Source organism: Helicobacter monodelphidis, assembly GCF_003288845.1.
GTDB lineage: Bacteria > Campylobacterota > Campylobacteria > Campylobacterales > Helicobacteraceae > NHYN01.
This window is the reverse complement of the sequence record NZ_NHYN01000006.1, coordinates 1-57671: the sequence shown is the minus strand read 5'-3', so window position 1 is coordinate 57671 and position 57671 is coordinate 1. Positions and strand designations below refer to the sequence as shown.

General features: G+C 36.3%; 56 protein-coding genes and 1 pseudogene (1 of these 57 running past the window's edge). 44 read left to right on the top strand and 13 right to left on the bottom strand.

Features of this window, described 5'->3' with window-relative positions; all coding sequences use genetic code 11:
* The 21 genes from flgK to CCZ01_RS04215 all read left to right on the top strand — a co-directional run.
* Window positions 1-306 carry the final stretch of a flagellar hook-associated protein FlgK gene (gene flgK / locus CCZ01_RS04310; protein WP_112052002.1) on the top strand. Its footprint begins 1518 nt before the window's first position, so the window shows 306 of its 1824 coding nt (coding positions 1519-1824); its start codon lies off the left edge, out of view; the stop codon is at window positions 304-306.
* Window positions 307-465: 159 nt separating this feature from the next.
* On the top strand, window positions 466-633 hold the full coding sequence (locus CCZ01_RS10350; protein ID WP_181566311.1) for a hypothetical protein: 168 nt from the start codon (window positions 466-468) through the stop codon (window positions 631-633).
* Complete coding sequence (locus tag CCZ01_RS04305; protein WP_181566310.1) at window positions 630-1802, top strand: Opr family porin; 1173 nt, start codon at window positions 630-632, stop codon at window positions 1800-1802. Before CCZ01_RS10350 ends, CCZ01_RS04305 begins: the two co-directional genes overlap by 4 nt.
* 77 nt (window positions 1803-1879) lie before the next feature.
* Entirely contained in the window at window positions 1880-2197 is a 318-nt protein-coding gene (locus CCZ01_RS04300; RefSeq protein ID WP_112052000.1) for an HMA2 domain-containing protein, read from the top strand.
* Between the two features lie 15 nt (window positions 2198-2212).
* Window positions 2213-2830, top strand: a complete 618-nt coding sequence (locus CCZ01_RS04295; protein ID WP_112051999.1) for a hypothetical protein — start codon at window positions 2213-2215, stop codon at window positions 2828-2830.
* 3 nt (window positions 2831-2833) lie between these two features.
* Entirely contained in the window at window positions 2834-3121 is a 288-nt protein-coding gene (locus CCZ01_RS04290) for a hypothetical protein (RefSeq protein WP_112051998.1), read from the top strand.
* Entirely contained in the window at window positions 3115-3465 is a 351-nt protein-coding gene (locus tag CCZ01_RS04285) for a hypothetical protein (protein WP_112051997.1), read from the top strand. The genes CCZ01_RS04290 and CCZ01_RS04285 overlap by 7 nt, the downstream gene beginning before the upstream one ends.
* A 12-nt stretch (window positions 3466-3477) precedes the next feature.
* Window positions 3478-3888, top strand: a complete 411-nt coding sequence (locus tag CCZ01_RS10345) for a YtxH domain-containing protein (RefSeq protein ID WP_181566309.1) — start codon at window positions 3478-3480, stop codon at window positions 3886-3888.
* The gene (locus tag CCZ01_RS04275) at window positions 3889-6018 is read left to right on the top strand and encodes a heavy metal translocating P-type ATPase (protein ID WP_258436644.1); all 2130 of its coding nucleotides are present in this window, start codon (window positions 3889-3891) and stop codon (window positions 6016-6018) included.
* A gap of 106 nt (window positions 6019-6124) precedes the next feature.
* A complete protein-coding gene (locus tag CCZ01_RS04270; RefSeq protein WP_181566308.1) occupies window positions 6125-6370 on the top strand; it encodes a hypothetical protein in 246 nt (81 codons plus the stop codon).
* A 2-nt stretch (window positions 6371-6372) separates the two neighbouring features.
* On the top strand, window positions 6373-6840 hold the full coding sequence (bcp, locus tag CCZ01_RS04265) for a thioredoxin-dependent thiol peroxidase (protein WP_112051996.1): 468 nt from the start codon (window positions 6373-6375) through the stop codon (window positions 6838-6840).
* Window positions 6841-7120: 280 nt separating this feature from the next.
* Complete coding sequence (locus CCZ01_RS04260; RefSeq protein ID WP_112051995.1) at window positions 7121-7879, top strand: hypothetical protein; 759 nt, start codon at window positions 7121-7123, stop codon at window positions 7877-7879.
* Between the two features lie 51 nt (window positions 7880-7930).
* Window positions 7931-8503, top strand: a complete 573-nt coding sequence (locus CCZ01_RS04255) for a response regulator (protein ID WP_181566307.1) — start codon at window positions 7931-7933, stop codon at window positions 8501-8503.
* Window positions 8504-8515: 12 nt separating this feature from the next.
* Entirely contained in the window at window positions 8516-8845 is a 330-nt protein-coding gene (locus CCZ01_RS04250) for a hypothetical protein (RefSeq protein WP_112051993.1), read from the top strand.
* 1142 nt (window positions 8846-9987) lie between these two features.
* Entirely contained in the window at window positions 9988-10962 is a 975-nt protein-coding gene (locus CCZ01_RS04245) for a chemotaxis protein (protein WP_112051992.1), read from the top strand.
* Window positions 10963-10966: 4 nt separating this feature from the next.
* A complete protein-coding gene (gene lpxC, locus CCZ01_RS04240) occupies window positions 10967-11875 on the top strand; it encodes a UDP-3-O-acyl-N-acetylglucosamine deacetylase (RefSeq protein WP_112052022.1) in 909 nt (302 codons plus the stop codon).
* A 1-nt stretch (window position 11876) separates the two neighbouring features.
* Window positions 11877-13316: a replicative DNA helicase gene (locus CCZ01_RS04235; RefSeq protein WP_112051991.1), complete on the top strand. Its 1440-nt coding sequence runs from the start codon at window positions 11877-11879 to the stop codon at window positions 13314-13316.
* Window positions 13313-14656, top strand: coding sequence for a ComEC/Rec2 family competence protein (locus CCZ01_RS04230; RefSeq protein WP_146745216.1), 1344 nt, complete (start codon window positions 13313-13315; stop codon window positions 14654-14656). The genes CCZ01_RS04235 and CCZ01_RS04230 overlap by 4 nt, the downstream gene beginning before the upstream one ends.
* Before the next feature lie 75 nt (window positions 14657-14731).
* The gene (gene mqnP, locus CCZ01_RS04225) at window positions 14732-15634 is read left to right on the top strand and encodes a menaquinone biosynthesis prenyltransferase MqnP (RefSeq protein WP_112051989.1); all 903 of its coding nucleotides are present in this window, start codon (window positions 14732-14734) and stop codon (window positions 15632-15634) included.
* The gene (locus CCZ01_RS04220) at window positions 15631-16173 is read left to right on the top strand and encodes a hypothetical protein (RefSeq protein ID WP_112051988.1); all 543 of its coding nucleotides are present in this window, start codon (window positions 15631-15633) and stop codon (window positions 16171-16173) included. The genes mqnP and CCZ01_RS04220 overlap by 4 nt, the downstream gene beginning before the upstream one ends.
* Window positions 16174-16183: 10 nt before the next feature.
* On the top strand, window positions 16184-16699 hold the full coding sequence (locus CCZ01_RS04215) for a type II secretion system GspH family protein (protein WP_112051987.1): 516 nt from the start codon (window positions 16184-16186) through the stop codon (window positions 16697-16699).
* A 12-nt stretch (window positions 16700-16711) separates the two neighbouring features.
* Here CCZ01_RS04215 and gap read toward each other — a convergent pair whose 3' ends face one another.
* The 4 genes from gap to CCZ01_RS04195 all read right to left on the bottom strand — a co-directional run bounded on the left by gap (window position 16712) and on the right by CCZ01_RS04195 (window position 22244).
* Window positions 16712-17701, bottom strand: a complete 990-nt coding sequence (gene gap, locus CCZ01_RS04210) for a type I glyceraldehyde-3-phosphate dehydrogenase (RefSeq protein WP_112051986.1) — start codon at window positions 17699-17701, stop codon at window positions 16712-16714.
* A 65-nt stretch (window positions 17702-17766) separates the two neighbouring features.
* The gene (locus CCZ01_RS04205) at window positions 17767-18375 is read right to left on the bottom strand and encodes a methyltransferase family protein (protein WP_112051985.1); all 609 of its coding nucleotides are present in this window, start codon (window positions 18373-18375) and stop codon (window positions 17767-17769) included.
* An 8-nt stretch (window positions 18376-18383) separates the two neighbouring features.
* Window positions 18384-20447: a motility associated factor glycosyltransferase family protein gene (locus CCZ01_RS04200; RefSeq protein ID WP_258436633.1), complete on the bottom strand. Its 2064-nt coding sequence runs from the start codon at window positions 20445-20447 to the stop codon at window positions 18384-18386.
* A gap of 207 nt (window positions 20448-20654) precedes the next feature.
* On the bottom strand, window positions 20655-22244 hold the full coding sequence (locus CCZ01_RS04195; protein WP_112051984.1) for a flagellin B: 1590 nt from the start codon (window positions 22242-22244) through the stop codon (window positions 20655-20657).
* Window positions 22245-22453: 209 nt separating this feature from the next.
* Here CCZ01_RS04195 and rfaD point away from each other — a divergent pair, with 209 nt between their 5' ends.
* The 8 genes and pseudogenes from rfaD to CCZ01_RS04155 all read left to right on the top strand — a co-directional run bounded on the left by rfaD (window position 22454) and on the right by CCZ01_RS04155 (window position 34412).
* Window positions 22454-23449, top strand: coding sequence for an ADP-glyceromanno-heptose 6-epimerase (gene rfaD, locus CCZ01_RS04190; protein ID WP_112051983.1), 996 nt, complete (start codon window positions 22454-22456; stop codon window positions 23447-23449).
* Window positions 23449-24909 (top strand): D-glycero-beta-D-manno-heptose-7-phosphate kinase, encoded by a 1461-nt coding sequence (gene rfaE1, locus CCZ01_RS04185; protein ID WP_258436630.1) that lies wholly within the window; start codon window positions 23449-23451, stop codon window positions 24907-24909. The genes rfaD and rfaE1 overlap by 1 nt, the downstream gene beginning before the upstream one ends.
* Before the next feature lie 22 nt (window positions 24910-24931).
* On the top strand, window positions 24932-25891 hold the full coding sequence (locus CCZ01_RS04180; protein WP_112051982.1) for a phospholipase A: 960 nt from the start codon (window positions 24932-24934) through the stop codon (window positions 25889-25891).
* Window positions 25892-25953: 62 nt separating this feature from the next.
* Window positions 25954-27639 carry an acetolactate synthase large subunit gene (locus CCZ01_RS04175; RefSeq protein ID WP_112051981.1) on the top strand — a complete coding sequence of 562 codons (1686 nt, stop codon included), beginning with the start codon at window positions 25954-25956 and terminating at the stop codon, window positions 27637-27639.
* 2 nt (window positions 27640-27641) lie between these two features.
* Entirely contained in the window at window positions 27642-28112 is a 471-nt protein-coding gene (gene ilvN, locus CCZ01_RS04170) for an acetolactate synthase small subunit (RefSeq protein ID WP_112051980.1), read from the top strand.
* Between the two features lie 15 nt (window positions 28113-28127).
* A complete protein-coding gene (gene lpxD, locus CCZ01_RS04165) occupies window positions 28128-29090 on the top strand; it encodes a UDP-3-O-(3-hydroxymyristoyl)glucosamine N-acyltransferase (protein ID WP_112051979.1) in 963 nt (320 codons plus the stop codon).
* Window positions 29091-31519: 2429 nt separating this feature from the next.
* Window positions 31520-33124, top strand: a pseudogene (locus CCZ01_RS11005) (DNA translocase FtsK); the annotation flags it as partial.
* Between the two features lie 28 nt (window positions 33125-33152).
* Window positions 33153-34412 (top strand): MFS transporter, encoded by a 1260-nt coding sequence (locus CCZ01_RS04155; protein ID WP_112051978.1) that lies wholly within the window; start codon window positions 33153-33155, stop codon window positions 34410-34412.
* 265 nt (window positions 34413-34677) lie between these two features.
* Here CCZ01_RS04155 and CCZ01_RS04150 read toward each other — a convergent pair whose 3' ends face one another.
* Genes CCZ01_RS04150 through thrB form a run of 5 tightly spaced genes read right to left on the bottom strand, consistent with a single transcriptional unit; the run spans window position 34678 to window position 39305 of the window.
* The gene (locus CCZ01_RS04150) at window positions 34678-35118 is read right to left on the bottom strand and encodes a ribosome maturation factor RimP (protein WP_112051977.1); all 441 of its coding nucleotides are present in this window, start codon (window positions 35116-35118) and stop codon (window positions 34678-34680) included.
* Window positions 35115-35480, bottom strand: a complete 366-nt coding sequence (gene rbfA, locus CCZ01_RS04145) for a 30S ribosome-binding factor RbfA (RefSeq protein ID WP_112051976.1) — start codon at window positions 35478-35480, stop codon at window positions 35115-35117. Before rbfA ends, CCZ01_RS04150 begins: the two co-directional genes overlap by 4 nt.
* Window positions 35477-38161 (bottom strand): translation initiation factor IF-2, encoded by a 2685-nt coding sequence (gene infB / locus CCZ01_RS04140; protein WP_112051975.1) that lies wholly within the window; start codon window positions 38159-38161, stop codon window positions 35477-35479. Before infB ends, rbfA begins: the two co-directional genes overlap by 4 nt.
* Window positions 38143-38397, bottom strand: a complete 255-nt coding sequence (locus CCZ01_RS04135) for a YlxR family protein (protein ID WP_112051974.1) — start codon at window positions 38395-38397, stop codon at window positions 38143-38145. Before CCZ01_RS04135 ends, infB begins: the two co-directional genes overlap by 19 nt.
* A 23-nt stretch (window positions 38398-38420) precedes the next feature.
* Window positions 38421-39305 carry a homoserine kinase gene (gene thrB / locus CCZ01_RS04130; RefSeq protein WP_112051973.1) on the bottom strand — a complete coding sequence of 295 codons (885 nt, stop codon included), beginning with the start codon at window positions 39303-39305 and terminating at the stop codon, window positions 38421-38423.
* A gap of 61 nt (window positions 39306-39366) precedes the next feature.
* On the opposite strand from thrB, the gene CCZ01_RS04125 reads away from it, so the two are divergent.
* From CCZ01_RS04125 to CCZ01_RS04085, 9 genes are all read left to right on the top strand, one after another.
* Window positions 39367-40056, top strand: a complete 690-nt coding sequence (locus CCZ01_RS04125) for a 5-formyltetrahydrofolate cyclo-ligase (RefSeq protein WP_112051972.1) — start codon at window positions 39367-39369, stop codon at window positions 40054-40056.
* Window positions 39965-41539: a ribonuclease Y gene (rny, locus tag CCZ01_RS04120; RefSeq protein ID WP_112051971.1), complete on the top strand. Its 1575-nt coding sequence runs from the start codon at window positions 39965-39967 to the stop codon at window positions 41537-41539. Before CCZ01_RS04125 ends, rny begins: the two co-directional genes overlap by 92 nt.
* Before the next feature lie 132 nt (window positions 41540-41671).
* Window positions 41672-42625 carry a hypothetical protein gene (locus CCZ01_RS04115; RefSeq protein WP_112051970.1) on the top strand — a complete coding sequence of 318 codons (954 nt, stop codon included), beginning with the start codon at window positions 41672-41674 and terminating at the stop codon, window positions 42623-42625.
* Between the two features lie 69 nt (window positions 42626-42694).
* On the top strand, window positions 42695-43216 hold the full coding sequence (locus tag CCZ01_RS04110) for a hypothetical protein (protein ID WP_112051969.1): 522 nt from the start codon (window positions 42695-42697) through the stop codon (window positions 43214-43216).
* Window positions 43217-43269: 53 nt separating this feature from the next.
* The gene (locus tag CCZ01_RS04105) at window positions 43270-44268 is read left to right on the top strand and encodes a hypothetical protein (RefSeq protein WP_112051968.1); all 999 of its coding nucleotides are present in this window, start codon (window positions 43270-43272) and stop codon (window positions 44266-44268) included.
* Window positions 44269-44519: 251 nt separating this feature from the next.
* On the top strand, window positions 44520-45059 hold the full coding sequence (locus CCZ01_RS04100) for a TIR domain-containing protein (RefSeq protein ID WP_181566305.1): 540 nt from the start codon (window positions 44520-44522) through the stop codon (window positions 45057-45059).
* A gap of 8 nt (window positions 45060-45067) precedes the next feature.
* The gene (gene recO, locus CCZ01_RS04095) at window positions 45068-45697 is read left to right on the top strand and encodes a recombination protein RecO (RefSeq protein ID WP_112051966.1); all 630 of its coding nucleotides are present in this window, start codon (window positions 45068-45070) and stop codon (window positions 45695-45697) included.
* A gap of 62 nt (window positions 45698-45759) precedes the next feature.
* Window positions 45760-46833 carry a microcin C ABC transporter permease YejB gene (gene yejB, locus CCZ01_RS04090; protein WP_112051965.1) on the top strand — a complete coding sequence of 358 codons (1074 nt, stop codon included), beginning with the start codon at window positions 45760-45762 and terminating at the stop codon, window positions 46831-46833.
* Window positions 46830-47843, top strand: coding sequence for an ABC transporter permease (locus CCZ01_RS04085; protein ID WP_112051964.1), 1014 nt, complete (start codon window positions 46830-46832; stop codon window positions 47841-47843). Before yejB ends, CCZ01_RS04085 begins: the two co-directional genes overlap by 4 nt.
* Here the strand turns inward: CCZ01_RS04085 and CCZ01_RS04080 are convergent, their stop codons facing one another.
* The 3 genes from CCZ01_RS04080 to mraY all read right to left on the bottom strand — a co-directional run bounded on the left by CCZ01_RS04080 (window position 47844) and on the right by mraY (window position 50787).
* Window positions 47844-48407, bottom strand: coding sequence for a class I SAM-dependent methyltransferase (locus CCZ01_RS04080; protein WP_112051963.1), 564 nt, complete (start codon window positions 48405-48407; stop codon window positions 47844-47846). It abuts the gene before it with no gap.
* A gap of 97 nt (window positions 48408-48504) precedes the next feature.
* The gene (gene murD / locus CCZ01_RS04075) at window positions 48505-49719 is read right to left on the bottom strand and encodes a UDP-N-acetylmuramoyl-L-alanine--D-glutamate ligase (protein WP_112051962.1); all 1215 of its coding nucleotides are present in this window, start codon (window positions 49717-49719) and stop codon (window positions 48505-48507) included.
* A gap of 9 nt (window positions 49720-49728) precedes the next feature.
* Window positions 49729-50787, bottom strand: coding sequence for a phospho-N-acetylmuramoyl-pentapeptide-transferase (gene mraY / locus CCZ01_RS04070; RefSeq protein ID WP_112051961.1), 1059 nt, complete (start codon window positions 50785-50787; stop codon window positions 49729-49731).
* An 84-nt stretch (window positions 50788-50871) separates the two neighbouring features.
* Here mraY and gpmI point away from each other — a divergent pair, with 84 nt between their 5' ends.
* From gpmI to waaA, 6 genes are all read left to right on the top strand, one after another.
* Window positions 50872-52356, top strand: coding sequence for a 2,3-bisphosphoglycerate-independent phosphoglycerate mutase (gene gpmI / locus CCZ01_RS04065; RefSeq protein ID WP_112051960.1), 1485 nt, complete (start codon window positions 50872-50874; stop codon window positions 52354-52356).
* Between the two features lie 13 nt (window positions 52357-52369).
* Entirely contained in the window at window positions 52370-52771 is a 402-nt protein-coding gene (locus tag CCZ01_RS04060; protein ID WP_112051959.1) for a pyridoxamine 5'-phosphate oxidase family protein, read from the top strand.
* 114 nt (window positions 52772-52885) lie between these two features.
* Window positions 52886-53767: a glycine--tRNA ligase subunit alpha gene (gene glyQ, locus CCZ01_RS04055; RefSeq protein ID WP_112051958.1), complete on the top strand. Its 882-nt coding sequence runs from the start codon at window positions 52886-52888 to the stop codon at window positions 53765-53767.
* Window positions 53751-54482, top strand: coding sequence for a Nif3-like dinuclear metal center hexameric protein (locus tag CCZ01_RS04050; RefSeq protein ID WP_112051957.1), 732 nt, complete (start codon window positions 53751-53753; stop codon window positions 54480-54482). Before glyQ ends, CCZ01_RS04050 begins: the two co-directional genes overlap by 17 nt.
* Window positions 54483-54490: 8 nt before the next feature.
* Entirely contained in the window at window positions 54491-55300 is an 810-nt protein-coding gene (locus tag CCZ01_RS04045; protein ID WP_112051956.1) for a zinc ribbon domain-containing protein, read from the top strand.
* A gap of 8 nt (window positions 55301-55308) precedes the next feature.
* Window positions 55309-56526 (top strand): lipid IV(A) 3-deoxy-D-manno-octulosonic acid transferase, encoded by a 1218-nt coding sequence (waaA, locus tag CCZ01_RS04040; RefSeq protein ID WP_112051955.1) that lies wholly within the window; start codon window positions 55309-55311, stop codon window positions 56524-56526.
* Window positions 56527-56605: 79 nt separating this feature from the next.
* Here waaA and CCZ01_RS10340 read toward each other — a convergent pair.
* Window positions 56606-57671 (bottom strand): Cj0814 family flagellar-dependent secreted protein (locus CCZ01_RS10340; RefSeq protein ID WP_112051954.1); only part of this gene is annotated, 1066 nt, incomplete at its 5' end.

The window sequence follows — 57671 nt, the reverse complement described above, 5'->3', positions numbered from 1 at the left end:
CAATTGCAGTATGATGCAATAATCTTCCGGGAAAAAGATGGTTCTGATGGAAGTTTCAAAATCGCAGAATACTTTAAGAATCTTGCGACAAGAGTAGGAAGCGATGCATCTGATGCAAAGGTAAATAATGAGGCAAAACTTGCAGTGCTAACATCTGTAAAAAAAGAGTATTCAGCAATTTCAGAGGTAAGTCTTGATGAGGAATTGACAAACTTGATTCGTTTTCAGTCAGGCTATACGGCAAATGCAAAAGTTGTGAGTACTGTTGATGAGATTATCAATACGCTTTTAGGTATTAAACAATAGTAAACATTCTTGAAGCAGTGTATTGCTTCAAGATTCTTCTTGCCTTCTTCACTTTCCTTCCAAATCAATTTTTAAAGAGTTTTAATAACACCCCGTGCTTTAAAGGGCTTCTTAAGATTTAATTGTTATAATGAATATTATTTACAAAAAGGAGTTTTTTTGCCAGTAGAGGAAATATTAGTTTTTGGTGTTGCTGCTATATTTATTGCTGCTGTATTTTTTAGACAATACAAAAACAAACAATGTGGTGGTTGTGGAAGTGGAAGTGGAAGCAAAAAATGTTGCGACATGGATTGTCGTTGTGCGTCCAAAAAGGAGAAAGAGTGAATAAGAAAATTTTATGGATGGCTTTATGTTTAAGTAGTAGTTGTGTGATGGCTGATTTCACGCAGGAATTGGAAGATTCTTTGAAAAAAGGTAGTGCATCTGGACATTTGGGAATTTATGGACAATTAAAAAATTTTAAAGAAACCCAAACTTTTAATACCTTAAATGAAATGGGTAAAGGTAGTGCTTATCTTTCTCCATCGGCTTCGATTGTTTATGAAAGTTCACCTTTGCATTTTGTGTCATTGGGTGCTGGCGTATGGAGTAATATTGATATTTATGAGAAAAATAAGGGTGATTATGATGGGGCATTTGGAAATGCAGAAGGCATTTTAGCCAATAATTCAACGGCTCATCAACTTTTTGTGAAAGCGGAACACCCTGGTTATGGTTTTGTAAAGGTGGGGCGACAAGACGTTAACTTAGAGTGGCTTACAGATTACATTCAGGGTGCAGTGATAAATTTAACACCCATGGATGGTTTATCTATCACTGCTGGTTGGGCTGGCAAGCATGCGGTGGTCGATTTTGATGAAGTTTCTGTACAATTTACTGATACGAATGCTAGTGATGGTGTTTATGTTGCAGATATCCAATATAAAGTGGGATTTTTAACATTGAATCCCTATTATTATTTTGCAAATCATCTTGTTCAAATTCCAGGTGCGAAAGTTGGTTTAGAAATTGGTAATGAGGCATTTGCTTCCCATACGCTTGCACATTACGCTTTGAGTAATGTGGATACATTAATGGGTGAAGATGGATCTTATCTGAATGTTGAGGAAACAATTACTCTTCCGTCAATAGGCTTTCATATTGGTGCTGGATATGCACAGGTAGATAAGAAAGGTTCGGGTTTGATTGAGACTTTTGGAGATCAAAGCCGTTTAGAAGAAGGTAATCATTACTTTGACCCAAATGCAAAAACAATTTATGGTTTTATAGGATACTCCTTAAATGCGTTGGAGCTCTCTGCTCTATATGCCCAAACAAAGTATGATGTTTTATCAACACAAACAATCACGCAAACCGAGAATGAAATTAATGCAGGGATTGGATATGAATTTTTTAAAGGCTTGAGTGGGAATTTATTGTATGCACACATTAAGAATGATATTAAAGCAGAAAGCTACGATGTATTCAAGGCAAAAATAGCCTATGAGTTTTAGAGGTTCTTATTTTATGATATAATGTTGCGGGGATATTGTTGTATGAGGTGAATTTCTTTTTTTGAAAGGTTTGATGAATGGATATTGATAAGGAGTTGCTTGAAAAAGTTGCGGATTATTTTACAATTGTTCACCATACACCCGGACGTATCCGATTGAGGGCTAGTGCGGCACTTAAGGCAGAGTTTGGGGGAGGTGCTGGAAATGTGGAGACAATCCTTGAAGCAATAAAAAATATCCCCATCATCAAGAATATTAAGTTAAATCTGTTGATTGGTTCAGTTGTTGTTGAGTATGATGCAAAGCAGTTTAACCCCTCGTTATGGGAGAGTTGGTTGCGTAAGGAACATTTAGACGAAGTTATGAGTCTATTTAGTGGGGCTATAGAAAAATAGAAATAAGGAAAAAATATGCAAAATAATCTCATGAGTCTTTTGGATTTTGAATATCAAAAGTTGGGGTTTTATCAGCAGTTGGCAAACATTTTTGGGGTAGATTCTTGTTTTGGGCAATTATCTCAAGCGACTACTCTTCAGGTGAATGCGGCATTGTTTTTGATTCAGAATCAGGGGTTAAGTTACAACTATCGCCCATTAAATCAGGATTCAATCTCCTCTCAGTTGATTGAGAATTTAGAAAAAGCATTTATATTTGAAAGCAATACGATTCAGTTATGCAATCAATGGTTAAGTAGCGAACAGGATGCAAATGTGCGCGATTTTATTTTTCGTATTCAAGCACTGGCGTATAATAGTCATATCCCATTAATACGGAAAAATATGGTAAATGTTTATCAACAAAATTCATCAATACAGCAGGAATCTCAGGTTCTTGGTGAGGTCGAAAAGGCACAGATTCTTTTTTCGCAGACAAATGAAATGATTGAAGAATTGAGGGCTGGAACATTAACGCAAGAAAAATTGGGGGGATTTTTGAGTAATCTGAATTATTCTTTGATTGGTGGTGTGATTTTAGGTGGAATTTCTGCTATGATTCTAAATGAAATTCTTAACAAAAATAAGGAGTAAAATATGCCAGTACCGTTTATTTTAGGTTTAGTGATTGGTGGGGGTGCAGTTCTCGCATACAATAAGAGAAAAGAAATTGTTTCTTTATTCAAAGAGGGTGATTCAGAGTGTCGAGCAAAAGATATTTTTAATAAAAGTAAAAATGTTGTTTTGGATGTGAAGGATACGATTTTAGCAACATCAAAGGTGATCAAAGAGAAGAAAAATGAATTAAGCGAAAAACGCAATGAGGCGGAGATGAAGATGCGGACTCAACAAGAAAGTCAATCAGAAGGGGAGAAAGTATGTTAATCAATACGGGGCAGAAACGTTCTGTTGTAGGGCATGCAGTCAGTGGAGGATTAATTTCCTTTATGGTTTCAGGGGCATTAAATTATTCTAAGCTAAGAAGTGGTGAAATCACGCAACAAGAGGCTTTAAGACAGGTTGCAAAAAACACATTACAAGGGGCAGCGGTTACTGCTGCTGCGATTGCAGCGACAAATGTTATAGGAGACAACCAATCTTCGCCTATCAAGAATTCTTTGGAAGCCTTTGGATTTATTGTGGCAGGTGGGCTTGCTGCTTATGGTTTAAACCAATTTCTGGATTCAGAACAAAACACTTTGTTGCTTGAATCTAAAGAAGAAGAATAGTGGGGGATAAAGATGAATACAGAACAAATACAAAGCACACAAAACGTTCAACAAGATAACCAGCAATATTCAAATATAAATCAAGGGGATTATTTGGCATTTTTGAATGCAACTACCCCTCATATCAATAATCCTTACATTCAAACCACAAATACGCAGCAAATCAATGTAGCTCAAGAGACCAATGCACAAAATACAGATTCTTCTTTTATTGGGCAGTTTTTTGCTTCTAGTTCAACACAAAAAGATATGTTAAAAGGTGTATTGATTGGTGCAGTAGCGACCTTTATTTTAACCAATGAAGATGCACAAAAAACAATCTTTAAGTTTTCAGCAAAACTTTCATCTATTTTTGAAATGGGTGTGGAGGAAATGAAAGAACGTTATGAAGATGCGAAAGCAGAAATTAATCAAGGTGTGTAAATGACGACATGTATGCTTGCTCTAAAAGTTTTACATCATACAAATCATCGCACTCGTTTTGGTTATAGATGTGAACAGGGTTGTAGGGTTAGCCCTATTCCTTTGCGTATAGCCATTGAAGAAATTGAAGGTGTGGAGAGTGTACGTGTGAATGACATTCTTAATAATGTGATTGTTGTTCATCGTTGTGAGGTTTCTTTTTTGGAGCAACGCATTTATGAAATTTTAAAAACTTTATTAACAAAATCAAGTTATACTGCTTCTCAAGACAGCTATATTGCCTTAAGAGACGAAATTCCTAACTCTTCTGAAGTGGTGAGGGCTGCAACTTCGCTTGTCATAGAACCTCTAATTAAAACTGAAATGATTAATCTTGTTTTTGCTTCAATTGCCTCTTTACCAATTCTGAAAAGTGGAGTTAGAGAGCTTTTGACAGAAGGCATTACCTCGCGCGTTTTGGAAGCTATGGCAATTGCAATTTCACTCTATCGCCAGGATTTTAGGACGGCAAATTCTGCAAACTTTATGCTCTCATTAGGGGAATATATTGAAGAAATGACAATGTATAAGAGTGATGATTTAATCAAAGAATTAAGTAAGCCTCAAGTTCAAGAAGCGTGGATAGAAAAATTGATTGAAGGAAAAAAGGAGCGAATCCTAGTTTCCGCTAATCAACTTAATATTGGCGATATCGTTGTCATTGGTGCAGGTAATACGATTTGTGTTGATGGGCATATTGTTGCAGGTGAAGGATTGGTGAATCAAATTTCGATGACAGGTGAGGCGACACCTATTCGTAAAGTGCGAGGAGATCGTGTTTTATCTGGAACAATTATTGAAGAGGGTGAAATTAAGGTTTGGGCAGAGAGTGTGGGTGATGGAACTGCAACAGCTAGAATTAAGAATTATATTCAAGAAACATTAGTGCAAAAATCATCTATCCAGCTGAGTGCCTCGAAAATGGCTGATGGTTTGGTTCCAGTTACGCTCGGCTTAGCTATTTTATCTTATTTTTATAGTCAAGATTTGACACGAGCTGCTTCTGTGTTGCAGGCAGATTATTCTTGTGCGCTTAAGCTTGCCACGCCTGTTGCATTCAAGGCAGCGATTGGAAGTGCGGGTAAAAGTGGTATCATTATTAAAGGTGCAAAAAGTTTAGAATCTTTGTATGAAAGTGAAGTATTTGTCTTTGATAAAACAGGGACACTAACAAAAGGGGAGCTTGAAGTTATTGAGGTGCATTCTTTTTCGGATAGATGGAATACTGAAGATATTTTGAATCTTTCTGCAAGCATTGAGGAGCATTATTTTCACCCCGTTGCTGAAGCTGTTGTTAGAGCGGCAAAGCAAAAGGATTTTGTGCATATCCATCATGATGAGGTTACTTTCATTGTTGCACATGGTGTGAAAAGTGAGATTGATGGAAAAAGTGTTGTGATTGGTTCGCAACACTTTTTAGAAGACGATGAAAAAATTGATTTCAAGCATCAATATGGACGCATTCAAGAATTGAAGGCGAGTGGCCATACGCCTCTGTTTATCGGTTACGATGGGCAACTTGTTGGTATGATTATGTTAAAGGATACAATTAGAGAAAATGCAAAAGGTGTTTTGTCGCAATTACGACAAAATGGCGTTAAAGAGATTGTAATGCTCACAGGGGATATGCAGGATAAGGCGGATGAGGTTGCAAGGGAATTGGGCATTGATCGCTTTTTTGCAGAATTATTGCCAACGCAAAAAGCAGATATTTTGGAGCTAATTATGGCAGAGGGAAAGAAAGTTGCCTTTGTCGGTGATGGCATCAATGATGCTCCAGCATTGATTAAGGCAGATAGCGGAATTGGAATGCATAAAGGTGCGGATATTGCAAAAGCAAGTGCAGATATCGTATTGTTGCGTGATGATATTCAATCTGTAGCTGATGCAAAAGCTTATGCAAATGCGTGTTTAAATAAGGTGAATGTCGGATTTAAAGCGACTGTAGGCATTAATAGCGTCATTTTGGGCTTGGCTACTCTAGGAAAGCTTTCGCCTATCCAAACTGCATTCTTGCATAATGGGACAACTATTGTTCTTTTGCTAAATGCTTTAAGAGGGATTAAATTATCAAAAAAAAGGAGTGTTTAATGCCAATTATTTTACCTTTAACAGCAGTTTTATCCGCTGTCCTTGCTTATAAAACTTGTACAAAATCTTATCAAAATATAAAAAAAAGAAAAAGGAAATCTTGAATATGAGTCAGAAGGAACATTTATTATTAAAACGAGAAACAGCAAAAGTAGGTATGAGTGTTTCTTTAGTACTCACTGTAGGGAGTGCATTTTTCCTAAAGACGCGTGCCGGTAAACAGATTCATCTTGGTGCAGGTTTGGCGTTGGCTGGGTTCTCATTATGGCATCACTTGCTTTATGATAAAAATGATGCACAATTGCAGAAAACAAAGGTACAGGATCAGCAAGATACAACTTTAAAGGAATAGTGATGGATTTAAAAATTGGAGATTCAGCACCCCTGTTTTGTTTGCAAAACCAAGACGGGATTGAGATTTGTTTGCGTGATTTAAAAGGTGGATTTGTTGTGTTATATTTTTATCCTAAGGATTCGACACCTGGTTGCACAACAGAAGCGTGTGAGTTTACAGCAAACCGTCATGAGTTTTTAACGCAGAATGCACAAATTTTTGGCGTTAGTCCGGATTCTTTGACATCTCACCAAAAATTTATTCAAAAGCAAAATCTTTCTATCACGCTTTTAAGTGACCCAACTCATCAATGCTTAGAATCTTATGGTGCTTGGGGTGAAAAAAAGATGTACGGAAAGGTTTATATGGGTGTTATTAGAAGCACATTTATTATCAATCCGGAAGGAAAAATAGTTGCAATTTGGAGGAATGTGAAAGTAAAAGGGCATGTGGAAGCTGTTTTAAAAGAGTTGCAAAAGTTGGGTTGAGTTTGCGATAAATTAGAATTTTTGTGGTGTGTATGGCTTGAATGATTGTTGTAAGGGTAACCCGGTGTGCTGAGAATGTGATTATAGTGAATGATGAAGTAAATCTGTATAGTCACACATTCAAAATCATAAATTCTAATTGTGCTTAGAATTGCAAGGTGAATTTGTTTGTAAGTGGTTATCGCTAATAAGCTTGGTATAGTAATTGCTTTAGTGTATTTAGAATTATGGAATGCAAGGGAGTGATTCATAAAATCCCTTAACAGTCAAGGAGATAGAAATGGATTTGAAGCGATTTTTGCTAAAAGTAGGTATATTTTTAGCGTTTTTTGCTATGCTTTACGCTAAACAACCTCCGGCTTTTCAGAATCGCTGCGTTGACCGGATTAAGGATTTATCAAAGCAACAAATGAATGTTTTAATTAAGGCTTATCAATATGGAGAACCTTACGGGCTTGGTTTAACACTTGCAGCAATTGCATGGAAAGAATCTTGTGCGGGAGAGTATCGTATGAATTTTCAAGATCCGAGTGCAGGGATTTTTCACGCCCATATTCCTACAGTGATGAAACGTTATCCACAATTAAAAAATAACGGTTTTACACAAAATATGGTTGGGGAATTATTGGTTAGAGATGATGCTTTTGCTGCTAAGGAGGCAATTAATCATCTCTTGTATTGGAAGGGTGTACATAAGAATCACTGGGAAAGCATAATTAAGTCTTATAATAAGGGCTTTAGTTGGCAAAAGGATTCAGAGAAAAATCGTTTAGCAAAGAATTATCTTGCTGATGTGAAGAATCGTTATGAGCAATTGCAAACTTATCTTCCACAATTGGTGAAGGTGTCTAAAATTACCCCCCTGCAACTTCCTTTATATGACCAAAAGCAAGAGCAAGCCTTAAAGAATGATAAAGGGAGTTCTATACGTTCTTTTCATGATGGGTTTTTAGAGGTGGCAGTTCAAGAAAGATATAATGCAGTGTACCTCTCATCAGATAAGGAGGCAAAAAAAATCGTTCTTCTCCCCGATTATTAAGCAAAATCCGATACAATATTAGATGATAAATCAGGTTGGAGGAGTTTATTTTTGGCAGATATTAGAGTCCTAATCGCTGATCAGAGTCCTATTACGCGTAAGATTATCCGTTCCTCTCTACGCAAGTTAAAAGTGAGTATTATTCAGGAATGTGTGGGTGGGGAGCAGGTGTTGGAATTTTTTGACCAAGATATGGGTTTTAATATGTTGTTTTTAGATGCACAGTTATCTGACATTGATGCACAAGTTATACTTGCAAAGTTGCATGAGAGAGATTTAATAGAGCATATTACTATTTTTTTGATTTCTAGTCAGCTGAATCCAAATGATTATCGCACATTTGAGGCGTTGGGTGTCAAGCATTTTTTAACGCGTCCTTTTAATGCGACTAAATTTGATAGAGAAATAGCTCCGATTGTGAGGACAATGCTTAACCCAGATGAAAATCAGAGTATTTTTTGTCAAGAATATCGTTCAGAAATTTTGGAGTTGCTTGAATCTGGAACACTGAAGTTTTGTGTTGATGAAAGTAAGAATTTGATTGTGGCTGAAGGGGAGAAAAATATTCTTTGTATTCAGCTGAATGCTTTTTTGCAAATAGCAAAATTAGCAAGAAAAATATAAAAGGAAGGTTGTATGCAAAAGGAAATTCAGAAAATTGTTCAGATTGAGGAAAGCCGTAAAGAAATTACAGAAGAATTGGTGAGAGAATATCAAGCATTACTTGATTTGTTGTTAAATGAACGCTCTCAACCTTTAAGCGTCCAGGAAGCGGAGGTATTAATGAAAATTTTTCCAAAAGAAGCTAACCAAGAATTAGGTTATTCTTTAATGCAGGCAATAGAAGCGGTGGAGTGTAGTCGTGCACAATTTAATGATTTAATCGCAAGTTGCCCTTCTCAGGAATGGCGTGAGAAAATGTTAGATCAACTTTCTAAAAGTAAATTTAAGGCTGATGATAAATAGGTATCATATAGAGTCTATATTTATTTTAATTTGATAGAGTTCTCTTTTGAGAGATTTAACCTTTTAAATAATCTTTGTCATCGTTTGTTGTCGCTACGTTACTTCTAGAGGTATGGGTAAAGCACCCTAAGGGGGGGATAGCTATAAAAAAATAATATGGTGTCCTGTGCGAGTACTGTGTCTAAAATTTGGATTTTTTGGATGCGAAATAGAGATTTTACTCAAGAAGTAACGCTTAGATGCCTATCCCTCTTATTTATGTGTTGAGAAACAAGACTTACAAAATTGATTAAGTACCATTGATGAAATTGTAAGAGGTAATTTTCTCTTAAAAAGTCCCTATAAAATGATATATATAATCACAAATTTGTAAGGGAGATTCTAGGATTGGGTGTTTTTATATTAAAACAATTTACGCTAAATATGATATGAATACTAACAAAATGAACCTGTATTTAAAACAAAAAGACCAATTTTTTTAAAATGAATTCCATTTGAATCTAAACAAATAAGATTATTAATATTCTAACAAGTGCTTTTTAGCAAATATTAATATTCTTGCTAAAAATTTCATTTGGTGAATGAAAATATCATTGCCTTGATAGGTTTTTTCTCGCTTTAAACTTGATTTGATACAAAAACTTAAGCAATTATCTCTTTAATGTCTTGTTTTATGGGTTGGAAAACCCTATTGTATAGAGATAATTTTGCGTACTACTTATTAATCTTGTTGTTTTGAATTTTGTCTGGAAATACCCGCATAAAAGCGTGATTTTCAGATTATTTTGTGTATTTGGCAAGATTTAAATTTTTTTCTTATCCAAATTTTTCTATTTTCATATCGGTTGTATGGTGTTAGGTGTATGCAATAGTTACAATTTTTGCATAGGCATCAGTTTTAATTTTAGTGGTTTGTTTGAGTCAGATTAAGGAAAAATATTTCTTCAGCTTGTTTAAAAGTATGCCATTCTAATTCTCTTGTTTTCGAGTTTGAATTTTGTTTGTAACGAAATTATGGCAGATATTTTACTTGTATATTGTAGTTTTTGTTGTCAGAATCGTTTAAAAAGCATTTTTTAAGTTTTATTATACGGCGAAATTGTTATAATTGTCTCTAAAGTAATATAAAAAGGCTAGACAATATGGCAAATCTATCCAATGTAGATCAAATCACCAATCTTCATAGAAATAATGAATTGCAATTACTTTGCTTTCGTTTAGAGAAGGGTAAGGACCTCTATGGAGTGAATGTATTTAAAATTAAAGAAGTTGTAAAATATCGGGGTAGCTTAACTGTTGTAACGCATGATGGAACTTCATTAGTGGAGGGATTGATTACGATGAGGGAGCTAACGATTCCCCTGATTGATTTACGGAAGTGGTTTTACTATGACCCTCAATTTAAGGCACGCGATTTGAGGCAATATGCAATAAAGCGCGAGAAGGGTGAAGAAGATATTGTTATGATTTGTGAGTTCTCGCGTTGGACTGTAGGGGTTAGAATCTATGAGGCAGATAGAATTTTAAATAAAAAATGGACAGAGATTGAGCAAAATGTTGGTTTTGGTGCGACAGGGCAGAACAGTAAACTAGTGAGTCGTACCCGTTATTTTGATGGATCTTTAGTGCAAATTGTGGATATTGAAAAAATGCTCGTGGATGTTTTCCCATGGATTGAAACAGAAAAAGAAGAGGAGATGAAGAGGCTACAAAGATTCCATAGCGATAAAGATATTCTTATTGCTGATGACTCACCCAGTGTTTTGAAAACAATGAGGAATATTCTTTCTAAAGCGGGGTTGCATTATCGCGATTTCCCAAATGGACAAAAATTGCTTAATTATATTTTTAATGCGAATACAAATATTGACCGCATTGGTATGGTGATTACGGACCTTGAAATGCCAGAAGCAAGCGGGTTTGAAGTGATTAAGCAACTAAAGAATGATCCGTCAACTTCACATATTCCTATTGTAGTGAACTCATCAATGAGCGGAAGTAGCAATGAAGAACTTGCACGTTCCTTGAACGCTGATGACTTTATTAGTAAGTCTCAACCTATGCAGGTTGAGGAATGTATACGTCGGTTTTTAGTGCCTAAAGAACAAAGAGGGTAGAGTGATGAAACAAAAAACGATTCAAAAAAATGTTGATCTTGTCGGTATTGGTTTGCATAAAGGTGTCCCTGTGCGTTTGAAGCTCGAACCAGCACCAGAAAATAGCGGGCTTGTTTTTACGCGTTCTGATTTGGGAGTGAGCTTTAAGCTTACTCCAGAATGTGTGATAGATACAACAATGGCAACTGTTGTTGGTAAGGATAATGCCCGTATTTCGACAATTGAACATTTTTTATCTGCTGTTTATGCTTACGGGATTGACAATTTACATATTTCTGTAGATAATGAAGAAATGCCTATTATGGACGGCAGTAGTATTAGTTTTTGTATGTTGCTTGATGAAGCAGGGATAGTCCCTCAAAATGAACCTAAAAAAGTTATGAAGATTAAGGAAACAATTGAAGTAAAAGAAGGTGATAAGTTTGTGCGTATTACCCCTAGCGACAAAAGCCTATTTGATTTTGAGATTGATTTTAAGCACCCAGCAATTGCAAAGCAGGCTTATCAATTTTATTTCTCAACAACAGCATATAAAGAAGAAATTGCAAAAGCAAGAACTTTTGGATTTTTGCATGAGGTGCAGTATTTGCGTTCAAAGGGCTTGGCACTGGGGGGTTCTTTGGCAAATGCGATTGTCCTTGATGAAACAAAGATATTGAATCCAGAGGGTTTGCGCTACAAAGAAGAATTTGTAAGGCATAAGATTCTTGATGCGATTGGTGATATGGCATTGTTGGGCGTGCCACTTTTTGGTAGCTATGTTTCTTATGCGGGTAGCCACAAGCTAAACCATCTTTTGACAAAACAAATTTTGGGCAATCCTAATGCTTATGAGATAGTTACACTTAATGAAGAAGATACACAATCTTTAGCGATTGAAAAAATCTTTGCTTTAGATTCTTGTAAGGATTGATTTGGATTCTTATACTATTGAGCTAGAGAGGGCAATTATCAGCACAATTTTATTTGATCCCTCCTTACTTGAAGAAATATCTTCCCAACTTAGAAAGGAAGATTTTCTCCACCCTGCCCACCAGAATATTTTTTCAGTTCTTATCGAACTTGACAAACAGAACTTACCTCTTGACGAAGAATTTATTTTACAAAAATCTTCCCAAAAACGTCCTATTGACCGTGAAGATATTTTGGATATTAAGGGGACAAATCCTGTCGCACAAAAAGAAAATTATATTCAAGAAATTAAGAATCGTTCTGTTAAAAGGCAACTTCAAAAACTTTCTGTGAGAATCAAGGAAGAATCTCAAAAAGAAGGTAAATCAGCCGAAGATATTTTGGATAATATTGAGCAAGAAATTTATAAAATTGCACAGAATTCACAAGGTAGTGATTTTAGAAGTGCCGAAGAAATTGTTGTTGGCACGCTTGAGTGGATTCAAAAAATGAAGGAACGCGGTAATAGTCTTATTGTGGGCTTAGATACCGGATTTGTTGACCTTAATCGTATAACAACGGGGTTTGGTGTAGGTGATTTGGTTGTGATTGCTGCACGTCCTGGTATGGGAAAAACGGCTTTTGTTTTAAATATTGCCCAAAAAGTTTTGGATGGGAATGGGGGCGTAGCAATGTTTTCTTTAGAGATGCCTGCAGAACAATTAATGTTGCGTATGTTTTCAGCAAAAACCTCTATTCCTTTGCAGAATTTAAGGACGGGGAATTTAAATGATGAAGAATTGTCTTCATTGACTGATGCGGCTGATGGGATGAGTCGTAAATTTCTGTTTGTTGATGATGGTGGTATGCTATCTATTTCGGCCTTGCGTGCGAAATTAAGGAAGTTAAAAAGTCAACATCCACAAATCAGATTAGCCATCATTGATTATTTACAATTAATGATTGGTACACCAAATAGTGGACAACGATATTTGGAGATTAGCGAAATTACAAGAGGGTTAAAGATGCTTGCTCGAGAGCTGGAGATGCCTATTATCGCCCTTTCCCAATTAAATCGTAGTCTAGAGTCGCGTGATGATAAACGTCCTATGCTTTCTGATTTGAGAGAGTCGGGTTCTATTGAACAAGATGCAGATTTGATTTTGTTTATTTATCGCCATGATGTTTATTTGGAAAAAGAACAAAAAAAGCAGGCAAAACAAGCAAAGAAAGATGGAAACAAAGAATTTGTTCCAACTTATGTGCCAAAAAGTGAGGAAGAGGCTGAAATCATTATTGGAAAGCAAAGAAATGGACCAATAGGTACAATAAAATTAACTTTTCATAAAGCTTGTACGCGTTTTGTTGATCAAAATCGTGAATTTGGTGTGAGTATCCAAGAGCAAAAACCGACAAAAATGGGTATGTCAATGAATGTTGAAGTACCAAATATGCACTTGTGAAGCAACCGTTCTTAAAGTATGTTCTTTCTGTTTTTCGTGGGGAATTATGGAGAGTAAACTCCTCCCATCTAACGCCTCCATTACTATCAAACTTTAAGGAATGGGTTGTTTTTTTAGTTGTAGTTGGTGTGATTGCAATGGTTTCTTTAGGTTTAGAATACCGTGCATTTCTTTCATTTAAAACAAGCGGTTTCAAGGAGGGATTCTCTGTAATCGAAGCCTCCGTTTTAAACCAGTACACGAAGGTAGGCAAGAATGGAGAATATTCCGTCTTACGGTTACAAAATAAGCATATTTCCTTTTATACAACAACAAAAGAAGATATTAAGAATCTTATGCATAGACGCGTACGCGTTGTTCTTGTAACAAAGAATCTGACATTTTTGCAGTATTTGCAAGGTTTTTACGCATTCAGTGTTGATATTGCGGTTTTACCTCAAGAGTATCATTTTAAACAACAGATTCGAGAGAGTATCACGAAACAACATACTTCAGAAATTGCAGCAAATGTCTACCATACGCTTTTTCTAGCTGATTCTTTGAATTATCAAATGCGTTCTTTAGCGAATGCTCTAGGAATTGCCCATCTTTTCGCGATTAGTGGTTACCATTACGGTGTTTTGAGTTTTTTTATTTTATTATTATCTTATCCAACTTATCGTTATTTTCATCATCACTATTTTCCTTATCGGAATGCATTGATGGATTTGTTGTCTATCCCTGTTATTTTTGGATTCTTATATTTATTGTTATTGGGATTTACACCCTCATTTTTGCGTGCATTTTGTATGGCACTTTGTTCTTATCTACTATTTATTGGCGGTGTTCGTGTGGTTTCGTTGCATTCATTTTTTGCTTTAGGATTGTTGATGATTGCTTTATTCCCCAGCCTTCTTTTTTCAATCGGTTTTATTTTATCTATGCTTGGAGTTTTTTATATCTTGCTTTTTATTCAGTATATTCCAACTATTTCAATTTGGAATATTATATTATTTAATCTTGGTATTTTCTTATTTATGCTTATTCCTGTTCATTTTATTTTTACACCATTTACACCGCTTGCATTACTCTCCATTCCGCTTACTTTGGCATTTAACTTTTTTTATCCATTTGTTTTGATTGCTCATTTGATAGGAATAGGAGATGTTGCAGATTCTTTGATTCTTTGGGCTTCTGCTTTAGAGATTCCTGTTATTGCAGTTAAAACAACAAAGGTTATTTTGGGAATATGGATTTTTCTTTGTTTTGCTGCAATTCCCTTTAGAAGGTTATTTTATGCTCTAAATCTATATTGTTTAGCGTTTTTTTCTTATAATTTATCGCTTTTTTTGTTGCAATGAGATAAAATAAGGGTTGTTTTTGTCTTTTGATAGTCAGAGAGCAAAGAAATGAATATGAAATGAGGGAGCAAAAGAGTGGTAGAGAGTCGTAATCAAGGAGTTTTTGACACCTTTAAAAAGACACTCAAAGACTTTAATGAGCTTGTTGCTTTTGAGCATACAATTTTTTCATTACCTTTTATTATTATTGCAATGATTACTGCCTCTTATAGTGTAGAAGAGGGTATGCAGTGGTTTGGTTGGCGTCTATTTATTCTCGGAATTCTAGCGGCAATGAGTGCTAGAAATTTTGCGATGGCGTTTAATCGCTATTGTGATCGTGATATTGATATTAAAAACCCTAGAACAAAGAATCGTCCGAGTGTTGATGGACGTGTTAATTCTTTTAAGATTTTAGTATTTATTTGCCTGAATGCACTTGCTTTTATTGGGATTGCTTATTGTATTAATTTTTTGGCTTTTATTCTTTCTTTTCCGATTTTAGGTATTCTTGCACTTTACTCTTATATGAAGAGATTTTCGTCTTTAGCTCATCTTGTACTCGGGCTTTCTTTGGGGTTAGCACCCATTGCTGGAGTTGTTGCCATCGATGAGGCGATTCCTTATTGGGCAATTTTTTTATCATTAGGGGTGATTTTTTGGGTAGCAGGATTTGATATTTTATATTCTTTACAAGATGTGGAATTTGATAAAAAAGAGAATTTGCATTCCATTCCCACAAAGTTTGGGGTCAAGGGTGCAATAAACATTTCGCGCTTTTTTCATGTTTGTACTATCATTTTTTGGAGTATATTTTTGTACTCCTCTCCACTCGGGGGCATTGCGTATTTAGCTGTTGTTTTAAGTGCGGCGATGTTGGCTTATGAGCATATTTTAGTGGCAAGGGATTTTTGTCATATTCCTAAAGCTTTTTTTGTCGTGAATGGCTATTTGGGTATAGCTTTTTTAGTGATTTTAATTATGGATGTAATGCTATGAGTCAGCAGAATCAATCTTGGGGGAGAACCGTTCCTGTTCCTTTAACATTAGAATTTTCGAAAATGGGCAATACTAAAGAGGAGTTATTTCCTTATGAAAAAGAGTATTCCTCACTCTCTAATATGGACACTGACCCGCTGGGACAGTATATGAAAATAGCGAAATCAAGGGGTGAAACAAAAGAGAGCGATGAGTTAACGCTTAAACTTTTGGTTGCTTTACACTATAAAATCGATGAATTGAAACGAATTATGACAAACGAGACAAGGGAGTATCTTGAGTTGCAATGTAAGGAGAATGTGCAAGCATTGGGGCATGGTGTTGTGATTATGCCAAAGGTATTGTTTGAAGTGGGGGCAATTTACTACGCAAGGATTGACCTTCCTGTTTTTCCGCAAAGGATTGTTCCCCTTTTTTTAGAAGCCGTAACGAGGGAAGTGGCAAAGGTAAAAAAAATGCATGAGCGAGATGAGCGGGATTGGGATGGTTATATCACCTCCAGAGAACGTGCTATAATTCGTGAATTAAAAGGTAATTAAGGATGGAAAAATGTTAGAGAATTTGGTTTGGATTGCTATCATTGGAATTGTTTGTGCCCTTTTTTGTATTTTGGTTTATATTTACATTAAAGATTTAGAAACAATGAAGCTTCTTAAACAGCAAGAAAAGATTATTGACGAATTGTTACGTCAGATTCATAAAGTTGATAAAAAGCAAAAAGAAGATAAGCAAGATAATGATTATTCCATTGCTTTCAACACGCTTTCACGTAATTTAAAAGAAGAATTACAAGACTCTGTAAGTAAAATCTCATCTCAAATTTATGCTGAAGTAGAGATGTTGAAAGAAGAATTCCAAGAATACAAAGAGCAACTTGATGATCGATTGGGGAATTTGGAGGAAAAAATCAAAGAAGTGAGCTATTTTCCAACAAGTGCGAATGGTGTTGATGGAGAGAAAATTATCAGTATGTTTAAAGATGGCTGGAGTGTAGATTCTATAGCTAAGGAATTGCGTGTCAGTAAGGGCGAAGTGGAATTCACTTTAAAATTAGCTAATATCTAGCCCAAAAAGGGCTTAATGGCTAATCCATCTTGACATCTCTAACAAACGATTAGAATATCCCCATTCATTATCATACCACGCCATTATTTTTAGCATATTATCTGCAATGACAAATGTTAAGTCTTTTGCGATAATACAACTATGTGGGTTGTTGTAAAAATCACTTGAAACACCATAATGAGAGTCTATACTTAATATACCTTTTAGTCGTGTCAATGACGCTTCCTCTAGCATAGTATTAATGTCATCAGCATTCACCTTAGAATGTAATCTAACATTTAAATCAAGCATAGAAACATTAGGCACGGGTACGCGCACAGAATGTCCGTGCAATTTTCCTTTAAGATTGGGTAAAACAACACATAGTGCTTTCGCTGCTCCTGTTGTTGTTGGAATAATATTGATGGCCGCAGCTCTTGATCGTCTAAAATCTGTATGATGTGTGTGGTCTAAAATTTTTTGGTCGTTTGTATAAGAATGAATTGTAGTGATTGTCCCACAATTAATTTCATATGCTTCATCAAGTAGCATGGCTATAGGTGCTAAGCAGTTTGTTGTGCAACTTGCGTTGGATATAATGGATTCTCCTTGATAGAGATGGTGATTAACACCTAAAACAAAAGTCGGAGTGTTATCGGTCGCTGGTGCAGAAATAATAACTTTCTTAACACCCTTTTTAAGGTGTGATTGAAGGATATCGCTGTGCAAGAACAATCCACTTGATTCAATCAAAACATCAACTTCACCAAAGTCAATTTCTTGCGGATTCTTTTTTTGTGTGTAAATAATTGGATTATCTTGTATGAAAAGTTGATTATTTTTAACTTGGACTTTGAGATTTCTTTGATGAACGGAATCGTGGCTTAATGCATAAGCAAGCATTTCTATAGGCATAATATCGTTAATGCCTACAAGTTGTAAATCTGTAGATTGATGGACTAAAGATACCAACGCCCGTCCAATGCGTCCGCATCCATTGATAGCAATTTTTAGAGTTGCCACATTTCCTCCTTTGGATAAAATGATTTAGAATGGTATGCTAAGAGTGCTTAAAAAGCTATCAGCCTTTAAAAACCATATGCAAAATGGGGTAGGATATCAAAATAATGCAAAGACTCAATTCCTAGCAAAATTAATGTGAGTAAAACCCAATTTAGTGAACGTAGCATCTCTTTATGTAAGAATGCAGGGCGAATTTGAATATAATCAGGTGTGTGGAACGCACACCATCGCGGAAAGAATCTTGGCACTTTTTTGATGTATTCTTCGTAAGGTTCTCCAAATTTATGCCTTAGAAATTCTTCTTCTGAAGTAATTGTCGCACGATAGACTAAAAGGTAAATCACTGCCCCCACTACCAAAAAAATAACTTGAGCTTTTATGGCTAGAAGTCCGCAAAACCCGACAAAGGAAAAGTAATATAAAGGATTACGAGTAATACTATAAGGACCATAATCAATAAAGCTTTTACCATCACTCCCCTCATTTTTCATACCGCCAATAAAAATTGTTGAGTATACACGTCCCAAAACACCTAGAATGATGAGTATGATTCCTGTTGCACGAATTACCAATGCTACTGTATCACTATGGGCTGTGTAGCTAACGAGCGTCCATATAAATAAGATAGCACCTACGGCATAGGTGTAGGGAAATCTTTTAAAAGGTTTTTCCATTCTTGTCCTCAAATTTTTAGAATACCATTGTGAATCTCTGGATTTGTAGTGGTGGTTTCTTGTTTAGGTGCTTTTGTCTCCACAGTGGTTTGGATTTGATTATATTTTGGGTCAATCTTCATCCAAGAGCTTGCCGCATTCTTGATAACTTCAAGAGTGGTATCAATTCCACCAGCAAGACTAAAAAACCAATAACGATGTGCATAAATCCAATCAATTTGCCTTACCTTCAAATCCATATCTGTGTGGGCTAAACGCGTAGAAATCTTTGCTAGCTCCATCTCTTGATGGATAATGTAGCTTTGCACGATATTGTCAAAAATACGCATTTTGCTATCATTAATAAACCCATCTTTTGCTTTGTTGATTTTTTCAACGAGTCGGTCAAGCTTTTTGAAGTTAATTTTATCTAATTGTTGGGTTTTGTTTAACCTTTCTAATTCTTCAGTTGTTGCACAAATTTCTAAGAAGATTTTTTCAAGCTTTGCTTTTTGTTTGTAGCCACTTGAGAGAATGGAGTCAATTCTTTTTTGTGCTTTATTCATATTTTTCTTGATTTGTGCTGTGGAGAGTCGACTAACGTTGATTGGTTCTTTGGTGTGGCTTCTATCCACGCTTGCAGCGACTTCCTTAAAGCTAAATTCTTCAGCACCATGAATCCTCACTCCCCCTTCAGTTGCGTTAATTACGCGAATATGGCCTGGAGTTTTTGCAATCTCAAGTTCAAGGTATTTTAAGAATAAACGCCATACATAAGTACTTTGCACCTTTCCATTACCGCCATAAGCATCAAGCATAATCATATCTTTGTTTGTTGCCATTGTATCGGTTGTAATCTCTCTTTCTCCATAAACCGCTCCTTTAGAATGGCTTGTGCCATCTTTTCCATAAGCAAGGTCTTGCCCAATAAAAACGATATTATCGAATTGTGCATGTCGGATAACTTCATAAGCCATATTTGCAGCACTCATACCAACACCAACATAGCCATACTCTATTAAGTTAAAATAGAATGTGTAAGGAAATGGACGCATGGGTAAGATTTTTGTCCCCTTATTGATGGCATTCAAGGTATCTTTGTGTGCAATGGAGGTAATGAGAAAGGTAACGCCATCTTGTGCTTTTTTTGGTGTGTCTGTATAGAACTTTGCACTCTCCTTAACTCTTTCTAATGTTAAAACAACATCAGGTTTAATTCCTGCTTTTGTGAGAATGGGGAAGGAGGCGTCAATACAAAAAATAGTTACAAAAGGAGCAATGTCTTTTAGAATGGGGAGTTGCTTGTGTAGGCTTGGACCTGTGGAAACAATAATTGCTGTTGCTGAAGTTTTTGCTTTTTGAACAAAATTCCTATAAGTTGGACTCTCAATCATTGTTTTCATATTTAATAATTGATGTTGCAATCCCACAACAGAGTCATTTGCGTCATTCCCCATTGAAATAACAATACTTTCAATCACTTCTACAAAAATGCGATTTAAGGTTATAATTTCTTCTATGTAGCGATTATAATAGTTGTTAAAAATGCGTAATTCATACAGACGAGAATAAAGGGTTGATGTCGTATGTCCAAAAATATATTCCGCAGTGATTTTATCGATATTTTTAAAGAGATGAAATTCAATGCGACGATTGAGAATTTCTTGGCTAAAATCAATCAAATGAAGAACATTATAAAGGATTTCAGGTTCTGGTTCTATCACAACAAGATGTTTAAGTTGTTCATTGCTATTAAGCAATAAACGATATAAGACGCCATTGCCCACACCAAAGAAATATAAATGGGGGTAAAGCTGAAGAGATGTTAATTCTTGCACTTTTTTGAGCGTTTCTTGCGAGGGTTTTCCCGAAAACATCGGCTGAAAGTCTTGCTTGTTGATAAAGTTGATATTGACTGGGTCTGAATCAATATAAGTTTCAAATTTTTCATTTGCCTTAACTCCTCGCAATTCAATGGCTGTGAGTAAATCAATAGCTTCTAACGCTTTTATATTTTTTGCAAAAATTTCTGAATGTGAATCCACATTCTGTGTGTTTTGTTGTGTATTGTCCTGTTGGTTTGTTGTTGCCACTCTGAATCCTTTAGTTTGAAATGATTTTGCTATTATACTCTATTAAAGAATAAGGAGAAATAAACTGCTCCTACAAGCCAAAGATTTTTGATAACCTTGCTATGAGAATGAATCATTGCGAATAAAACTCAATCATCATTCTTTTCTTTCTTAGAGCATGAGCTTAAAAAACTCCTCCTCCAAAAGGAGGGAAAGAGGGAAGATTATTTATTGGAGTAATTTTAAAACATTTTGTTGCACTTGATTTGCTTGTGCTAAAGCAAAACTTCCTGATTGTGCAAGAATGTTGTGTTTTGTGAATGTGCTTGATTCTTCTGCAAAGTCTGCATCCCTAATATTTGATTCAGCTGCTTTTACATTCACTTGAGTGATTGTAATGTTGTTGATTGTTGCAACAAGTTGTTGTTGAACAGAACCCAAATCCGCACGAATCATATCAAGATGTAAAGTTGCTGATTCAGCCATATCCATTACAGCCATTGCACCTTGAAGGCTTGTTACTCCAGCACCAAGCCCTAGAAAGTTTGTAGACGCAACAGCGATATTCCCATTTGCACCAATAGCTGATGCAAGGTTTGCGTCCATATTATCGCGCACTTGTCTTAGATTCACAGTTTGTTGTGCGATACCTTGAGCAGAGTGCATTCCTATAAGAGAAAATCCAGTACCACTTAAACGAATATCTCTTGAGCCATGTCTTGTGAGTGTTAGACGACCTACGATTGTGTGAGAACCGCCAGTGATACCCGCAAAGTTTCCGCCTCCGAACATGTCCCATGCACCCTGTGCAGCTTGTCCGTTTGGTGGAGGTGTTCCTGCACCACAAACGCTACCGACATTCACAGCAATTGCTCGTCCATCTGTGCTTGTGAGTGTTAAACGTCCATTGACATCAATGCTTGCCTCAACACCTGTTTGCTCTTTTACATCATTAATTGCCTTAATTAAACGTCCATCTCTATCTGCTTGTTGAACATCAATCACATCACCAATTGTAACGCCATTAATCACCAAGCCACGAATTGTTCCAGACATTAATTCGTTACTTCCGCGTCCTTCAACATTATAGCTTGCTCTAAAGCCAAGTTGGTTAGAATTTTTGTTAATCACTTCAGCTAACGCCCCAAGCCCCGTTCCTGCTGAAGTAGAGATGCGGACAGATTCTAAATCTACATTATTGATGCCATCAACTTGTAATGCACGTAATTTAATGACTTGAAGGTTATTAAGTCCTGTTGAAGCAAGCATTCCTTCAGCTGTCATTGAGCTTGTTTCAAAACGAACATGTCCAATCTTGCTTGTGTTTGTTGGTCCAATTGATGCTCTTACGGTTGTGTTAGAATATGCACCAATCTGGAATTCTTTATTTGTAAACGCACCTGAAAGCATTTCTTGCCCGTTGTAGCTTGTTGTGTTTGCAATGTTGTCTAATTCTTCCAAGAGTCTTAAAATATCGCTTTGGAGTGCTTTTCTTGTTTTTGAAGTCTGCCCATCTTGTGCAGCCTGAACAGCCTTAGCCTTTACGCTATCGAGAATCTTGATTTGTTCATCCATTGCTTTATCCGCAATTTGAATCATACCCACTGCGTCATTGGCATTTCTTGTTGCTTGAACCAATGAAGAAGCTTGGGAACGTAAGGAGTCGGCAATTGCCATACCTGAAGCATCATCTGCTGCTTTGTTAATACGATACCCCGAACTTAGTCTTTCAAGAGCAGTGTCCAAGTATCGACCATTCTGTAGTCCTACGGCATGCCCATTGAGGGAAGCCACATTAGTGTTGATTACAAAACCCATTTTGCATCCTTTGCTGAAAATTTTTGGTATTTGGAGGAATTAAAGCAATAAGCGTTCCAAAAAAGATACTTTTTTGAACAAGTTTGAATTTTTTTGTAAAATTATTCATCGTTGTTTAGTGGCTAAAAATCGGTTTTTGTTCTGAATAATGCGAGTTTTAAAGGATTGATGAGGTATGATTTTTTATCTCAAATGATTAGGAGGGGAGAATGAAGTATATTGATGGCACATTGAGCGGAAAAACGATTGTGGTGAGTGGTGGTGCTGGTTTTATTGGTAGCAATATTGCCAAACATCTTGCTTATCACCATCAAGCACGTGTGATTGTATTTGATAAGTTTCGCAATCAGCCATTAGAAGAATATTCTGCTTCACTGGGGCATTTTAAGAATCTGATTGGTTTTAATGGTGAAGTGATTGTGGGTGACATTACGAACTCTAATGATTTGGCACTTTTAGAGCCATACCCAATTGATTATATTTTTCATGAAGCAGCTATTTCAGATACGACTATGCTTGATGAAGAGCTTGTTATGCGGACAAATTGTAATGCCTTTTTAGAAATTTTGAAACTTGCTCAAAGGAAGAATGCAAGGGTTATTTATGCGTCTTCAGCCGGTGTATATGGGAATTCTCCAGCACCTAATGTTGTAGGTGAGGGCGAAATACCCGAAAACATCTATGGATTTTCTAAATTAAATATGGATAAGTTGGCTATGCATTTTGCAGAGGAGAATCCAAAAATGACAATTATAGGATTGCGATACTTCAATGTTTATGGAGCAGGTGAATTTTATAAAGGAAAAACTGCTTCTATGGTGTTGCAATTAGGACTTCAAGCTTTAGAACATAAAAAAGTAAGACTTTTTACAGATGGCAATCAGTTGCGTGATTTTGTTTATATTGAAGATGTGATTCAAGCAAATATGAAAGCACTTGAGGCAAAAAGAAGTGGTGTTTATAATGTTGGCTTTGGTAAAGCAAGAAGCTACAATGAGATTGTCCATCTTTTAAAAGAATATTTAGGAATCCACTGTAAGATAAAATATATTGATAACCCCTATAGTTTCTTTCAGAATCATACCTGTGCGGATATTGATAGTACAATGCTTGATTTGGGTTATAAACCTAGATTCTCACTCGAAGCTGGCATTAAGGCTTATAGCCGTGAAATTAAACATATCTTTAAAAAAGAGGTTCATTAGTGCTTCAGCAAATTTTGGGATTAAATCCTACACAACCGCTAATTAAGCCCTATTTTCTAGTGATTGGTGATTTAATGATAGATCATTATATATGGGGGAATTGTGAACGTATCTCTCCAGAAGCACCTGTGGCGGTTATTGAAGTGAAGAAGGAAAATCATATTTTGGGTGGTGCTTGTAATGTTGTGCATAATCTTTTATCACTTGGTGCAGAGGTGTTAGCTTGTGGTGTGATTGGGCAGGATGAAAAGGGTGAGGAGCTATTACAACGATTTAGAGAGCTGAATCTTTCGCAAGAGGGTGTAATTGTGCAAAAAGGGCGTCCTACAACGCAAAAAAGCCGTATTATTGCCTCAAATCAACAGGTGGCACGTGTGGATTGGGAGCAAAAAAGTGATATTTCGCGTGAATGCGAGGAGGCGATTCTCCGTGCGGTGCGTAAGCATATTACGCAAGCTCATGGTGTGATTATTTCAGATTATGGCAAGGGGGTTTTGACACATCGCCTAAGCCAAGCGATTATTACAGAAGCAAACAAACACCATAAAATTATCCTTGTTGACCCTAAAGGGCGAGACTATACGAAGTATCGCTATGCAACCCTACTTACACCTAATAAAAAAGAAGCATTTGAGGCAACAGGGATTGAGATTGTTGATGATTCTAGTTTGTACGCGGCGTTAAGAATGTTGAAGGAGAGTTGTGAGTTAGAATATTCACTTATCACTTTAAGTGAAGAAGGGATTGCAGTTTTACAACAAGATAAAATGTGCCAAATTCCAACGGTGGCAAAGGAAGTTTTTGATGTTACAGGGGCTGGAGATACAGTGATTTCTGCTTTAAGTTTTGCTTTAAGTTTAGGAGCAAAACTAGAATCAGCGTGTGCATTTGCTAATGCTGCTGCAGCTGTTGTTGTGTCCAAAATTGGAAGTGCAACTGCTTCTTTAGAAGAAATTATGGCACATTTTAAAGTGGGTTCTAAAGTGGGAAATTCACCTTTAAATAAGATTGTTACTCTTGAAAAATTACCTATACTTTTGCAGGAATTGCGACTTGAGGGCAAAAGGATTGTTTGGAGTAATGGTTGTTTTGATATTTTACATTATGGGCATGTGCGATATTTGCAGGAAGCAAAGAATTTTGGCGATGTTTTGATTCTTGGTGTAAACAATGATGAATCTGTGCGTGCGTTAAAGGGGGATTCTCGTCCGATTAATTCATTACAAGATAGGTTGGGTGTTTTATGTGCGTTAGAATGTGTAGATTATGTGATTGCCTTTGGTGAAATGACTCCACTTTCTTTGATTGAGATTGTGCGTCCAGATACGCTTGTAAAAGGCGGAGATTATTTTGGTAAAGAAGTTGTGGGTAGTCAATATGCGTCAAAAGTGAAACTTGTTGAATTTTTAGAAGGGTATAGTAGTAGCTCCGTTATTCAAAAAATAAAAAATTCGTGTTAACTGGTTCAATAGGGGAAAAGCTATGCGTTTGATTCTTGTTGTCTTATGCTTTATGTTTTTGATTCCTCTTAACGCCAGTCGCTTTAGAGGTGAAGTGCCACAAAAATATGCTTATGAAAACTTGCAAGAGGCTTTACTTTCTGAAAAGAATCTTATTCAGCGCGACCGCTCTCGTTTTAAAGGCGATTATATTTTGATGAGCGAGTATGGTGTGAGTAAGAATTTTCTAACAGATATTTTAGGTATCACCCCTTATCGTAGTAATTATGTTCTTCCTGCAAACTATGCTTTGAATCATCGACAAAGGCAGAATCGCACGGAGGCAAAATTCCAACTTAGCTTTAAAGCCCCCTTAGTTCGGCAAATAGCAGGACAACCCTTACTTATCAATAATAAGCCTATTACGCTTTATCTAACCTATACGCAACGATCATTTTGGCAAATTTACGATCAAGAGGGTTCGCGCCCTTTTCGCGAGAGCAATTATCAACCAGAAGTGCTTTTTCTTTATGATATTGATTTTAATCTTGCAAACTTTGGCTATCTTGAAAGTTTGGGAATTTCTTATATGCATGAAAGCAATGGGGGAGGTTTGGAAAATTCCCGTAGTTGGGATAGAATTGTGGGTAGTTTAGTGTATAGTTATGAAACTTTTAGGTTAGAAACACGATTTTGGTGGAGGATTAGGGAGCGAAGTAAACAATATCCGCTTGATGTGCATGGTGATGATAATCCAGATATTTTACAATATACTGGAAATGCGGAAGCTTACCTTTCTTATCAGTTTAATCGACATCTTTTTAGTGTGCATTTTGGGGGAAGTATGAAGCATAAACGTGGATTTGGAAGTTTTGATTATGCATTTTTGTTAGGAAATAGTGTCTATCTGTTAGTGCAATATTATTCAGGATATAAAGAAAGTTTGATTGATTATAATCGTAGTGTAGAGAGACTAGGGATTGGGCTTAAGTTATCAAGGTAAATTTGTAAGCAAAAAATTGCTACAATAAACCTCCAATCTTTAAACATTTAAAGGAGAGAACAATGAGGATGAACGGATCAGAGATGGTCATACAAGCCCTCAAAAATGAAGGAGTGAAAGTCGTCTTTGGTTATCCGGGCGGTGCGGTAATGAATGTTTATGATGAAATTTACAAACAATGTGATTTTGAACATATTTTAATGCGACACGAGCAAGCCGCCATTCACGCCGCTGATGGATATGCAAGAGCGAGTGGGGAAGTGGGCGTTGCTGTCATTACTTCAGGGCCTGGAATCACTAATGCTATTACAGGCATTGCGACGGCTTATATGGATTCTGTTCCGTTGGTGATTTTAAGTGGGCAAGTTCCAACAAGCCTTATTGGAACAGATGCATTCCAAGAAATTGATGCAGTTGGCATCACACGCCCTTGCACAAAGCATAATTATCTTGTAAAAAATATACAAGATTTACCGCGTGTCCTGAAAGAAGCGTTTTATATTGCAAGGAGTGGGCGACAAGGACCAGTGCACATTGATATTCCTAAAGATGTGAGTGCGATGGTAGGTGAATTTAACTATCCAGAAGAGTTGAATTTGCAAACCTATAAGCCAACAAAAAAGGGGAATATGAGGCAAATTAAAAAAGCAGCAGCAGCTTTTCTAAACGCAAAAAAACCTCTACTGTATATTGGTGGTGGAGTGGTGAGTGCCTCTGCAAGTGATCTTGTGAATTTGATGATGCATAAAATGCAGATTCCAGCCGTTGAAACCTTAATGGCAAGGGGCGTAGTCAAGAGCGATAATCCCTTGCTTTTAGGAATGGTAGGTATGCATGGGAGTTATGTGTCCAATATTGCGATGAGTGAAACGGATTTGCTGATTGCTGTAGGTGCTAGATTTGATGACCGCGTTACAGGAAAACTCAGTGAATTTGCACGTTATGCCGAAATTATTCATATTGATATTGACCCAAGCAGTATTAGCAAAATTGTTGAGGTGCAATACCCCATTGTAGGTGATGTCAAGGAAGTATTGCATGAACTAAACGGGTTGCTTGATGAAAACTTGAAGAATCAATGGCAGGAATGGCGTGAACAACTCAAACGTTATGATTGTTTGCATCCTTTGCGTTTTAAAGATTCTAGCTCTCCTTTAAAGCCTCAATGGGTGATTCAGCGCATAGGAGAGATTGTGGGAGAGGAAGCAATTATTTCAACTGATGTTGGGCAACACCAAATGTGGGCAGCACAATTTTATCCTTTTAGTTTTGCAAGGCAGTTTATTACAAGTGGTGGTTTGGGGACGATGGGTTTTGGTTTTCCTGCTGCTATGGGTGTTAAACGAGCAAGAGCAGACAAAATTTCTGTGAATATTAGTGGTGATGGTTCAATTTTAATGAATATTCAAGAATTGATGACGGCGGTTGAAAAAAACATTCCTGTTATTAATGTAGTTTTAAATAATAATTATCTTGGTATGGTGAGGCAGTGGCAGACTTTTTTTTACGAGGAGCGGTATTCTCATACAGACTTAAGTGCACAGCCTGATTTTGTTAAGCTAGCTGAATCATTTGGTGGTATTGGCTTTAGGGTAGAAAGTAAGGAAGAATTTGATAATGCTTTTAAGGAAGCGGTGCGACAAAATAAAGTCGCTTTAATTGAGGTTGTGATTGATAGGCTTGAGAATGTTTTACCGATGGTTCCAGCGGGTTCTGCACTTTCTCATATGATGTTATACAAGGAATAAAAATGCAACAAAGACAAGTAATTTCTATTACAGCGATTAATGAAAGTAGCGTTTTATCGCGTATATCAGGGTTGTTTGCAGGACGAGGATATAATATTGAATCTCTAAGTGTTGCACCCATTCCAGAGAGTGATCTTTCTCATATTACTCTTGCAACAAGCGGAGATTCTAAGGTTTTGGAACAAATTATCAAGCAATTACACAAGCTTATCCCCGTCTTAACTGTTACGCAGCATTCTGTGATGGTGGAGAAAGAAATGGCATTAATTAAGTTTTCGGCTGATACTCCCTTAGCTGAAATTGAAGCATTAGCACGTTCTTTTGGGGGAGAAATTGCCGCAGGGGATTCCAAGCAAGTTATTTTAGTGGCAACAAGATCACCAGCAAGAATCAATGATTTAATTGATTTGGCAAAACGATTTAAACCTAAAGAAATTGTCCGAAGTGGCGTTGTAGCAATGGAAAGAAATTAATTATAAGGAATTGATATGACTTTAAAAGAAATTACCGATTATTTGCATTTACCAAGCGTGAATGTGGAGGCAGAGATTACGGGACTTGCATCACTCAAAGATGCTAAGAATGGAGACATTAGTTTTATTAATCATTCAAAATATTTTCCATTACTTGCACAAAGTCAAGCAACAGCAGTTTTGATTTTTGAAAAAGATTTGAAGCAATTTAAAAATATCTCAAAGGCTATCCCGCTTGTGTGTGATGATCCTTACCTTGCTATTGCTTATCTTACTAAGTTGTTCACAAAACCTCCATTTGGTGCATGTAAAGAACCGCCAATAATTGATACAACTGCTGTGATTCAGCCTAATGTAACTATTGGAAATGGGACAAAAATTGGTAAAAATACGATTCTTATGAGTGGAGTAGCGATTGGCGAGGGAGTGAGTATTGGCGATGATTGTTTAATTTATCCAAATGTTGTAATTTACCGCGATAGTGTGATTGGACACCGCGTATCTATTCATGCAAATTCTGTGATTGGTAGCGATGGATTTGGTTATGCACATACAGCAGCAGGGGAACATGTGAAGATTTATCATAGTGGTATAGCCATTTTAGAAGATGATGTTGAGGTAGGTGCAAACACAGCTGTTGATCGTGCAGTTTTTGGAGAAACGCGCATTAAGAGAGGGACAAAAATTGATAATCTTGTTCAAGTTGGACATAATTGTGTAATTGGAGAACATTCCTTACTTGCAGGACAAGCTGGGCTTGCAGGTTCTACAACGACAGGTCGGAATGTAGTAATGGGTGGACAAAGTGGGGCAGCTGGGCATTTGCACATCGGCGATTTTACGACATTGACTGTTCGTTCCACCGCTTCAAAAAGTTTAGCACCTAAAAAAATCTATTCAGGATTTCCCTCTTATGAACATAGAGAGTGGCTGAAGATTCAAGCTAATTTGAAAAAACTTGCATCAGCAAAACGTTAAGGAGGGGTTGCATTAAAAAGGAACAATTCGCCTATCTTTTTTATGCGATTTTAGGCATTAATTTTGTATGGATTTTATTAGGTGCATTTGGAGTGTATGCAGATGCTTGGACGCATAACAATATTTATTATTTAGGTGCATCTGCATTATTTTATAGCCCATTTTTAGCGTATTTGGGTTATCGACTCTTTAAGATCCAGTCTTTTGCACGTTATCATTTTGAAGCGATTTTGGCTTTACTTATTGCTGGAGTGATGCTTTTATTGATTCAGGCAACTTTATTTTCTGGGCAGTGGCGTGGTGTGATTGGTGTGGCTATGATTGAGATTTTATCTTTATATATTGCTCCACCCTTGATTGTAAGCTGTGCATTAGCTTTATTTTTTGGAAGTATTGTTGTGCTAATGAATCAGACACCACAAACTTTTTTAAATGATATACGAGAGGATATGCGAAATATATTCTCTCAATTAATGACACAAATTAAAGGGATAAAAAATATGAAAATGAAAGATTTTTTGCCTCAATTTCATAAGAGAAAAGAAAAAACTATTCAAAAAGTTGAGATTATAAATGAGCAAGAAGCCATAGAAATTCAGGTTGAAGTAGAAGAGCAAAAGCGTCTACCTTCTATCAAGGAAATGCTTGAGGCAGAACGTATAAAGCAAGAGCAAGAAAATTTACAAATGTCAGAAACACAACAGACACAAGAAGAATTAAAAGAAGAGCCTAAAGAAGAGGAAGTTGCAGAAGATTTACAGCAGAAAAAAAGTCAAGATTCTTTTTTGCAAAAAACTTTTTTATCTTTGAAAACACTTTTTGAACGAAAACCGAATGATAATGCCAAATTAGACCAAACTTCAGATGATATGGAATCCTCACAAGCAATGCTTTCTCAAACAACAGAAAGTGAAGAATCACAAAATTTACAGAATGTGCCAGATTCTTTGGAGCAGACAGAAATTAAGGCTGCAGAAGAGTACTCACAGGTTGACTTAGAAGAGCCAATTAAAGAATCTAAAAATTGTTCAGATGAACAATTGACAAATAAGGCAGAACAAACAACAGAAAGTGAAGAATCACAAACTTCACAGAATGTGCCAGATTCTTTGGAACAGACAGTGCCTTTAGATTCTTTTGATAAACCCAATAATGAACCCAAAGAAAAAAAATCTGGACATACCTCTAAAGATTCTTCAGAGTCTTTAGAATCTTTAAAGCAGATTGGGCAGAAATCTCAAGCTATTTTTAAACAAATGGGGCATATGTTTTCAAAGGGTATTTCAGAATTAAATGATTCTGCAAGACAACTTCAAAATGAGATTTTTTCCAAAAAAGAAAACATAGAATTACCACAAAAAATAGATTCAAAGTTGGTGGAGAATCAAATGGAGTCACTGAATCAGGATTCTATAATAGAAGATTCAGAGGAAGAACCCAAAGAAAAAGTGTCTACTTCAAAAAATATGGTCGCCTATCCTTTTGTTAAGCTTGATGCCGCTCCTATTTCTATGCCTAAAAAAGAGGAAGGCAGAGAAACTCCGGTAAAGAATGATTTTCTTTCCATTCCCATTGTTGATATGGATGCACAGAAGGCACAAAAAACACAGGGTAGCGACCCAAATTTTGCAGGTAGTGCAGGTTCAGATTATGAGGATACCGCATTACCTGCTCCACAGAGCGATGAACAGGTTATTAGTCGCATTCGCCTCATTAAGGCTACATCTAACCCTAATCCTATCCAAAAGCCCCAGAATTCATACACACAAGAGACGAGTCAAGCACCAATACAGCAACCTTTAAATACGGGTTATCAGGAGCTTTCACCGACAGCCCTTAAGCAAAGGGCAGCGAAAAGTGTGGCAGAAAATGCATCTAAAGAAACTCCCAAAACACTAATTTACCGCACACCCCAACATTCTAGGATGGAATCTACAGAATCCATAAAAATGGAGGAGTTAGATGAAGAGGAGAATTTAAGTGAAGAACAATGGTTAAGCGAACTGAAAGATGTAGTTAAAGAAAATGCCTTAGAGATTCAGCAAGAAATTTTGCATCGAGAATCTTTACAGGAGGAGACACAATCTTTACATAAATCGTTCCTAAAACCTTTGGAAAAATCTCCTTTTAATGTAGAAATTGTGGGTGAGCGATATTCTAAGAAAGAATCTAGCACAATTACGCAGAGCTTAGAAATTGATTTTGCTTTTAAGCAACAACAAAAGGTGCGTTTGCTAAGCCCTAAGGACTTTGAGCAAGAACAAAATGCGGTGGCTGAGAATACTACAGATAATAATACAGATGGCATAGACCCAAAGAATTTTACTGATGATGTGGCATTGAATAATAATTCAGCAAATCAGACGCAGCCCATCTTTGTGCCTTATAGTGGTTTGCCTGTCTATGGTGTTGAATTTGCACAAACCCCTCATCCAGCAATTTTTAATGCCCCTCCTCCTATTATCGCACCACAACCAGTACAATCATCAATGCAGCCGCAAGCCACCCCACAACCAAAGATACAAGAATCTTTTCAGTCAAGACATTCTCAAGAAGCAAGTCCTATGTCAAATATATCCCAACCCACCCCACAGCCAACGCAATCTATGCCAGTGCAACAACCTAGCCAAAATTCAGATTTTGTTCTTCCTCCTTTGCATTTTTTGCAAGCTTCAAGCGGTGAGCCATTTGAGGTTGATGAGGCAGAAATTGACCAAAAAATTAATAATCTTTTGGGTAAGCTGAAGTTATTTAAGATTGATGGTGATATTGTCAATATTCACACAGGACCAGTTGTAACGACTTTTGAATATCGTCCAGCACCACACATTAAGGTTTCCCGTATTCTTAATTTGAGTGATGATTTAACGATGGCATTGAAAGCAAGAACATTACGGATTCAAGCCCCCGTTCCCGGAAAAGATGTGATGGGTATTGAAATTCCTAATAGTCAAAGTGAAATGATTTTACTTAGGGATATTTTGGAGAGTCGGGAATTTGTAGAATCTGAATCTCCATTAACGCTTGCTTTAGGTAAGGATATTATGGGAAACCCCTATGTTACAGATTTGCGTCGTTTGCCTCATCTACTCATTGCAGGGACAACAGGGAGTGGTAAAAGTGTGGGGATTAATGCGATGATTTTATCTTTATTGTATGCAAACACGCCAAAGCAGTTGAAATTAATTATGATTGATCCAAAAATGCTTGAATTTAGTATTTATAATGATATTCCACATCTTCTTACACCTGTGATTACTGAGCCTAAAAAAGCAATAATCGCCCTTAGTGCGACTGTTTCGGAGATGGAAAAACGATATTCAGCAATGAGTATGGCTCAAACGAAAAATATTGAAAATTATAACCAAAAAATGAGACTTGAAGGTAAAGAAACCTTACCTTATATTGTTGTTGTGATTGATGAATTAGCAGATTTGATGATGACGGGGGGTAAGGAGGTAGAGTTTCACATTGCAAGGCTTGCACAAATGGCACGTGCAAGCGGTATTCATCTTATTATTGCGACACAGCGTCCAAGTGTGGATATTGTGACAGGTTCTATTAAAGCAAATCTTCCATCCCGCATTAGTTATAAAGTTGGACAAAAGATTGATTCTAAGGTGATTCTGGATTGTTTTGGGGCGGAAACTTTGCTTGGGCGTGGAGATATGTTGTTTATGCCACCAGATGGAAGTGGGATTCGGCGTTTACATGCACCTTGGAGCAGTGAAGAGGAAATTGTAAGGGTGGTGGAGTTTTTGAAAGCGCAATGTCCTCCGGAATATGATGAAGAATTTCTTAAAAATTCAGATTCTATAGCTGTAAACCAACGTGCAGGTGGAATCGAGAATGATGATTTATATTCGCAAGCAAAGCAAGTTATTTTAAATGACAATAAGACTTCAGCAAGTTATATCCAAAGACGTTTAAATATTGGTTACAATAAGGCAGCAAATATCATTGAAGAGTTAGAAAGGGAGGGATTTTTATCTGCACCAAATACAAAAGGTGTGCGTGAGATTTTAGGAAATTAGCTTTACATTTTTACAATAAGGAATATTAATGGCAAGTTCAAATCTCCTTGTTTGGCTTAATTTTTTTGTCGCCGATGTGCGCGATGGCTTAGGTCCTTTTATGGGCGTTTTTCTTCAAAATCATGGTTTTGGCGAAGCGCAAATTGGACTTATTCACACGATAACCCACCTCCTCGCTCTAAGCCTCTCTATTCCTTTTGGAATCCTCATTGATAAGACTCCGCACAAAAAGCCACTCATTGCGTTTTGCATAGCTCTTATTATGATTTTTTGCATACTTAATCTTTTCTTTCCTCATTTCTATTTTACCCTCCTTGCACAAAGCGCTATTGCTCTTAGTGGAGTGTTTTTAGCTCCAGCATTTGCCGCCATTACGCTTGGGATTGTGGGATATAGGGATTATCCGTTACAATGCGCACGCAACGAAGCTTATAAACATGCTGGTTCAGTTTTTGGAGCTGTGCTTTGTTTCATTTTCGCATTTTATTTTGGCATTGCCTCTGTTTTTGTAATAACGGCGTGTTTAGGAGGTATTTCGTTGGTGATTTTAGGCTGTATCAAGCAAGGGAGCATCGATGATAAAATTGCGTGTGGTGCAAGCTCACGCAATATCTTGCCGAGTGGATTTTTCATCGTATTTTTCGATAAGTCTGTGTTATTTGTGAGTTTTCTTATGTTTTGCTTTCACCTTAGTAACGCAGCGATGTTGCCCCTACTTAGTCAGAGAGCTTTCACGCTTGGCATAGATACGAGCGGTGCGTATGCTGCAGCCACTATTATTATCGCACAAACAACGATGATTTTTACTGCATTTTTGAGCGGGAAGTATATCAGTGCAGATTCTCAAAATCCCTCAAATATAGAATCCCACAAGACAAGTGATACTCCTGCTAAGAGGGAGATATACACACAAAACCTACGCGTATATTTTTGGCTTTTGTGTGCATGTTTTGTTGCACTCATTGTGCGAGGTGTGATAGCGGCGTTTTTTGATGGGATTGGTGGTATGGTGTTTGTGCAGGTCTTAGATGGTGTGGGTGCGGGGATTATAGGTGTTATTTTGCCTATTTTTATAATGATTATCCTTAAAGGAAGTGGGCATATCAATACGGGCTTAAGTATTGCACTCACAAGTGGCGGAATTGGTGGTGCGCTAAGTGGGAGTATCGCGGGGTATTTCGCACAATATTATGGCTATGATTTTGCGTATTTATTTTTAGCAAGCATAGCATTTGCAGGCTTACTCATTCTTTTTGTGGGTTTTGATTTGGCATATAAAAAAGCTTAAGAGTTCAAGAGAGGGGTTGGATAAATTCTATAAGAGAATATCTGATATGACAAATGTGGAATCTTAATGGTATAGAAATTAATGCTAATTTGCAAAATCTGCAAGCAAGCAAATAGATTTAATTCAAATCAGATTTGTATCTCTAAAAAAACTTCATAATGCGATTTAGTAACGAATAGCATTGTAACTAGCAAAGCCAGGAAAGCAACAAAATCAATTTTAGCACTTTATAAGTTTATGGGAAGTTACAAAAGAGGCTATCAAATTACCACTCAAAGTAAGTGAAAGTTTTATATATTTCGCTGAAAGAGATTTTTTGAATCCCTTTATTATTTTTTACTTCTATCCCTTCCTCTGTAACATTGATTAATTCCCCTTTGCATTCTGTTTTGTCATTCAAACGAATACGGACTCTTTCGCCTACCGCGTATTGATAATGTTTTAAATTCTTGAGTTGACGCTCCACACCAGGTGAGCTAACTTCTAGCATATAATCTTGCACAAAAGGGTCCTCAACATCTAAGAGCGGTGATAAAAGGGTGCTAATTTCCTCACATTTATCAAGAGTAATGCCATTTTTATGATAAATGCTTACGCGTAGAATTTGTTGGTTATTCTCTATGGGCGTTGTGATATCGTAAAGAATACAGTCTGTGGATTCTACAATTTGTTGAATTTGCTTGGCTAGTTCTTGAGAGATTTTCACCTTCTCCCCTCCCTTTCTTTTTCTATTTGTGCAAAGAGAGCATCTAGTTTTTGGGTTTGTTTGAGTGAATTATCAAAAGCAAAGTGCAATTTAGGGCAACGAAACCAGCCTGAAGATTGCAAACAGTAATCGCGGATTGCACCTGAAGCAATTTTAAGTCGTTTTTGGATTTCTTTTTTTTCTGTTTCTTGAATAAAACTTGAATCAAGAAAAACTTGTGCGTCATATTTTCCTCTTGAAACTTCTACTCTAACTGCAACAAGTCCATTAATTCTTGAATCATTCAATTCGCAAAAACCTTCATTAATTAACTCTAGCAATAAGGATTCAAAACGTTTTTGTCTAATCTGTTGTTCTTTCATAGACTTTTACTTTTTTGAATTTCTTTATAGGTTTCAATGACATCTCCAATCACAATATCATTGAAACCATCAATCATAATACCGCACTCAAAACCTTTAGAAACCTCCCTTGCATCGTCCTTGAAACGTTTGAGTGAAGCAATAGAGCCATTATGAATTACAATACCATCGCGAATTACTCTTGCCTTGATTCCTCTTTGAATCACGCCATCATTGACAAAACAACCCGCTACTGTACCAATTTTTGGCACTCTGAATGTTTCGCGAACTTCAGCTTGCCCAGTACTTTCTTCCTCAATAATAGGAGACATCATACCGCTAAGAACGCTTTTGATTTCATTGACGAGATCGTAAATGATAGAGTAGGTCTTGATTTCTACACCTAATTCTCTTGCACGACTCTTAACAATGCCGGTAGGACGCACGTTAAAACCTAAAATCACACTCAAATCGCTCGTTTGTGCAAGTAAAACATCACTCTCTGTGATTCCGCCAACACCCGAATGGATAATATTAACCTTGACTTCATCGTTACGCACTTTTTCCAAGCTCCCTTTAATAGCTTCCAAGCTCCCTTGAGTATCTGTTTTAATGATGACTGGTAAATTTTTAAGTTGTCCCTCAGCAACCATTGCACTTAATTCGTCAAGACTGACTTTTGTAGAACGAGAGAACGCTTTTTGTCTCAAGTATGAAGAACGTTTTTCGGCATACTCTCTAGCTTTTGAATCACTATTTACAGCCATTAAAATCGCTCCTGCAGCTGGAACTTCATTTAATCCTGTTACAACAGCTACTTCAGAAGGTCCAATACTTTTGATATTTTTACCTGTATCATCAATTAATGCACGTACGCGCCCATATGTGGTATCTGCAACAATACTTTCACCAATACTAAGTGTTCCATTCTTGACAATTACGGTTGCAACTGGCCCTTTTCCTTTTTCAAGGCTACTTTCAATAACAACAGCTTTAGCAGTCGCATTTGGATTTGCTTTAAGCTCCAAAATCTCCGCTTGAATAAGGATTGTTTCTAAGAGCGTATCAATTCCTTCACCGGTTTTAGCTGAAATGTGGATAAATTCATAATCTCCACCCCATTCTATGGGTGTGTAGCCTAACTCTGATGCCTCTGATTTGAGTTTATCAGGGTTTGCATCGGGTTTATCGATTTTATTCACCGCAATAATGATGGGTGCACCGGCAGACTTTGCGTGGTCAAGGGCTTCGATAGTTTGTTTTTTAATGCCATCATCAGCAGCAATAACAATGATGACAATATCTGTAACCCCAGCCCCCCTTGCACGCATTTCTGTGAATGCTTCATGTCCCGGCGTATCAATAAAAGAAATAGCTTTTCCATTTTTTGAGATCGTGTATGCACCAATGTGTTGTGTGATTCCTCCCGCTTCACCAGAGGCAACCTTTGTATTGCGAATTTTATCTAGTAAAGAAGTTTTACCATGATCGACATGCCCCATGATTGTGACAACGGGTGGGCGAGTGCTAAGATTTTCTTCATCAGCTTCTTGTTCTTCAATAACATAATCTAAGGCTTCACTATCGCTTTCAACAATAACTTTTACCGCAAGTTCTTCAGCAAGAATCTCAATGGAATCTTTATCAAGAAAGTCATTTTTTGTAACCATCATGCCCAAATCAAAAAGAATTTTGATAACATTAGAAAGCCCACAACCCACTTTGTCGGCAAATTCATAAGCACGGATTCCTTCAGGAATTTTGATTGTATTGTCCTTAGGCTTTGGAGGTTCTGGAGGGGGCGTTGGGCGTTGGGTTTGTTTTTGTTCTTTTTTGTCCTTCTCTATATTTTTGTGAGGGCGATGAGTGTGGCTATCGCGACGCGGTTTTTGAACACGTTCAAATTCTTGTTCTTCATCATCAAAAGAATCATCACGAACAGTAAGGTCAAATAAAATCATCTCATCTTCTTCATCGTCTCCATCAAAATGATCAAAATCACGATTACTTAATAAATCAAGCCGTTGCTCGCCTTTTTTATGGCTTTGCACAATATTTTTCTTTCTTTCTGTTCGTTTCTTCTTTTTAGAGTCTTCTGTGCTAGAATTCATCAGGAGTGACGCGACTGCCTTATGGTCGCCCTTGAAAGCTGAATGTGAAGTGGTATCGGCGGATGTTTTATGGATCTCCTCACTACGTTTTTTAACAATCCTAAGCCCCATGCGCTTTCTCGTAGGTTCTCCTTTGGATTCTTGAATTTCTTGCTTAGGTGGTGCAACCTGGATTTCTTTTTGCTGAATTACCTCTTGAATTGGCTTCTTTTCTTCATCCAATGCAGGTTTCGGACTTCTTTCTATTTTAACAATCCCTCTTTTTTGCGGTTTTTCTTCTATAGGAGAATGTGTGTATTCTTTTGTTTTTGGAGATGTAGAGGGTTCTTTTTTGCCTTGAATCCCCTCTTTGTTTTTTTCTTCGTCTTGCTTTTTATCCTCTACAGACTTTGAATAGTCTTTTGGTGGGGTGCTAGCGGATATGGGGGGGTTCATAATAAATTCTTGCAATTTACCCGCTTCTTCAATCGTTATACTACTTGAAGGTGCTTTAACATTTAACCCGAACTCTATTGCTTTCTCCAATATTTCTTTGCTAGGTTTGCCTAATTCTTTGGCTACTTCATAGATTCTTATCTTTTGTGATGACAAATAATCTCCTTTAAATTCTCATCGATGACATCTTTTAAACGTTTGTCTATCTTACAAACTTTGCATATAGAATGTGCAGTTTTAGGGTGATTTATGCAATCCTTACATAGGTAAAAACTGCGCCCATAACCACGATAAAACACAATCCTGCTATAATCCTGCGATTGCAAACGGATAAGGCTATTTTGTGCGACTCGACTCTTGCATTGGATACACATTCTAATAGGGATTGGCATATTTTACCTTATTTCGGCTAAAATCAATCTGTAATTTTCTCTAATCCTCTATCATCAAAAGAAAGTTCGAAAATTTTGAAGTGAGGAAACTTAGAAGAAAGCTTTTTAGAAAGCCTCTTTACATCGTCTTTGTAGCACATATTGAAGAAACTAGAGCCACTACCAGAAAGCGTACTCATTAACGCCCCTTCTTTGAATGCGGTTTGTTGGACATCAAAAAGAATAGGAAAGCCTCGCATACGAATGTTTTGATGCAATTTATCTTTACTTGCTTCCCTCAAAGCCTCCCAGCGGTGACTGAAGAATGCAGCTGTGAGCATAGAGCTACGCGAAAGATTAAAGATAACTTCTTTTTGCGTATACTTTTTGGGTAGGCTTAGACGCGAATAGGCGGTTGAAATTGCGTGGTCGGGTACGACTACAACCGCCCTTAAAGAATCAGGAATGTTTGTTTTTAAGAATCTTACTTTATCTTTTTGTGTGAGTGCTGTTGTGAATCCACCTACGCAAGCGGGTGTGATATTATCAGGGTGTGGTTCATATTTAAGGGCTAAAGCAAGAATTTCGCTATGTGTAAAAGGTTGTTTTGCAATCATATAAGCAGAACCAATTGCACCTACAATCACTGCTGAACTACTACCAAGACCCCTTGAAATAGGAATCTCATTCTCAAATTGGAAGCGAAATTGTTCCTTAGAATTTGTAAGACGATAAAAATGTTCATAGAAAATTTTTACAAAAATGTTATCCACACAAAGTTTAGGATTCTTAGAACCCTCCCCACGAACTTGAATGCTTGTGATGCGAGAAGGTTTGATGATAGAGCGATTTTTCAATGAAAGTGCTAAACCTAGCGTGTCAAAACCAGGACCTAGATTTGCACTTGTTGCAGGAACTTTTATTGTCAATGTTATCCCTTAGAAATTTTTATGTTATTATACTCAAAAAAATACTTTAGGTTGCATAATTATGGTAAATGTGAATGCAAAAGATAAACAGACATTGAGAAAAACCGCAAAAACTAACTTGATTCAGCGAAGAAAGAATTTTAATGTAGAGGATAAAAAAATTTGTTCCTCGTTACTTTTTGTTTTGGGAAGATGCTTGCAAGATTTTAAGAAAAAAAATCCTTGTAAAATGCGAATTCTTTTTTATATGCCACTTCCTTTGGAAGCTGATATTCGCCCTGTTTTATATAAGATGAGAGCTTTTAGGGGTGTTCAGGCTTTTGTTCCTCTTATGGAAAATATCAGTTTCAAAATGGTAAAATTTAGGCTACCGGTAGGTTTAAAGAAATTTGGCTTAAAAGAGCCATATAATTCACATTTTAATTCAGAGAATGCCGATATTGTGGTGATTCCCATACTAGGTATGGATAGGAATTTTAAAAGAGTAGGCTATGGTAAGGGTATGTATGATAGGTTCTTGGAACGGCTTAAAACTAAGCCTTTAATTATTTTTATTTCGCGGGAGCTTTATTATACATCTTGTTCTATAACCAATGATTATGATGCTGAAGCAAATATGGTGATCACACGAGAAGGCATTTTTGTAAAGGCGGTGTCGTATGCTAGAATGGATTATTTCAAGTTCCGTCGTATCAGCCATAGTTGCAGGGGGCGGTGCTTATCTTATTTCAAAAAGAATGCACTCTGTTGATTGTAAATTGCACCTTGAAAAGGCTTATGCAAAGGCAAAGGCAATTGAATATGAGGCAGAATCTTTACTTAAAGATGCGAATATTCGAGCAAAAGAAGTGGAGATGAGTGCACGTTCACATTATGAAAATGAGGTCTCAAAGATTTCTAAGGAATATGAAAGTCGTTTGATTCGTTTAGAGCAACAAGAAAGTAAAAATCAGCAAATTCTTGATCATAAGCTTTCTGTTCTTGAAATGGAAAAAATTGAGATTGGAGAGAAGAAAAGAGTACTAGAGAGTGAGATGCGTCAACAACAAAAATTAAGAAAAGATTATGCAAAAAAATTAGATGAATTATTGGAGATTCTTTGTAATGTGGCGTCATTCACAAAAGATCAAGCAAAAGAATTAGCGATTCAATATGCAACAGAATCTGCACAAGACAAGATTGTAACGATTGTCAAAAAATACGAGAACGAGGCACGTGAAGAAGGGCGTCGAAAAGCAAATTATATTTTGGCACAGGCAACAACGCGTTTTGCAGGAGAGTTTGCGTCAGAACGGTTAATTAATGTCGTTTCTCTTCCGAACGATGAACTAAAAGGGCGTATTATCGGAAAAGAAGGGCGGAATATCAAGGCTTTAGAAATGCTCTTAGGCGTTGATATTATTATTGATGATACGCCTAATGCGATTGTTTTGAGTAGTTTTAATTTGTATCGTCGTGCGATTGCAACAAGGGTTATTGAGCGTTTGGTAGAAGATGGGCATATTCAACCTGCACGCATTGAAGAAATCTTTGAACGCGTAAAGCAAGAGTTTGAGGAGAAGATTCTAGAAGAGGGTGAAGATGTTTTGCTGAAGTTAGGCTTAAGTGTGAATATGCATACAGAACTAAAGAAGTTGATAGGACGTTTAAAATATCGTGCAAGTTATGGACAAAATGCACTTGGGCATAGTTTAGAGGTTGCACATTTGGCGGGTTTGATTGCAGGTGAATTAGGCGGTGATGTTAAAATTGCTAAACGAGCAGGGCTTTTGCATGATATTGGCAAGGCATTGACGCATGATTTTGAGGGTAGCCATGTTACTTTGGGTGAAGAAGTATGTCAACGTTATAATGAACACCCTATTGTTTTAAATGCAATCATGGCACACCATGGACATGAGGAGATTAAAAGTATCGAGTGTGCAGCTGTTTGTGCTGCTGATGCACTTTCAAGTGCGAGACCTGGAGCAAGGCGGGAAGTACTTGAAAATTTCTTGAATCGCGTTAAAGAGATTGAAGAAATTGCGGTTGCCAAATGCGGTGTTACGCAGGCTTATGCGATTAATGCTGGGCGGGAATTAAGGGTTATTGTGAATGCCGACATTCTAAACGATGGTGAAAGTGTTTTGTTGGCAGATGAGATTGCTAAAGAAATTGAGTCGCGTGTGCAGTATCCGGGTGATGTAAAGGTTAGTGTGATTCGTGAGGTACGCGCTGTGAGTATGGCACATTAGGGATGGTGGAGTGTATTTTAGCTTGGTGATAGAGATGGAATGAAGTAATGAAATAAATCTTGGATATAGAAATTATAAAATAAATATGGAATGATATTTGCTTTTTAAATTATTAAACTTTAAGGAGCAAATATGCGTATTTCATCACAACAGATTCAACAAAATTATTCTACTCTTTCACAAGGGATTAAGAATATTCCACAAGATTTTTCGATTCAAGCTCAAATTGGTGATGAAAATACAAAAGAAAAAGAGAGTGCAACATCTAATGAAATTCAGGCTGAGATTGCCAAGCGAATTCAACAGAAAGATTATGTTGTGTCTTCACAGTCATGGACTGGCTCTATCGAGAATGCTGAAAGGCGGGCTCGGTTTCATGAGGAAGTTTCTATTGTTTGGAATGAGTTATATGATAAAAATACGATTGTGAGTAAATCTGATTATCAGTCAAGTGTGCAATTTTTAGAAAAAAAGATGAATGAGATTCTTGAAAAAGAATATATGAAAGATCCGCATTCTCCCCTAGTCAACAATCTTTTAGAGGCAAAAGATATGCTCCATCTAGCTGCGGATAGAGTTGATGAAAGCAGGAATGCTTTTTTGGGTTTGGTTGAGTTAGTTGAAAGTGCAGTGCGTGTGGGTGAGGAGGAGCAAGCAGGTAAAATGGTATCCGAACAATTAGGTTGGCATTGGCAGGTTACCTACCATACACGTGCAGCTTTTGGGGTGTTCTTTTCTAATGTTCAAGATACCCTTTCTCCTACAGACAAAAAGGCAGTATTAGAATCTCTAAGCAAAATGGATATCTATTGGGAAAAAAATTGGAATAACGATTGGGAACATATGCTTTCTGATTCTAATCAAGAATCCTTACAAAACTTTATTCAACGCGGAGCAAATATAGGTTCAGAAGTTGACACAACAAAAATTTTATTTGAAATGTTTAATGTTACTTCTTCAGAATCAAACAAAAAACCAACCCAAGATTTAGAATCTAAAAAACAAGAGATTCTAAGCAAAGTAAAAGAAATAAAAGCAGATTCTCAAGGAAGCCTACTTTCACAAATGCTTTCAAAAAAAGCATAGAATGTAACTCCTATTGATGATTCAGTAAAAACATAATATAATTAACAAAAATAATAATAGGAGGAAATCATGAAAAAATTTATTTTTTCAATGTCAATCGGTGTTCTAATGTGCGCTCCAGCATTTGCAACAAATGATATTTTAGCGAAGGTAACCAATGGTGCACTTAGCGATCATTCTAAAGGTGTGCAAATATTAACAGAGGAAGAAGAAAGGCAAGTGAAAGGGGGTATAAGGATGAACCTTTCCCCACAGGAATCATACACTGTAATGAATCGTTACTATAACGCTTTCTATGAATTGTATCTAACAGAAGATGAAGTAAGAACCCATACAGCTGCAATCTATGGAGATGAACGACCAAATGCTCAAAACTATCTTGATTTTAAGTGGATTACCATTGTAGAGCCTGAAAATGAGATTGTAGCTTTCAAGGCAACTTATGATAAGTATACTGGGCAGTATACAACAAAGGTTGTTGCCTATAATAAAAGAAATAAGAATGTAAGGAATTTTATTCAAACAGCCCCCTTTTTTGTCAAAGTTAACAAAGCATTCGGGCACTATATCCCTGATTTGGTAGGCAAATAAGATAAATATGGAACAATATTTGCTTTTTAATTATTAAATTTTAAGGAGCAAATATGCGTATTTCATCACAACAGATTCAACAAAATTATTCTACTCTTTCACAAGGGATTAAGAATATTCCACAAGATTTTTCGATTCAACTTGAATCTCAAAAGCAAAATATTAATGAAACATTAATTGATGAGGAAATTCAAACCTCTGTTGATGAAATAAAAACTTGGTTTTCAAGTTGGTTTACATATAGACTTGAAGACAAACAATTTTTACCCACACCTGAACGTGTAAAGCATCAGTTGAAGATTGAATGGGGTTCTGAATGGGATTCTGATTCTAGAAAGTTTGGTGAAGATCTTTCTTCTGTTTATAATAACCTCTATACAAGTAACCAAAATCTCACTCAATCTGACTTTAAGGAAAGTGTAGCTTTTTTAGAAAATAAGATGAATGAAGTGCTTAAGATACAATTTAAAAAAGAACCAGATTCCAAATTGACCAATTCACTTATATGTGAAAAGGCATTCATAGAGGATTCCCCAAGGCGATTAGAGATAACTAAAGAGATGTTGGTTGATTCTGTAGAAAATCTCATAGAAAAAGATCTAATAAGAGCAGAAAATAGTGAATACCGTAGCGTAAGGGATTGGATACAAGTTTATGGTGGTGAAACAGGTGCGGTTATTGCTAGCTTTGGGAAATTTTTTGCTAAAGCCCAAGACATCCTTTCTCCTACAGACAAAAAGGCAGTATTAGAATCTCTAAGCAAAATGGAACTTTACTGGGATAATAACTGGAAGAACGATTGGGAACATATGCTTTCTGATTCTAATCAAGAATCCTTACAAAACTTTATTCAACGCGGAGCAAATATAGGTTCAGAAGTTGACACAACAAAAACTTTATTTGAAATGTTTAATGTTACTTCTTCAGAATCAAACAAAAAACCAACCCAAGATTTAGAATCTAAAAAACAAGAGATTCTAAGCAAAGTAAAAGAAATAAAAGCAGATTCTCAAGGAAGCCTACTTTCACAAATGCTTTCAAAAAAAGCATAATGAATCAATTATAAATAATCTTTTTTATTCTCTCTTAATGAACAATAAAAATTGATTCCAAGATTCAAGTGCCATAAAAATTTTTGCTACTAACGCATTCAAGGTAATCATAATCTCCATTCAAGCACATGGTAATGAATGGAGGGATTCAGGAAGCCACAAATTATTTTATAAATTTTATTTCATAGAGGATTAAGCAAACTGAATGTATGATAATGACGTATGGTTGTTTAATTTATGAAAGGATTACAATGGGAATTTTTGATGGATTAGACATTAAAAAAGAAAAAAATAAAAAATGGCGTGTATTTTATTGTTTTGATGGACGAGATGACCATTGGCGCGTTTATAGTCTTGCCTCTCAGCTGACAAGCATAACAGGACAAAAAATCTTTACGCCTCAAGAGTGGCAGGCCGTGATGACAAAGGGCGAAGATGTCGTTAAGGGTTGGTTTGATAAAAATATCGATATAGCAAGTTGTTTGATTGTGCTTATTGGCTCTAAAACTGCTGAAAGAGATCTTGTTTTGTATCAAATTGAAAAAGCTTGGCGTGCAAATAAGGGTGTTTTTGGTGTTCATATTCATAATTGTGATGATGTTGCACATAAGCCCACAATTAAAGGTAGAAATCCGTTTGAATTGATTAATATTGATGGAAAGCAACTTTCAGACATTACTTCTGTTTATGAGCCACCGAGTCGTAATAGTCAAGAAGTTTATGAGTATATTAAACAATATATTCATGGCTGGGTAACAGATGCGATTATGGATCGTGAACTCTATAATTAAGAAATAAATTGCAGGGATTTATCCTTTCTGTTAAGCCCGCTAACAACGAAGACATTTGGGTTGATATTTTAACATCCCAAGAGATTTTGCATTTGTATCGTTTTTATGGAATTCGACACAGCACAATTTCAGTTGGCTTTAAAATCGATTTTTTGGTTGATATTCAGAATGCACGCAATATTCCGCGTTTAAGAGAAGTTTTACATTTGGGGTTTGTGTGGGAAAGAGATCATTTAAAGCGTCATTTATGGCAAGGGTTTTTGAGGTTGCTCTTTTTACATCTAAGGGGAGTTGAAGTTATCGATTCTTTTTATTATGAGTTGTTAGAGTTATCGACAAAACGTCTTGTAAGACAAAATCCAAAGCGTGTCCTTGTTGAAGTTTATGTTGAGATTTTGGCTTTTGAGGGTCGTATTCATTCTTTGGAGCATTGTTTTATTTGTGGGCAAACATTGGGTGAGAATGTCGCTATTGCTCGTTCCTTCTTGGGTATGTGTTTTGAATGTTCTCCAAAAACACTTTCGTATCCGCTTTTACAGGTTGGACGTATTCAGCAGTTATTAAAAAGTAAAGAAACACTTTTTTTGGAAGATAGAGAAGTTAATATTTTGTGGGAAATTATGCAGGGCGGTTTGTAAATAGAGATTGGGAGAACTGTGCTAAAATATATCCATATTTTCAATTTATTTCAAGGTGTTTGATGTTAATTTATATTTTAAAGCGATTATTTTTAATTATCCCCACTTTATTTACAATCATTACAATTAATTTTTTTATTATTCAAACCGCACCCGGAGGACCTGTGGAAAGAATGTTGGCACAGATCGAAAACATTGATGGGGATAGTGCAAAAGGTGGTTTTGGTTACGGTGGAGAGGTTTCCTTACTGCAACATTCTTATAAGGCTTCAAGTGGATTAGATAAGGAATTGATTGTTGAAATTCAGAAACTTTATGGTTTTGATAAACCGCTTTGGGAACGTTATTTGATGATGGTTCGTAATTATATTATTTTTGATTTTGGAGAGAGTTTTTATAAGCAACAAAAAGTGCTTGATTTGGTCATTGAAAGATTGCCTGTGTCTGTCTCTTTAGGACTTTGGAGTACTCTTTTTATTTATTTAATTTCTATTCCTTTAGGGATTAAAAAAGCTGTGCAACACCATTCTTCTTTTGATATTGCGACAAGTTTTGTCGTAATTATATGCCATGCAATTCCTACTTTTTTGATTGCTATTTTGTTGATTATTTTATTTTCCGGAGGGAGTTTTTTGGAGATTTTTCCTCTAAAAGGATTAAGTAGTGATTATAGTGAGAATTTGGGTTTTTTTGAAAGGATTATTGATTATTTGTGGCATATTACCTTACCTGTTACAGCCTTAACTCTTGGGGGTTTTGCTTCTTTAACCCTACTTTGTAAGAATTCTTTTTTAGAAGAAATTTCCAAACAATATACTTTAACAGCAAGGGCAAAGGGGGCAAATGAAAGGCAGATTCTTTATGGACATATTTTTAGAAATGCAATGTTGATTGTTGTTTCTGGATTCCCAGCTGCATTTGTGGGGATTTTTTTAAGTGGTTCTTTGCTTATTGAGATTATTTTTTCTTTAGATGGATTAGGGTTGTTAGGGTATGAAGCGGCTTTAAATAGAGATTATCCAATTGTTTTTGGCACACTTTATATTTTTACACTTATCGGGCTTATTACAACTTTAATTAGCGATATTAGTTATAAATTGATTGACCCACGTATTGATTTTGAGGCACGTTCATGAATACCTTAAATAAAAAAAGAATACAAAAATTTTTTGCGAACAAAAGAGCAAAGTATTCTTTATATTTATTTGGTATGATTTTATTTATCTGCATTGCTGCTCCTTTTATTGCAAACGATCGCCCCTTAGTTGTTTCTTTTAATCAGCAGTGGTATTTTCCAATTTTTAAGACGTACCCTGAAACGACTTTTGGCGGTGATTTTGAAAGTGAAGCAAATTATCATGATTCCTACATTCAAGAGTTAATTCAATCTAAAGGTTGGCTTTTATTTCCGCCCATTCCTTATCGTTATGACACAATTATTATGGGACTTTCAGATGTTGCTCCCACTCCACCAGATTCTAAGAATTTTCTTGGCACAGATGATCAAAGCAGGGATTTGCTAAGTCGCTTGATTTATGGCTATGCTATTTCTCTAGCATTTGGTTTATTGTTAACATTTTTTAGTTCAATAATAGGGATTATTGTTGGTGCGATAATGGGTTATTATGGTGGAAAAATTGATTTATTTTCTCAAAGATTTGTAGAGATTTATTCATCTATGCCTGTTTTATTTTTGGTGATTATTTTTTCAAGCGTCATTGAATCTTCTTTTTGGTGGCTTTTATTGTTTTTATCTTTATTTTCTTGGGTTGGGCTTGTGAATGTTGTGCGAGCAGAATTCTTGCGAGGGAGAAATTTGGATTATGTTCGCTCTAGCAAGGCATTAGGTGCGAGTGATTGCAGAATTATTTTTAAACATATCTTACCTAATGCTTTTCCGATAATTTTAAGCTTCTTGCCTTTTGTTCTAAGCTCTTCTATTACAATGTTGACTTCGTTAGATTTTTTGGGTTTTGGGCTACCTGTTGGTTCGCCGAGTTTAGGTGAGGTATTGAATCAGGCAAAAGAGAATCTCTACGCCCCTTGGATAGGAATTTCCGCATTTATTTCTATTGCGTTCTTGTTGTCTGTTTTGGTTTTTATTGGCGAGGGTTTACGTGATGCTTTTGACCCTAGAAATGGTTAATTATTTTTTACAATAATAAACAAAGGCAGGCGGGATATTCTGCCACATAATTTTTGAGGTTTTTACCTCGCTGAAAATATCGTAAATTTTTTTACGGAATTTTCTTGCGGGTAGCGATGGAATGGCAAGGGTTGGCAAGGCATAGGCAAAGGTTGCAAAATAGCCACCCTCCTTTAGTCCATTATAAATACTCATTAATAATCTATCTTGTTCTTTCTGTCCGAGCAATGCCCATGGAATTCCTGAGACAATCGCATCTAAGTGGGGGATATTGCGTTTTTCCATCATTTTTGCTAAATGTTCGGCAGAACCGGTTTCAACATCAATATTTTTATGTCGCAATTTACTAGCCATTTCGTCATTAATTTCAACAGCAAAGAAAGTCGCTTGTGGAGATTTTTTTTTCAAAATAAAATTTGTGAAGGCACCTGTTCCAGGACCAATTTCTGCAATATATTCCGCTTGTTCCAAGCCAATATTTTCAGTGATGGTATAACTTAAACTTTTTGAGCTAGAACAAAGAGCACCCGTTCTTTTAGGATGTTTAATGTATTGAATAAGCATTCTTCACCTCATAACTACTAGCAAAATAAGTCTATATTATAAAACTTCTTTCTTTATAGTATGATAAGATTCTATATTTTATCAAGAATGTGAATGGTTATACAATAGCTTGACTATATTTAAAAAATTCCTCACCTCTTTGCTTGTAAGAGCTAAATTGATCTAAACTGGCTGCAGCAGGGGAAAGTAAGGCAACTTCTTGAGAAGATTTTAGAGTTTGCTGAATATTTTGTACTGCTTGTTTTAATTCAAAGCACAAGACAAAATCTAAACGATATTGTCGTGCAAGGGATTCTAGTCGCTTTGCATTACTTCCAATTAAATAAAGCCGTATGTTGAGATTTTGCATACGTTCAAATAAGGGGATTAGATTTGCCCCTTTGTCATCTCCTCCTAAAATAAGGTGAATAAATAAGTTCTGGTAACATTCTAGTGCTTTTAGTGTAGCGTCAACATTTGTTGCCTTGCTATCGCTAACCCATAATCGATTTGAAGAATCAAAATGTTCCTCTAGTTTATGTTTACCGATTTTAAATGTGTGCAATCGTTCATAAGGGAGGTTATCAAAGATAATCTTGTAGGCTGCAAGACTTAAAGTTGCGTCGCACAAAAAAGGTTCTTTGAATGGAATTTGTGTGAGTTGAATATCAAATAAGGAGGCCAAATGTTGTGTGTTGTCATAAAAGATGGTTTCACAATAGGATTTTTGTATAAAAGGGTGTGTTTTTAATTCACTAGGGATCAGAGCAATTTCACCTTGTTTCATACTTAAGAGGGGTTTGAGTTTTGCATTTTGGTATGCCTCAAAACTATGATGCCAGCTGATGTGATCTTGGGTGATGGGAAGTAATAAATAAAGATTAGGGGATGCTTTTTGTGTATAATGTAAAGTAAAGGAACTTGTTTCAAGTACCCATATAGGGGCATTTTTATCTAAGAGTGCAAGAGGAATACCAATATTTCCGCCCATCACGCTTCCTTTTTGGGAAAAAAGGGCTTGAGTCATTTCTGTTGTTGTTGTTTTTCCGTTACTACCGCTAATCCAAATGCTAAAAGGCATCACATCTGCAAAGTAATCATATTCACTAATGAGATTCCTTGCTTGTAAAATCAATGGATTTGTGGGTGAAATACCGGGACTTGTGATTTCTAAATCACTTTTTTCGGGCTGAAAGGTCTTTGCAGGGCAGAGCAAATTTCCATTTTCATCTTGCGTGATAGCCTTGAATGTATCATCAAATATCTTCACAGGTGCTAACTGTTTTGCCAATGGTTTTGTTGTTGTGCCGTATCCAAAAATTGAAATATTCATTCCATACTCCTAGCGAATCTTAAAGCTTAAAAGGGCAATAAGGTTACTCATTAAGGCAATAATCCAAAAGCGAACAATAATTTTATTTTCTGCCCAGCCTTTGATTTCAAAATGATGGTGTAATGGTGCCATTAAAAAAACTTTTCTATTCCATATTTTAATGGAGGTGAGTTGAATAATGACGGAAAAAGCTTCAATTACAAAAATAAAACCAGCAAAAAATAGGATAAATTCACTTTTTGAAATAATTGCACAATAAGCTACAAAGCCACCGATAGCTAATGAGCCGCTATCGCCCATAAAAACCTGTGCCGGATGACAATTAAACCATAAGAATCCAATAATTGCACCAAGCAATGCAGCCCCGACAACAGAAACTTCACCGACACCCTGGATATAAGGGTAAAATAAATAATTACTATATATAATGTTGCCACTAATATACACAAAAGAGCAAAGTGTCATTAAGGTAAAAACTGAAGGCACACTGACGAGCCCATCAAGCCCATCTGTTACATTTACGCCATGAGGTGTCGTTATTAAAACAAGAATCCAAAATAAAATGGCAAACCCTTGCATATCAAAAAGTGGCAATTTATAAAAAGGAATGTAGAGACTTGTTTGTAACCCATAAATATAAAGACTAAAACTTAAGAATCCTGCAACCAAAAATAGAAGAAATGATTTTGTTTTAGAAGAAAGCCCACTATTGTTGCGCATAAAAATTTTTGTAGAATCATCGCGGATGCCTACCAGAGAAAAAAGCAATAAAGCTAGCATACCTAAAATACAATAAAAATTATCTAGTCGCCCGCTAAAAAGTGAGGCAATGAGTGTTGCAAAAACAATCACTATCCCCCCCATTGTAGGAGTTCCCGCCTTATTTTGATGATTTTTTGGTGCGTAGTCTGAAATGGGCTGTTCTGCCTTTTTTGCTACAGCAAAACGAATGTAGCGGGGCATTAGAAAAAGTGTGATAAAGAAAGCTATAAAAAAGCCCACTCCAGCCCTAAAGGTAATGTAATTAAAAAGATTAATGTTGAGTGTTTCCCAAAGATAATATAGCATTTATGTCTCACTTTACGAAAATTAACGATTTTTCAAAAAATAGGGTAGAATTCTAGCTTATATGTTATAAGGAGTGGATAAAAGATGAAGCAAAAATGTGTTTTAGTAATTACAGATGGAATTGGTTATAAGCCAAAGAATCCTTATAATGCTTTTGATGCTGCTTTTAAGCCAAATTATGAACGACTTTTTAAAGAAGTGCCCTTTGGTATGATTAAAACCTATGGAGAATTTGTAGGACTTCCAGATGGGCAGATGGGAAATAGCGAAGTTGGGCATATGTCGCTTGGCAGTGGAAGAATTTTATATCAAGATTTGGTGAAAATCAATCAAGCAATCAAAAACCAAAGCTTACAAAAGCACCCTATCATTCAGGATTTTTTTTCGTGTAATGTGGTGCATTTACTTGCGTTATTAAGCGATGGTGGCGTGCATTCACATATTGAACATCTCCTTGCTCTAATTAGAATTTTTCACGCACAAAATAAGGAAGTGAGAATTCATGCTCTTACAGATGGGCGTGATGTCCCACCCCAAACTGCAGAAAAATTTTTGCGTAAACTTTTAGATGAGATTGCAATAATGCCTAAAGTAATCCTTGCAAGCGTGGGTGGAAGATTTTATGGAATGGATAGAGATAAGCGGTTTGAACGTGTCAATGAGGCTTATGAAGTGATTGCTTTAGGGAAGAATCTGCAAAGTATTTCACCCTTAGAGTATATTGCAAATCAGCTAAAAGAAGGTATTAGTGATGAGTTTGTGCAACCGGCTTGTTTTCATCAATATTCAGGATTTGGGGAGAATGAGGGTTTGCTTTGTGTGAATTTTAGAAGCGATCGTATGCGTGAAATTGTTACATTTTTAGGTGAAGCACAATTAAGTGATTTTTCTCGCAGAGATTATAGACCTTTGGGTTTGCTTGCAACAATGACTTGTTACGATGAACGTTTTCCGTATCCTGTTTTATTTCCTAAAGAAAAAGTGAAAAATACTATTGCAGAAATTCTCTCAATGGCCTCACTCAAACAACTCCATACGGCAGAAACAGAAAAATATGCCCATGTTACTTTTTTCTTTAACGGTGGAAAAGAGGAGGCATTTAAGGGTGAGGAGCGGATATTGATTCCAAGCCCAAATGTGAAAACCTATGATTTACAACCAGAAATGTCGGCAAGAGAAGTCGCTGAAGTGGTTTTGCAGGGTATGAAAGATGGATTTGATTTTATTGTTGTTAATTTTGCAAATGGTGATATGGTAGGGCATACAGGTAATTTTGAGGCTGCTATTAAAGCCGTTGAGGCTGTAGATAAAGAGATAGGAAGAATCTTTGAGTTGGCACAAGAATTAAATTATGGTATTGTATTAACAAGCGACCATGGAAATTGCGAGGAAATGGCGGACTATTCAGGAAAGCCATTAACAAATCATACAGTTGGTGAAGTGTGGTGTTTTATTTATGCTGAAGGGGTAAATTGTGTTAATGATGGGAGTTTAGCCAATATTGCACCCAGTGTTTTGAAGGTGATGGGAATGCAGATTCCTTGTGAGATGGAAAAACCTCTTTTTTAGAAAGGTAGTTAAGATGGAGAATTTACAAAGAACAGTCGCATTCTTGCAAAGCGGAATTCCTATTTTATGTTCTTTGGAGGATGGGCAACCTTTTTGTCGTCCTATAGGTAGCACTTTAGAATTTGATGGGCGAATTTGGTTTTGCATGAATACCGAGAAGTTAATGTTTGCACAGATTCAAAAACATTCAGCAATTAGTTTATGCCTTTGTTTGTCTGATTTTTCGTGGATGCGTTTGAATGCGAAAGCGAATATTAGTGATAATTTGCAGGTGAAAGAATTGTATTTACAGAGAGAATATGCCAAAAGAGGATTTAAGAGTATTAATAATCCATTATTTGGGGTAATTTTTTTAAGTAATGTTTTTGTTGAATATAATAAGAATGGAGTTAAGGAACGTTGGGAGCTACCATAAAAATATTTGTGTTCAATCGTTTTTAAGCTGTTTTTAGATAAAATCTTAGATTCTAAGATGTGCATAAAAACAAATAAAGAAAAAACTATAGTTTATTTTTTATAAGGAGAGTCGGTGATCAGTTTCTCAGATTTGTTGTTGAAATTGCAACTATTTTGGAAAGAGCAGGGTTGTTTAGTTGTGCAACCTTATGATATTCCGGCTGGAGCGGGGACATTTCACCCCGCAACTCTTTTAAGAAGTCTTGACTCAACCCCGTGGAGTGTAGCTTATGTTGCTCCAAGTAGAAGACCCACAGATGGACGATATGGTGAGAACCCTAATCGCTTAGGTAGCTACTATCAATTTCAGGTTTTAATTAAGCCAAGTCCAGAGAATATTCAGGAGCTTTACCTAAAAAGCCTTGAATGTTTGGGGCTAGATGTTCGTAAGCATGATATTCGTTTTGTAGAGGATAATTGGGAGTCCCCAACGCTCGGTGCGTGGGGATTAGGTTGGGAAGTGTGGCTTGATGGAATGGAAGTTACACAGTTCACTTATTTTCAACAAGTTGGTGGAATGACTTGTTCGCCCGTTCCTGTAGAAATTACTTACGGAACAGAACGGCTTTGTATGTATTTGCAAGGCATTGAGGATATTTTCTCTATTCAGTGGAATGAGCAATTCAGTTATGCTGATGTGCATTTGGAGGGTGAATTTCAATTTTCAACCTATCACTTTGAAGTCGCTTCAACACAGAGGCTTTTTATGCTTTTTGATGCGTATCAGGAAGAATCTAAGCAAGCCATTATGGCTGAACTTCCCCTGCCAGCTTATGACTGCGTGATGTATGCGAGCCATTGCTTCAATGTGCTTGATGCCAGAAAGGCTATTTCGGTTACGGAGAGACAGAATTATATTTTAAAAATCCGTGATTTGGCAAAAGAATGTGCGATACTTTATAAAAATCAAGAGCCTCAAAGAATGCAGAGATTAGCCCATGCAAAGACACTTTGAAATCACAGAACTTTTAAAAATTTTAGATTATATCTCACCTTTTGAGTTGCAAGAATCATGGGATAATTCAGGTTTAAATGTTGGTTCTTCGTTGGTAGTCAATGAGATTTTTATTGCTTTGGAGGCGACTTTTGAGGTGATTGAACAACTTCCATGTAATGTTGCCTTGATTACGCACCACCCATTGATTTTTAAGCCACTAAAAAGGTTTTATGTGCAGGAGTATCCTGCAAATCTTTTACAACCTTTGATACAAAAGAATATTACGCTCATTGCTTTGCATACGAATTTTGATAAAACACATCTTTCAAGGTTGCTTGCACAAGAGATTTTAGGCTTTGATGAGGTTTATTCTCAAGGTTATGTTGCAACTTTTAGAATTGAGTTGAGTCATATTGATTTGGTGTGTAGAATCAAGGAGAGGTTAGGGTTAAAGCAGGTTTTTGTTGCTTCTCCACAGCCTTTTTATCGTCATGGCACATTGGTTAGCGGAGCTGGAGCATCTATGATTGACCAGATTCAGACAGATTGTCTTTTAAGTGGTGATATGCGTTATCATGATGGAATGATTGCAAAAAGTTTAGGTAAAAGTATTTTTGATATTCGGCATTATGAGAGCGAACGCTTTTTTTGTCAATTTTTGCAACGTAGTTTGCAGGAGCAGGGTATACAAGCGACAACATTAGAGAGTTGTAACCCATTCATATGTGAATAGGAGAGGACATGAATAAATATTTAAAGCAGTTAATTGATATCTCTAAAATTGATAAAGAGATTGATTCTTTTGAGATAAGAATTGCTGAAGCAAAGGCAGATATAAATCGTATTCTTAAGAAGAAAGAATCTTTGCAAAATGAGATTAGTAATTTTCAAGATGAAGTCAAAGAGGTTTCCTTGAAATTAGGTAAAAATGATGCCCATTTGGCTGAATTAAATAAGAAGCTTGAGGACATTGCTAAAAAATGGAAAATGGTTAAAACAGAAAAAGAAAATAAGGCTTTAAGCTTAGAAGATGAGATTACAAAAGAGCAAGTTACTTTTGCTAATGAGGAGATTGAGCGATTAGGTAAAAATAAGGCGGCTAAAGAAGAGGAAATTAGCAAATTAGAAAATCAGATTCAGCAGTTGAATGCTGAAGAACAAAAATTAGAGCAGGCTGTTAAAGAAAAGCTTGATTCTATTCACCAACAACGCGATGAGGTTTTTCAGGAAAAACATAAGTTGGTAGCGGATATGGACCAGAAAATTATTTCTTTTTATGAGAAGATTCGTAAATGGGCAAAAAATACAAGTGTTGTGCCTATATATAAACAAGCGTGCGGAGGGTGCTTTATTCGATTAAATGATAAAATTTTTGCAGATGTAATCAAGAGTGAGAACATTATTACTTGTCCTCATTGCGGTCGTATTATTTATTTTAAACCAGAATTATCTTCTCCAGAACCTGCAGAAGATAAGACAAGCAAGGTGCGCACAAAAAAAGCTAAAGTTGTTGAGGACGCAGAAAATTTATCTTTAGAGGAAGCTGAATAGGATAAAAAGTGTTTCGGGTTTTTTATCTTGTTTTTTTGTGGGGTGTTGAATGTGTAATGTCTTTTTTAGTGATTATTCTTGCTTTTAAGAAAAAATATCGCCATTCCCTGCCTGCAAGATTTTTTTTATTTTCAAATCGTATATCTCCTGAATTCCAAAGTTTTGAATACTGGTTTCATAGTTGTTCTTTGGGGGAAACAGCCTCTTTGAAGCCTTTGTTAGTAGAACTTGCCAGTAAGCAAAGATGTAATGTTCTCATCACAACCACAACACAAACCGGTTTTAATCAAGCTCTTGCATTCAAACAGGAATTTCGCAATTCTTTAATATGTGAAGTGTGTTATTTACCTTTTGAACCACTTTTGATGTTTTGGGCAAAACCAACACAAAAGCTTTTTGTGTTGGAGGCTGAATTTTGGTATGAACTTTTTTTTATTGCAAAAGCAAAGGGTGCTAAAACATATTTGCTGAATGCAAGAATTTCAGAACGTTCCTATCCAAAATATTTACGATTTGCTTGGTTTTATCGGCGTTTATTTACTTATGTGGATTGCGTGTTCGCACAAAGTATTCACGACAAAAAACGACTAGCGGAGATAGGAGCAAACCACATTCAGGTCAGCGGTAATTTAAAATTATTGAATCAACCCGTTGTGCAATATAAATTTACTCCTACAAAGCGCCCATTAGTTGTACTTGCAAGTACACATAAGGGCGAAGAAACAATGTTGCTTGATGTATTGAAACAAACCTACCGCACCTTTAATAAAACAGAGCCTCGCATTCCACCTTTTATTCTTGCCGTAATTCCCCGCCATCCTGAACGTTTTGATGAAGTAAGTCATCTACTAGAATCTTTTTGTCAAGAATTTTCTTTAAGCTTTTCAAGACGTTCTCAAAGCGAAAATATTACGACTGATATTTTTTTGGGGGATAGTTTAGGAGAGCTGATTGAATTCTATGCGATTGCTTCTTTGGTTGTGTTGTGTGGGTCATTTTTACCTATTGGAGGGCATAATCCTTTAGAGGTTGCTTATTTTCGTAAACCTTTAGTGAGTGGAAAAGAAATTTTTAATCAGATTCCGCTTTTTGAAGCCATTAAAAACGCAAATTTGATTGATATACAGGAATTACCGCAGAAAATTCAACATTTGGATAAACTCCCACCCACCTATATCCAACTTGAAATGAATCCGCAGGATTTTTTCAATGCAATTTATTCATAAAATAAATTTTTTTAAAAAAGTTTAGAATTCATTATCTAGCCCTTTAAAATCAAGGTAAACATTTTACTTTTCTATAGAATTACCCCGAAAACTTATACCCTATTTTAGAAAGTTGTTCCAAGATTTCTGTAATGTCATTACCTTTTTCTTGTTCTGCTTTTAAGAAACGTTCAAAGAATGTTTTTTTAAATTCATCTTGATAGGTTTCTGTATTATCACTTTCTCCTTGAATAGGTTTAAAGGGTTTTTGATTTTCTTCGTGTTCTTCTTGTAGATTTCCAATCAAAGAATCTTTAGGTAATGGTTTTGCTGAAAGTTTGTCTTGATAAGCCGCATTAAACTCTTCTGCAAATTCATCATACCTTTTCTTGAATGCAAGATATTTCTCTTTAAATTCCTCTAAACTCATATCCGAATTAATCATACTTTCATATTCTTCAGCTAATGTTTGGGCGGTCTGCACAAGCTTACCATTCATATCCCAACTTCTAGCTGTAGTTGCTTGCATATTTAGCATTATTCTATCAGCTAGAATACCACCCCATCCAGAAGAACCACCTAAAACACTTTGCATAGCATTTACATTCATAAAACTAACAAAACTACGAATCTCGCCTTCACTTAAATTATTATCATACCCCAAAAGTTTACCTAGAATTGTTGTGTCGCCATCCATTAACGAAGAAGTTAATGGAACTTTAAAGAGGTTGCTATCGCTACCCTCTAAAAATGCAAGTAATGCATCTCCCTTAGAGAGAGAATCACTCGGAGTATTAACAAAAGTCTGCCCTATTTGATGATTTTTGTCCACCTGAAATCCCTGTGAAAGCAATTTATCAAGTGTTGTATTAAATGTCTGATTAACCTCAAAAGTCTTAGTGTCAAATTCAAACGCCTTTGGTAAAGCATTAATTTGCTCTTTAGAAAAATTCTCTCCATATTTTGGAGAATCAGTTACCAATTGTGAAAAAAGTTTATAAGCATTTCCAAATGTTTTTGCAATGTCAATGCCAGTGTGAGTTGCAAAAATGGATTGCTTTTGTGACTCTACAAACTTTTGCATATCTGCTGCACGTATTCTAAAATCTTTTGGTATTCCAGCCTTTTCATTAAAATCACTTGTAAAGTAACCATCTGCATCAACA

Bases quoted from the DNA above. Each gene is read 5' to 3' on its own strand.
- CCZ01_RS04300 (WP_112052000.1), top strand. From the start codon at position 1,880: ATGGATATTGATAAGGAGTTGCTTGAAAAAGTTGCGGATTATTTTACA.
- CCZ01_RS04295 (WP_112051999.1), top strand. From the start codon at position 2,213: ATGCAAAATAATCTCATGAGTCTTTTGGATTTTGAATATCAAAAGTTG.
- CCZ01_RS04290 (WP_112051998.1), top strand. From the start codon at position 2,834: ATGCCAGTACCGTTTATTTTAGGTTTAGTGATTGGTGGGGGTGCAGTT.
- CCZ01_RS04285 (WP_112051997.1), top strand. From the start codon at position 3,115: ATGTTAATCAATACGGGGCAGAAACGTTCTGTTGTAGGGCATGCAGTC.
- CCZ01_RS10345 (WP_181566309.1), top strand. From the start codon at position 3,478: ATGAATACAGAACAAATACAAAGCACACAAAACGTTCAACAAGATAAC.
- CCZ01_RS04275 (WP_258436644.1), top strand. From the start codon at position 3,889: ATGACGACATGTATGCTTGCTCTAAAAGTTTTACATCATACAAATCAT.
- CCZ01_RS04270 (WP_181566308.1), top strand. From the start codon at position 6,125: ATGAGTCAGAAGGAACATTTATTATTAAAACGAGAAACAGCAAAAGTA.
- bcp (WP_112051996.1), top strand. From the start codon at position 6,373: ATGGATTTAAAAATTGGAGATTCAGCACCCCTGTTTTGTTTGCAAAAC.
- CCZ01_RS04260 (WP_112051995.1), top strand. From the start codon at position 7,121: ATGGATTTGAAGCGATTTTTGCTAAAAGTAGGTATATTTTTAGCGTTT.
- CCZ01_RS04250 (WP_112051993.1), top strand. From the start codon at position 8,516: ATGCAAAAGGAAATTCAGAAAATTGTTCAGATTGAGGAAAGCCGTAAA.
- CCZ01_RS04245 (WP_112051992.1), top strand. From the start codon at position 9,988: ATGGCAAATCTATCCAATGTAGATCAAATCACCAATCTTCATAGAAAT.
- lpxC (WP_112052022.1), top strand. From the start codon at position 10,967: ATGAAACAAAAAACGATTCAAAAAAATGTTGATCTTGTCGGTATTGGT.
- CCZ01_RS04220 (WP_112051988.1), top strand. From the start codon at position 15,631: ATGAGTCAGCAGAATCAATCTTGGGGGAGAACCGTTCCTGTTCCTTTA.
- CCZ01_RS04215 (WP_112051987.1), top strand. From the start codon at position 16,184: ATGTTAGAGAATTTGGTTTGGATTGCTATCATTGGAATTGTTTGTGCC.
- CCZ01_RS04205 (WP_112051985.1), bottom strand. From the start codon at position 18,375: ATGGAAAAACCTTTTAAAAGATTTCCCTACACCTATGCCGTAGGTGCT.
- CCZ01_RS04195 (WP_112051984.1), bottom strand. From the start codon at position 22,244: ATGGGTTTTGTAATCAACACTAATGTGGCTTCCCTCAATGGGCATGCC.
- rfaD (WP_112051983.1), top strand. From the start codon at position 22,454: ATGAAGTATATTGATGGCACATTGAGCGGAAAAACGATTGTGGTGAGT.
- CCZ01_RS04180 (WP_112051982.1), top strand. From the start codon at position 24,932: ATGCGTTTGATTCTTGTTGTCTTATGCTTTATGTTTTTGATTCCTCTT.
- CCZ01_RS04175 (WP_112051981.1), top strand. From the start codon at position 25,954: ATGAGGATGAACGGATCAGAGATGGTCATACAAGCCCTCAAAAATGAA.
- ilvN (WP_112051980.1), top strand. From the start codon at position 27,642: ATGCAACAAAGACAAGTAATTTCTATTACAGCGATTAATGAAAGTAGC.
- lpxD (WP_112051979.1), top strand. From the start codon at position 28,128: ATGACTTTAAAAGAAATTACCGATTATTTGCATTTACCAAGCGTGAAT.
- CCZ01_RS04155 (WP_112051978.1), top strand. From the start codon at position 33,153: ATGGCAAGTTCAAATCTCCTTGTTTGGCTTAATTTTTTTGTCGCCGAT.
- rbfA (WP_112051976.1), bottom strand. From the start codon at position 35,480: ATGAAAGAACAACAGATTAGACAAAAACGTTTTGAATCCTTATTGCTA.
- CCZ01_RS04135 (WP_112051974.1), bottom strand. From the start codon at position 38,397: ATGCCAATCCCTATTAGAATGTGTATCCAATGCAAGAGTCGAGTCGCA.
- CCZ01_RS04125 (WP_112051972.1), top strand. From the start codon at position 39,367: ATGGTAAATGTGAATGCAAAAGATAAACAGACATTGAGAAAAACCGCA.
- rny (WP_112051971.1), top strand. From the start codon at position 39,965: ATGCTAGAATGGATTATTTCAAGTTCCGTCGTATCAGCCATAGTTGCA.
- CCZ01_RS04115 (WP_112051970.1), top strand. From the start codon at position 41,672: ATGCGTATTTCATCACAACAGATTCAACAAAATTATTCTACTCTTTCA.
- CCZ01_RS04110 (WP_112051969.1), top strand. From the start codon at position 42,695: ATGAAAAAATTTATTTTTTCAATGTCAATCGGTGTTCTAATGTGCGCT.
- CCZ01_RS04105 (WP_112051968.1), top strand. From the start codon at position 43,270: ATGCGTATTTCATCACAACAGATTCAACAAAATTATTCTACTCTTTCA.
- CCZ01_RS04100 (WP_181566305.1), top strand. From the start codon at position 44,520: ATGGGAATTTTTGATGGATTAGACATTAAAAAAGAAAAAAATAAAAAA.
- yejB (WP_112051965.1), top strand. From the start codon at position 45,760: ATGTTAATTTATATTTTAAAGCGATTATTTTTAATTATCCCCACTTTA.
- CCZ01_RS04085 (WP_112051964.1), top strand. From the start codon at position 46,830: ATGAATACCTTAAATAAAAAAAGAATACAAAAATTTTTTGCGAACAAA.
- CCZ01_RS04080 (WP_112051963.1), bottom strand. From the start codon at position 48,407: ATGCTTATTCAATACATTAAACATCCTAAAAGAACGGGTGCTCTTTGT.
- murD (WP_112051962.1), bottom strand. From the start codon at position 49,719: ATGAATATTTCAATTTTTGGATACGGCACAACAACAAAACCATTGGCA.
- mraY (WP_112051961.1), bottom strand. From the start codon at position 50,787: ATGCTATATTATCTTTGGGAAACACTCAACATTAATCTTTTTAATTAC.
- gpmI (WP_112051960.1), top strand. From the start codon at position 50,872: ATGAAGCAAAAATGTGTTTTAGTAATTACAGATGGAATTGGTTATAAG.
- CCZ01_RS04060 (WP_112051959.1), top strand. From the start codon at position 52,370: ATGGAGAATTTACAAAGAACAGTCGCATTCTTGCAAAGCGGAATTCCT.
- CCZ01_RS04050 (WP_112051957.1), top strand. From the start codon at position 53,751: ATGCAAAGACACTTTGAAATCACAGAACTTTTAAAAATTTTAGATTAT.
- CCZ01_RS04045 (WP_112051956.1), top strand. From the start codon at position 54,491: ATGAATAAATATTTAAAGCAGTTAATTGATATCTCTAAAATTGATAAA.